The organism is Streptococcus sp. SG2, assembly GCF_030439925.1.
Taxonomy (GTDB): Bacteria; Bacillota; Bacilli; order Lactobacillales; family Streptococcaceae; genus Streptococcus; species Streptococcus gordonii.
Genome location: NZ_JAQFJD010000004.1, coordinates 57,672 through 115,342 on the forward strand (window position 1 = coordinate 57,672; position 57,671 = coordinate 115,342).

At 40.8% G+C, this 57,671-nt stretch carries 51 protein-coding genes and 1 riboswitch (2 of these 52 cut by a window edge); of the genes, 42 read left to right on the plus strand and 9 right to left on the minus strand.

Going from position 1 to position 57,671, the window contains the following annotated elements:
* Positions 1-238 carry the final stretch of a DUF1803 domain-containing protein gene (locus tag PCY09_RS08565; RefSeq protein WP_046165245.1) on the plus strand. Its footprint begins 416 nt before the window's first position, so only the last 238 of its 654 coding nucleotides appear in the window; its start codon lies beyond the left edge, outside the window; the stop codon is at positions 236-238.
* Between the two features lie 35 nt (positions 239-273).
* Positions 274-408: a hypothetical protein gene (locus tag PCY09_RS08570; RefSeq protein WP_008809566.1), complete on the plus strand. Its 135-nt coding sequence runs from the start codon at positions 274-276 to the stop codon at positions 406-408.
* Positions 409-491: 83 nt separating this feature from the next.
* Here the strand turns inward: PCY09_RS08570 and PCY09_RS08575 are convergent, their stop codons facing one another.
* The gene (locus PCY09_RS08575) at positions 492-1,937 is read right to left on the minus strand and encodes a UDP-N-acetylmuramoyl-L-alanyl-D-glutamate--L-lysine ligase (protein WP_125397264.1); all 1,446 of its coding nucleotides are present in this window, start codon (positions 1,935-1,937) and stop codon (positions 492-494) included.
* A 97-nt stretch (positions 1,938-2,034) separates the two neighbouring features.
* Here PCY09_RS08575 and PCY09_RS08580 point away from each other — a divergent pair, with 97 nt between their 5' ends.
* From PCY09_RS08580 to PCY09_RS08640, 13 genes are all read left to right on the plus strand, one after another.
* A complete protein-coding gene (locus PCY09_RS08580; protein WP_125397263.1) occupies positions 2,035-3,666 on the plus strand; it encodes a polysaccharide biosynthesis protein in 1,632 nt (543 codons plus the stop codon).
* Positions 3,667-3,817: 151 nt separating this feature from the next.
* Positions 3,818-4,912 carry a cystathionine gamma-synthase gene (locus PCY09_RS08585; protein WP_125397262.1) on the plus strand — a complete coding sequence of 365 codons (1,095 nt, stop codon included), beginning with the start codon at positions 3,818-3,820 and terminating at the stop codon, positions 4,910-4,912.
* Between the two features lies 1 nt (position 4,913).
* Positions 4,914-6,080 (plus strand): MalY/PatB family protein, encoded by a 1,167-nt coding sequence (locus PCY09_RS08590; protein ID WP_096755029.1) that lies wholly within the window; start codon positions 4,914-4,916, stop codon positions 6,078-6,080.
* An 83-nt stretch (positions 6,081-6,163) separates the two neighbouring features.
* Positions 6,164-6,320: riboswitch (M-box (ykoK) riboswitch) on the plus strand.
* A gap of 270 nt (positions 6,321-6,590) precedes the next feature.
* A complete protein-coding gene (gene mgtA, locus PCY09_RS08595; RefSeq protein ID WP_061602205.1) occupies positions 6,591-9,251 on the plus strand; it encodes a magnesium-translocating P-type ATPase in 2,661 nt (886 codons plus the stop codon).
* A 97-nt stretch (positions 9,252-9,348) separates the two neighbouring features.
* Positions 9,349-9,978, plus strand: a complete 630-nt coding sequence (gene upp, locus PCY09_RS08600; protein WP_008809560.1) for a uracil phosphoribosyltransferase — start codon at positions 9,349-9,351, stop codon at positions 9,976-9,978.
* A 173-nt stretch (positions 9,979-10,151) separates the two neighbouring features.
* Complete coding sequence (locus tag PCY09_RS08605; protein ID WP_256262209.1) at positions 10,152-10,769, plus strand: ATP-dependent Clp protease proteolytic subunit; 618 nt, start codon at positions 10,152-10,154, stop codon at positions 10,767-10,769.
* A 77-nt stretch (positions 10,770-10,846) separates the two neighbouring features.
* On the plus strand, positions 10,847-11,116 hold the full coding sequence (locus tag PCY09_RS08610; protein WP_045635066.1) for a YlbG family protein: 270 nt from the start codon (positions 10,847-10,849) through the stop codon (positions 11,114-11,116).
* Positions 11,117-11,205: 89 nt separating this feature from the next.
* Positions 11,206-12,372, plus strand: coding sequence for an ABC transporter substrate-binding protein (locus tag PCY09_RS08615; RefSeq protein ID WP_045635067.1), 1,167 nt, complete (start codon positions 11,206-11,208; stop codon positions 12,370-12,372).
* 158 nt (positions 12,373-12,530) lie between these two features.
* Positions 12,531-13,400, plus strand: a complete 870-nt coding sequence (locus tag PCY09_RS08620; RefSeq protein WP_008809556.1) for a branched-chain amino acid ABC transporter permease — start codon at positions 12,531-12,533, stop codon at positions 13,398-13,400.
* 3 nt (positions 13,401-13,403) lie between these two features.
* The gene (locus PCY09_RS08625) at positions 13,404-14,357 is read left to right on the plus strand and encodes a branched-chain amino acid ABC transporter permease (RefSeq protein ID WP_061583097.1); all 954 of its coding nucleotides are present in this window, start codon (positions 13,404-13,406) and stop codon (positions 14,355-14,357) included.
* Entirely contained in the window at positions 14,357-15,121 is a 765-nt protein-coding gene (locus PCY09_RS08630; RefSeq protein ID WP_008809554.1) for an ABC transporter ATP-binding protein, read from the plus strand. The genes PCY09_RS08625 and PCY09_RS08630 overlap by 1 nt, the downstream gene beginning before the upstream one ends.
* The gene (locus tag PCY09_RS08635) at positions 15,121-15,831 is read left to right on the plus strand and encodes an ABC transporter ATP-binding protein (protein ID WP_008809553.1); all 711 of its coding nucleotides are present in this window, start codon (positions 15,121-15,123) and stop codon (positions 15,829-15,831) included. Before PCY09_RS08630 ends, PCY09_RS08635 begins: the two co-directional genes overlap by 1 nt.
* Before the next feature lie 806 nt (positions 15,832-16,637).
* The gene (locus PCY09_RS08640) at positions 16,638-17,294 is read left to right on the plus strand and encodes a CBS domain-containing protein (RefSeq protein WP_111724002.1); all 657 of its coding nucleotides are present in this window, start codon (positions 16,638-16,640) and stop codon (positions 17,292-17,294) included.
* A gap of 62 nt (positions 17,295-17,356) precedes the next feature.
* Here PCY09_RS08640 and PCY09_RS08645 read toward each other — a convergent pair whose 3' ends face one another.
* The 4 genes from PCY09_RS08645 to PCY09_RS08660 are packed head-to-tail and all read right to left on the minus strand — an operon-like array spanning position 17,357 to position 21,933.
* Entirely contained in the window at positions 17,357-18,592 is a 1,236-nt protein-coding gene (locus PCY09_RS08645; RefSeq protein ID WP_125397261.1) for an aminoacyltransferase, read from the minus strand.
* 14 nt (positions 18,593-18,606) lie between these two features.
* Positions 18,607-19,821 carry an aminoacyltransferase gene (locus tag PCY09_RS08650; RefSeq protein WP_185760629.1) on the minus strand — a complete coding sequence of 405 codons (1,215 nt, stop codon included), beginning with the start codon at positions 19,819-19,821 and terminating at the stop codon, positions 18,607-18,609.
* The gene (gene yidA, locus PCY09_RS08655; protein WP_125397259.1) at positions 19,821-20,630 is read right to left on the minus strand and encodes a sugar-phosphatase; all 810 of its coding nucleotides are present in this window, start codon (positions 20,628-20,630) and stop codon (positions 19,821-19,823) included. The genes PCY09_RS08650 and yidA overlap by 1 nt, the downstream gene beginning before the upstream one ends.
* A 1-nt stretch (position 20,631) precedes the next feature.
* A complete protein-coding gene (locus PCY09_RS08660; protein ID WP_125397258.1) occupies positions 20,632-21,933 on the minus strand; it encodes an HD domain-containing protein in 1,302 nt (433 codons plus the stop codon).
* Positions 21,934-22,037: 104 nt separating this feature from the next.
* Here PCY09_RS08660 and PCY09_RS08665 point away from each other — a divergent pair, with 104 nt between their 5' ends.
* From PCY09_RS08665 to icd, 9 genes are all read left to right on the plus strand, one after another.
* Positions 22,038-22,424, plus strand: a complete 387-nt coding sequence (locus tag PCY09_RS08665; protein WP_061595991.1) for a DUF1934 domain-containing protein — start codon at positions 22,038-22,040, stop codon at positions 22,422-22,424.
* Positions 22,425-22,644: 220 nt separating this feature from the next.
* Complete coding sequence (locus PCY09_RS08670) at positions 22,645-25,341, plus strand: cation-translocating P-type ATPase (RefSeq protein WP_125397257.1); 2,697 nt, start codon at positions 22,645-22,647, stop codon at positions 25,339-25,341.
* A 543-nt stretch (positions 25,342-25,884) separates the two neighbouring features.
* On the plus strand, positions 25,885-27,429 hold the full coding sequence (locus PCY09_RS08675; RefSeq protein WP_125397256.1) for a peptide chain release factor 3: 1,545 nt from the start codon (positions 25,885-25,887) through the stop codon (positions 27,427-27,429).
* A gap of 314 nt (positions 27,430-27,743) precedes the next feature.
* On the plus strand, positions 27,744-27,992 hold the full coding sequence (locus tag PCY09_RS08680) for a methyltransferase (protein ID WP_125397255.1): 249 nt from the start codon (positions 27,744-27,746) through the stop codon (positions 27,990-27,992).
* A 31-nt stretch (positions 27,993-28,023) separates the two neighbouring features.
* Positions 28,024-28,770 carry a CPBP family intramembrane glutamic endopeptidase gene (locus tag PCY09_RS08685; protein WP_008809541.1) on the plus strand — a complete coding sequence of 249 codons (747 nt, stop codon included), beginning with the start codon at positions 28,024-28,026 and terminating at the stop codon, positions 28,768-28,770.
* 228 nt (positions 28,771-28,998) lie between these two features.
* A complete protein-coding gene (locus PCY09_RS08690; protein WP_008809540.1) occupies positions 28,999-29,907 on the plus strand; it encodes a magnesium transporter CorA family protein in 909 nt (302 codons plus the stop codon).
* A 215-nt stretch (positions 29,908-30,122) separates the two neighbouring features.
* Positions 30,123-32,786 carry an aconitate hydratase AcnA gene (acnA, locus tag PCY09_RS08695; RefSeq protein ID WP_125397254.1) on the plus strand — a complete coding sequence of 888 codons (2,664 nt, stop codon included), beginning with the start codon at positions 30,123-30,125 and terminating at the stop codon, positions 32,784-32,786.
* A gap of 2 nt (positions 32,787-32,788) precedes the next feature.
* Positions 32,789-33,907 (plus strand): citrate synthase, encoded by a 1,119-nt coding sequence (locus tag PCY09_RS08700; protein ID WP_060554128.1) that lies wholly within the window; start codon positions 32,789-32,791, stop codon positions 33,905-33,907.
* Complete coding sequence (gene icd / locus PCY09_RS08705; RefSeq protein ID WP_185760628.1) at positions 33,894-35,105, plus strand: NADP-dependent isocitrate dehydrogenase; 1,212 nt, start codon at positions 33,894-33,896, stop codon at positions 35,103-35,105. The genes PCY09_RS08700 and icd overlap by 14 nt, the downstream gene beginning before the upstream one ends.
* A 28-nt stretch (positions 35,106-35,133) precedes the next feature.
* On the opposite strand, the gene PCY09_RS08710 is transcribed toward icd, so the two are convergent.
* The gene (locus PCY09_RS08710; RefSeq protein ID WP_048777522.1) at positions 35,134-35,532 is read right to left on the minus strand and encodes a hypothetical protein; all 399 of its coding nucleotides are present in this window, start codon (positions 35,530-35,532) and stop codon (positions 35,134-35,136) included.
* Positions 35,533-35,889: 357 nt separating this feature from the next.
* On the opposite strand from PCY09_RS08710, the gene PCY09_RS08715 reads away from it, so the two are divergent.
* Together PCY09_RS08715 and PCY09_RS08720 are read left to right on the plus strand one after the other, a co-directional pair.
* Positions 35,890-37,461 (plus strand): DEAD/DEAH box helicase, encoded by a 1,572-nt coding sequence (locus PCY09_RS08715; RefSeq protein WP_096755040.1) that lies wholly within the window; start codon positions 35,890-35,892, stop codon positions 37,459-37,461.
* A gap of 304 nt (positions 37,462-37,765) precedes the next feature.
* The gene (locus PCY09_RS08720; protein ID WP_008809534.1) at positions 37,766-38,512 is read left to right on the plus strand and encodes a DeoR/GlpR family DNA-binding transcription regulator; all 747 of its coding nucleotides are present in this window, start codon (positions 37,766-37,768) and stop codon (positions 38,510-38,512) included.
* Between the two features lie 17 nt (positions 38,513-38,529).
* On the opposite strand, the gene PCY09_RS08725 is transcribed toward PCY09_RS08720, so the two are convergent.
* The 3 genes from PCY09_RS08725 to PCY09_RS08735 all read right to left on the minus strand — a co-directional run bounded on the left by PCY09_RS08725 (position 38,530) and on the right by PCY09_RS08735 (position 42,006).
* Positions 38,530-38,796: a GIY-YIG nuclease family protein gene (locus tag PCY09_RS08725; protein WP_096755424.1), complete on the minus strand. Its 267-nt coding sequence runs from the start codon at positions 38,794-38,796 to the stop codon at positions 38,530-38,532.
* On the minus strand, positions 38,786-39,532 hold the full coding sequence (locus tag PCY09_RS08730; RefSeq protein WP_125397252.1) for a tRNA1(Val) (adenine(37)-N6)-methyltransferase: 747 nt from the start codon (positions 39,530-39,532) through the stop codon (positions 38,786-38,788). Before PCY09_RS08730 ends, PCY09_RS08725 begins: the two co-directional genes overlap by 11 nt.
* Positions 39,533-39,636: 104 nt before the next feature.
* On the minus strand, positions 39,637-42,006 hold the full coding sequence (locus tag PCY09_RS08735) for a cation-translocating P-type ATPase (RefSeq protein WP_301556709.1): 2,370 nt from the start codon (positions 42,004-42,006) through the stop codon (positions 39,637-39,639).
* Positions 42,007-42,135: 129 nt separating this feature from the next.
* Between PCY09_RS08735 and PCY09_RS08740 the strand changes: the two genes are divergently transcribed.
* From PCY09_RS08740 to PCY09_RS08815, 16 genes are all read left to right on the plus strand, one after another.
* Complete coding sequence (locus tag PCY09_RS08740) at positions 42,136-42,876, plus strand: 1-acyl-sn-glycerol-3-phosphate acyltransferase (RefSeq protein WP_125397284.1); 741 nt, start codon at positions 42,136-42,138, stop codon at positions 42,874-42,876.
* A 38-nt stretch (positions 42,877-42,914) separates the two neighbouring features.
* Positions 42,915-43,442, plus strand: coding sequence for an HXXEE domain-containing protein (locus tag PCY09_RS08745; protein WP_125397250.1), 528 nt, complete (start codon positions 42,915-42,917; stop codon positions 43,440-43,442).
* 96 nt (positions 43,443-43,538) lie between these two features.
* Complete coding sequence (locus PCY09_RS08750; protein WP_125397283.1) at positions 43,539-44,204, plus strand: helix-hairpin-helix domain-containing protein; 666 nt, start codon at positions 43,539-43,541, stop codon at positions 44,202-44,204.
* On the plus strand, positions 44,188-46,428 hold the full coding sequence (locus PCY09_RS08755; protein ID WP_227250358.1) for a DNA internalization-related competence protein ComEC/Rec2: 2,241 nt from the start codon (positions 44,188-44,190) through the stop codon (positions 46,426-46,428). The genes PCY09_RS08750 and PCY09_RS08755 overlap by 17 nt, the downstream gene beginning before the upstream one ends.
* 90 nt (positions 46,429-46,518) lie before the next feature.
* Positions 46,519-47,556, plus strand: coding sequence for a DNA polymerase III subunit delta (gene holA / locus PCY09_RS08760; protein WP_125397248.1), 1,038 nt, complete (start codon positions 46,519-46,521; stop codon positions 47,554-47,556).
* A gap of 72 nt (positions 47,557-47,628) precedes the next feature.
* Complete coding sequence (gene sodA / locus PCY09_RS08765) at positions 47,629-48,234, plus strand: superoxide dismutase SodA (RefSeq protein WP_061583078.1); 606 nt, start codon at positions 47,629-47,631, stop codon at positions 48,232-48,234.
* A gap of 111 nt (positions 48,235-48,345) precedes the next feature.
* Entirely contained in the window at positions 48,346-49,419 is a 1,074-nt protein-coding gene (locus tag PCY09_RS08770; RefSeq protein WP_125397247.1) for a serine hydrolase, read from the plus strand.
* A 205-nt stretch (positions 49,420-49,624) separates the two neighbouring features.
* Positions 49,625-50,413: a YhfC family intramembrane metalloprotease gene (locus tag PCY09_RS08775; protein ID WP_061602178.1), complete on the plus strand. Its 789-nt coding sequence runs from the start codon at positions 49,625-49,627 to the stop codon at positions 50,411-50,413.
* Positions 50,391-50,672: an autorepressor SdpR family transcription factor gene (locus PCY09_RS08780; protein WP_061602177.1), complete on the plus strand. Its 282-nt coding sequence runs from the start codon at positions 50,391-50,393 to the stop codon at positions 50,670-50,672. Before PCY09_RS08775 ends, PCY09_RS08780 begins: the two co-directional genes overlap by 23 nt.
* Complete coding sequence (locus PCY09_RS08785; protein ID WP_061602176.1) at positions 50,659-51,156, plus strand: DUF1648 domain-containing protein; 498 nt, start codon at positions 50,659-50,661, stop codon at positions 51,154-51,156. Before PCY09_RS08780 ends, PCY09_RS08785 begins: the two co-directional genes overlap by 14 nt.
* Before the next feature lie 76 nt (positions 51,157-51,232).
* On the plus strand, positions 51,233-51,919 hold the full coding sequence (locus tag PCY09_RS08790) for a Crp/Fnr family transcriptional regulator (RefSeq protein WP_008809520.1): 687 nt from the start codon (positions 51,233-51,235) through the stop codon (positions 51,917-51,919).
* 259 nt (positions 51,920-52,178) lie between these two features.
* Positions 52,179-53,408, plus strand: coding sequence for an arginine deiminase (gene arcA / locus PCY09_RS08795; protein ID WP_012130657.1), 1,230 nt, complete (start codon positions 52,179-52,181; stop codon positions 53,406-53,408).
* Between the two features lie 50 nt (positions 53,409-53,458).
* The gene (gene argF / locus PCY09_RS08800) at positions 53,459-54,475 is read left to right on the plus strand and encodes an ornithine carbamoyltransferase (RefSeq protein WP_012130656.1); all 1,017 of its coding nucleotides are present in this window, start codon (positions 53,459-53,461) and stop codon (positions 54,473-54,475) included.
* 175 nt (positions 54,476-54,650) lie between these two features.
* Positions 54,651-55,598, plus strand: coding sequence for a carbamate kinase (arcC, locus tag PCY09_RS08805; protein ID WP_008809517.1), 948 nt, complete (start codon positions 54,651-54,653; stop codon positions 55,596-55,598).
* A gap of 168 nt (positions 55,599-55,766) precedes the next feature.
* Positions 55,767-57,281, plus strand: coding sequence for a YfcC family protein (locus PCY09_RS08810; protein ID WP_045635089.1), 1,515 nt, complete (start codon positions 55,767-55,769; stop codon positions 57,279-57,281).
* 18 nt (positions 57,282-57,299) lie between these two features.
* Positions 57,300-57,671, plus strand: partial view of a dipeptidase gene (locus PCY09_RS08815; RefSeq protein WP_125397246.1) — the beginning only. 963 nt of this gene lie beyond the right edge of the window; only the first 372 of its 1,335 coding nucleotides appear in the window; its start codon is at positions 57,300-57,302; its stop codon lies off the right edge, out of view.

Sequence of the window (57,671 nt, forward strand, 5' to 3'; positions counted from 1 at the left end):
GTCTGAAGCACAAAAACCTCTCTATGCGATCTTGGGCGATGTCAATCCAGAGTATGCACTTAAGTATATGACGACCTTTCTTCTCAAATATGTCCGCAAGGATGAGCTCATGCAGAAGCGGCGGGACATTTTTGTCGATAGCCTCGTAATCTTGGGCTATATTCGGCAAAACGAAGCAGGTAAATACGAGCTAGAGGCTAGCTTTGACAAGGAAAAGTTGAGTTTTCGTTTGAACTGATATTTTAGAAGAATCAGAACTCTTGAGATTTAAAAATGAGAGATTTTTCAGTTTACAAGAAAAAACAAGGAAAACAGACAGGAGACAGCAAAACAGAAGCGAAAGGTCTTGTAGAAAAGACAATCTCCAAAGAAAAAGAAGTCGTTGAAGATGATAAAAGGTGCTGTTGAAGACGCAGTTTAAGGTATTAAAACCAACTTGAATAAATAAGCGTAGCCAAAAAGAGAGTTGATATTCAACTCTCTTTTTATTTTTATAGATATTTTTCTGCGATTTGATAGTCACCTGGATAGGCTACTTTTTGATCATGGACAATCTGGTAAGCATCGGCTCCTTTACCAGCTAAAATAACAGCATCTCCTTCTTGCCTAGTAAGGCTCATTGCTTCCTTTATTGCTTCTGCACGATCAGCGATAATGGATACGTCGTGGGAGATATAACTAGCGATTTCTTTGGCAATGGCTACAGGGTCTTCGCGATTAGGGTCGTCAGCAGTCAGGATGACTTGAATCTCTGGGTGTTTATTGAGTAAGAGTCCAAAATCCTTTCGTCTACTTTCTCCCTTGTTTCCAGTTGCCCCCAGAACAAGAATAGTCTGGCCCTTTTGATGTTCCTGGACAACGCTGAGCAGTTTGGTTAAACTGTCTCCATTATGAGCGTAATCAACAAAAACTTTAGCACCATTTTTTTGGGTCAGTACTTCCATGCGACCCGGTACTCGGGTTACAGCAATTCCTTTTTTGATATCTTCTAGACTAGCCCCCAGTCGTAGACAAGCGAGACCAGCCGCCAGAGCATTTTCTTGATTGAATCGTCCGATGAGCTGAATGTCATATTTACCAGCTAGCTTGCCACTTACTTCAAAGTTAAAGGCTTGAGAATCTATGATGGTGTTGCTAGAATTTTCTCCATAGAAATCATGTTCTATTGAAGAGACTTGCTCTTTCACGATTTGGAAATGATCCATGCCACTGTTGACAACCACTGCTCTGCTATTTTCCATCAAGAGCCGTTTATTGTAGAAGTAGTCTTCAAAAGTGGGATGTTCAATTGGCCCGATATGATCAGGACTGATATTGAGAAAAACACTGGCATCGAAAGTTAAACCATAAACACGTTTTTTTAGATAGGCTTGACTGGAAACTTCCATAATCAGATGAGTGCGGTCATTAGCTACAGCCTGGGCCATCATTTCAAATAAATCTAAGCTCTCTGGCGTTGTTAGGCTGGACTTGAAGAAGTTCTTGCCATCTAAGGTGGTATTCATGGTGGATAGGAGGGCTGGTCGGTGACTTTGCGATAGGATTTGGTAGGCAAAGTAAGCAGACGTTGTTTTTCCCTTGGTTCCTGTAAAGGCTAAGATTTTAAGCTTTTCTTGCGGATTACCATAAAACTCCATGGCAATCAAGCTCATAGCCTGCTTGATATCATTAACAACAAGTACAGGGATTCCTACTTCAAGATCGCTCTCACTGATATAAAATTTCAGACCAGACTCTACAGCACCTTCTAGGAATTCTTTTTTGAAGTTTTCGCCTTTAACAAAGAAGAGGGTCGAATCTGTCACATTACGGCTATCATAGCTAATTTTGTCAAAAGTCAGTCCACCGTCATGAAAGAAGTAGTGGCCGTCTTTGATGATTTCACGAAAATTATGATCTTTTTTTAAAATATCTATTATTGTTTCAATTTTTATCATAATCTTATTGTAAACTTAATGGCTGGGTTTTACAAGAGGAAAGGAAAAGTTTATAATAAGATAAAAGCTATTAAATGATAAGATGAGGTTTGATCGTATGAGTCAAGAAACGACAAGTCAGCAGCAGCAGATGCTGCGAGGAACTGCCTGGCTGACTGCTGGAAACTTTATTAGCCGTCTTTTGGGGGCTATTTATATTATTCCTTGGTATATTTGGATGGGCAAGCATGGTGCGGAGGCTAATGGTCTTTTCACTATGGGCTACAACATTTATGCTTGGTTTTTGCTGATTTCAACAGCTGGAATTCCGGTGGCTGTAGCTAAGCAGGTTGCTAAATACAATACGATTGATCAAAGGGAACACAGTTTTACTTTAATTAGAGAATTCCTCAAGTTCATGTTGTTGCTTGGTGCTGTTTTTGGAGTAATCATGTATCTTCTATCTCCTCTCTTTGCTAGTTTATCCGGCGGGGGGAAAGATTTGATTCCAATCATGCAAAGCCTCTCTTGGGCGGTGCTGATTTTCCCTTCTATGAGTGTTATCCGAGGATTTTTCCAAGGCTTTAACAATTTAAAACCATATGCGATCAGTCAAGTGGCAGAGCAGTTGATTCGAATCATTTGGATGCTTCTTGCGACCTTCTTTATCATGAATTTCGGATCAAAAAATTATGTTTCTGCTGTCACCCAGTCAACATTTGCAGCTTTTATTGGGATGATTGCCAGTGTAGGAGTTTTGGCTTATTTCCTTTCTAAGGAAAATATGCTCCAAGCAATCTTCAAAAAATCACCAAGCAGAAGCAGTATTGATACCAGAGCATTGCTTTGGGATACAATTCGTGAAGCCATTCCTTTTATTATCACTGGATCGGCTATCCAGCTTTTCCAGATTATCGACCAGATGACCTTCATCCATGTAATGAGTTGGTTTACGGATTACACTAATACCCAGCTCTTAGTCATGTTTAGTTACTTCTCGGCTAATCCCAATAAAATAACTATGATTTTGATTGCTGTAGCGACTTCTATTGGTGGGGTTGGGATTCCGCTTCTGACAGAGAATTATGTCAAGGGAGATTTTAAGGCTGCTGCTCGTTTGATTCAGGACAACCTAACCATGTTGCTCTTGTTTATCTTACCTGCAACGATCGGTGCCGTTCTGGTTGCTCGGCCTCTCTATACGGTCTTTTATGGTCAGCCAGATAAACTTGCTTTGGGACTTTTTGTATTTGCCCTTATACAGACAATTATTTTGAGCTTTTATACAGTGCTAGCTCCCATGATCCAAGCCCTCTTCCAAAACCGTAAGGCCATTGTTTATTTCTTATACGGTGTTGTGGTAAAGTTGATCTTACAAATTCCTCTGATTTGGCTTTTCAGAGCTTACGGGCCTCTGCTCTCAACGACAATTGGTCTGATTGTTCCAATCGTCTTTATGTATCGTGAAATTCGCGATATCACAGGACTTAATCCTCAAAACCTGATCAAACGTAGTTTACTGACTTGTATTTTAACGCTTTTAATGATAGTTGTCATTGCATTAGCTGATTTGCTTCTTGGTTTCTTTTTCCATCCAGCTGGACGTGTCTCAAGTATGATTTATTTGGTTCTAATTGGTGGAGTTGGTATTGCAGTTTATGGTGGCTTGGCCTTGCGCGTTCGTTTGCTTGATCGCTTCGTAGGAGAGGCAAAAGCAAGCAGTTTGAGAAGGAAATTCCATATTTCTTAAATGTTAATTCATAAGTATTTGCCCCGGCTATTTGAAGGTCGGGGTTTTTATATAGTTTCAGACTATATCTAGCTCTTGAAAAGAACAAAGCGCAGAACTTTCGCAAGATGTTACAATAGAATAAGATTTACGAGATTGTGAGGAATAAGAAATGAGTCAAGCATTAAACTTGAATACCATACTGGCCCAAGCTGGGGTAAAAACAGACGAAGCAACTGGTGCCTTAACAACACCCCTGCATTTTTCAACGACCTACCAGCACCCAGAGTTTGGTCAATCAACAGGTTATGACTACACTCGGACCAAGAATCCAACACGTGTTAGCCTGGAGGAGACTCTGGCTGCTATCGAAAGTGCTGATTATGCTCTAGCAACTAGTTCTGGTATGTCGGCTATTGTGCTGGCCTTTAGTGCTTTTCCAGTCGGAAGTAAAGTTTTGGCTGTTCGAGATCTCTATGGTGGCTCTTTCCGCTGGTTTGCTCAGGCTGAAGCAGAAGGCCGCTTTGCCTTTACCTATGCCAATACGGAAGAAGAACTTCTGAACAAATTGACGGAAGATATAGATATTGTCTATATCGAGACACCAACCAATCCTCTTATGGTAGAGTTTGATATTGCTCGTATTTCCCAAGTGGCTCATGAGAGTGGTGCAAGGGTAATAGTAGACAATACTTTTTACAGTCCCATTTACCAAAGACCTCTGGAAGACGGTGCTGATATTGTCCTGCACTCAGCGACCAAGTATCTGGGTGGACACAATGACGTTTTGGCTGGAGCCGTTATGACCAATGACACGGATATCTATGATAGGCTTTTCTATAATCTGAACACAACTGGAGCAGTTCTCTCTCCTTTTGACAGTTATTTACTTTTACGCGGTCTTAAGACATTGGCTCTCCGTATGGAGCGTTCTACTAAGAATGCCCAGGAAGTGGTTGCTTTTCTGAAGAAATCTCCTGCAGTAAAAGAGGTTCTCTATCCAGGCAAGGGTGGTATGATCTCCTTCAAGATTGGAGATGAAGAAAAGATCCCTCATCTCCTAAACAGTCTTAAAGTCTTCACTTTTGCAGAAAGTTTGGGCGGAGTGGAGAGTTTGATTACCTATCCGACAACTCAAACTCATGCTGACATTCCAGCTGAAGTACGTCATTCTTATGGATTGACAGATGATTTGCTACGCCTGTCAATTGGGATTGAGGACAGCCGAGATTTAGTGGCTGATTTACGAGCTGCCTTGGAGGACTAGTATGGGAAAATATAATTTTAAAACAGCCCCTAATCGTTTTGGTCATCATACTTATAAATGGAAAGAAGCTGAAGAGGATAGGGAGGTTCTTCCTGCCTGGATCGCGGATATGGATTTTGAGGTCCTGCCTGAAATTCAGCAGGCCGTTCATGATTATGCGGATCACTTAGTTTATGGCTATACCTATGCCAGCGAGGAGTTGATTAAGGCTGTGCTAGATTGGGAACGGGATGAGCATGGCTACGCTTTTGATAGGGATGCCTTGGTCTTTATCGAAGGAGTTGTCCCTGCTATTTCAACGGCTATCCAAGCCTTTACCAAGGAAGGCGATGCCGTTCTCATCAACACTCCTGTTTACCCGCCTTTTGCTCGCTCTGTCAAGCTCAATAATCGACGACTTATTGCCAATTCTCTGATAGAGCAAGATAGTCTCTTTCAGATTGACTTTGAGCAGCTAGAGCGAGATATTGTAGACAATGAAGTCAAGATTTATGTTCTCTGTAATCCTCATAATCCCGGAGGGCGAGTTTGGGAACGGGAAGTGTTAGAAAAAATTGGCCGCCTCTGTCAAAAGTACGGCGTCCTCGTGGTCTCAGATGAAATCCACCAAGACTTGACGCTGTTTGGCCATGAACATCAGTCTTTCAATACTGTTTCTCCTGACTTTAAGGACTTTAGCCTGATTTTATCCAGTGCAACTAAGACCTTTAATATTGCTGGAACTAAAAATTCCTATGCTGTGATTGAGAATCCCAGCCTTCGCCATCAGTTTAAAAAGCGCCAGCTGGCTAACAACCAGCATGAAATTTCAGGCCTTGGTTTTGTAGCGACAGAAGCTGCTTATCGTTATGGGAAATCCTGGTTGACAGAACTTAAGACAGTCTTAGAGGAAAATATCGATTTTGTGGTTGATTATTTTGCCAAAGAGACACCACGTTTGAGGGTTATGAAGCCCCAAGGAACCTATCTAATTTGGTTGGACTTTTCAGATTATGGTCTGACGGATGACCAACTCTTCCAGTTACTGAGGGAAGAGGCAAAGGTCGTCCTGAATAGGGGAAGCGACTTTGGTCAAGAAGGAAAGAGTCATGCTCGACTGAATGCAGCAGCACCAAAGGATATGGTTGTAGAAATTTGTAAACGTATTGGAGCTGTTTTGCCTAAGTAGTGGGTTTTAGCATAGGTTGGTAAAAAATTTTAAAATTAGTGATTTCTTTATTGACAATCCTTGCAAAGAGGAGTATAGTAAGAATGGAAAATCGGTAGGTGAGGCTACCATAAGGATACGGATGACTACCGCAAAGCAGTGGAGACACTACTCGTTGGTCAACAGTCCTGATCGCCAAGGTCAAGACTATGCTCATTTCATTGCCTTATGGAGTTAAAGCTTGAACGGTAAATACTTGCTTTATCTGTGTTTAAAACAATGAGGCGAATAACCTGACATGCAAACAACCCTGCCGAGAATTGGCGGGGTATTCTTTTTGTTGAAAATTTTTCAAGCATACAATAGTTGATTGCCTGCTACTTAAGCAAAAGAAAGGAGACACGCGATGCAAATTGACGATCATCCGGAACCGCACATACACAGCCAATCGCTGATTTGTATCGTTCGGTCCTTATAAAGTGATTGGTCTCTGTGTATGAACTTGATTATTCATACATTAAGGAGAAACCAATGAAAACAGTAAAAGAAAGATTAGTTGCAGCTTTGCAGCTTCCTGTACAAGAAACCCTGGCATTCTACAAAAGTGCCTTTCGTGGTCTGACAGAAGAGCAGGTCGAAGAAAATCGTGACCTCTATGGGGAAAATATCATCACAAAGGGTCAGGAAGACTCTATTCTAAAGAAAATTTACGAATCTATTATCAACCCCTTTACGGTTATATTACTAGTAATTGCTCTGGTGTCCTTAGTGACCAATGTCTGGCTGGCTAAGCCCGGAGAGGAAGATCCGACAACTTCCATAATCATTGTCGTTCTGGTCTTGATTTCTGGAGGCATTCGTTTTATTCAGGAATTGCGTAGTGACCGCGCTGCTAGCAATCTGTCTCGGTTGATTGTCAACACAGCTACGGTTATTCGAGAAGGTTCAGAACAAGAACTTCCCATTGATGAGATTGTTGTAGGAGACATCGTTAAACTTAGTGCCGGAGACATGATTCCAGCGGATGTTTTGCTATTAGAATCGCGTGATTTTTTCGTTCAGCAGTCTGGCCTAACAGGGGAGAGCGATGCAGTAGAAAAGATATGTTTGTCTAAGGCGGATGGGCAAAATCTTGATAGCCTTTTAGAAACAGAGTCACTGGCCTTTATGGGAACCAACGTTATTTCCGGTAGAGCAACAGCTCTGGTACTGGTGGTTGGTGACGATACCATGATGGGGGCCATTGAGCAGACGCTGAATACCTACGATGAGCCGACTTCTTTTGAGCGTGATATGAATAGCATTTCTTGGCTCTTGATTCGTCTGATGCTCGTTATGGTACCTGTTGTTTTCTTCATCAATGGACTGACAGATGGAGACTGGTTGGAAGCAGGAGTCTTTGCCCTCAGCGTTGGGGTTGGCTTGACTCCAGAAATGCTACCTATGATTATCACAGCCAGCCTGGCTAAAGGTTCTATTATCATGGCTCAGGAAAAGGTTGTGATCAAAAAATTGAATGCTATTCAAGATCTAGGAGCTATTGATATCCTCTGTACGGATAAGACGGGTACACTGACCCAAGACGAGATTGTCTTGGAATATCCACTGGACATTCACGGTGATTTAGACTTGGCAGTGCTCCGTCGCGCCTTTCTAAATTCCTACTATCAAACAGGACTCAAAAACCTTATGGATCGGGCCATTATCAACCGAACAGAGAAAGAAGCCGAAAAGCATGAGCTTGTTCGTGATTTAGACCAAACCTTTAAAAAAATTGATGAACTGCCTTTTGATTTCGAGCGTCGTCGCATGAGCGTCATCGTCAAAGATGATGAAGATGTCATCAGCATGGTAACCAAGGGTGCCTTGGAGGAAATGCTGGCGATCTCTAGTTATGTGGAATACAAGAATCGCATTACGGAACTGACTGAGGAAATTCGTCAGGAAATCCTTGCGGAAGTGGCTCAACTCAATGAGCAAGGGCTACGCGTTCTTGGTGTTAGCTACAAGTCAGACCTAGAAGAAGATTACGACTATGAGGTCAAGGATGAGTCTGATATGATCTTGACGGGCTACTTGGCCTTTCTGGATCCACCCAAGTCATCTGCGGCTCCCGCTATTGAAACCTTGGCAGAGTACGGTGTTGCCACTAAGATTTTGACCGGTGATAATGAAAAGGTTACTCAGGCAGTCTGTGAAAAAGTTGGCCTTGATGTAGAAAATATCTTGCTAGGCGTAGAGGTAGATGCTTTATCAGATGAGGAATTGAGCAAAGCGGTAGAGAATACAACGGTCTTTGCCAAGCTCTCTCCTGACCAAAAAGCACGGATTATCCTTCAACTCAAGGCCAATGGACACAAGGTTGGCTACATGGGCGATGGCATCAATGATGCACCTTCTATGAAAGTAGCCGATGTTGGGATTTCTGTTGATACAGCTGTCGATATAGCCAAGGAAACGGCAGATGTCATTCTACTGGATAAGGACCTCATGGTTCTGGAGAAAGGGTTGGTAGAGGGACGCAAGGTCTATGCCAACATGACTAAGTACATTAAGATGACGGTCAGTTCCAATTTTGGGAATATCTTTTCTCTCCTCTTTGCCAGCATCTTTTTGCCTTTTTTGCCGATGGCACCAGTTCACCTGATTGTTCTCAATCTGGTTTATGATCTGTCCTGTATAGCTTTGCCTTTCGATAACGTTGATAGTGAATTTCTCAAGAAACCACGGATTTGGTCTGCTAACTCTATTACCCGCTTTATGGCTTGGATTGGGCCTATCTCATCCATTTTTGATGTTTTGACTTACTTGGCCCTTTACTTTATCATTGTTCCTATGATAACAGGAAGTAGTTATCAAGCTGGTACTGAGCAAGCGGCAACCTTTATCACTCTTTTCCAAACAGGGTGGTTTATTGAGTCTATGTGGACCCAAACTATGGTCATCTATATGCTTCGCTCACCTAAATTACCATTCGTGCAAAGCCGTCCAGCCTTGTCTGTTATTGTAACCACTATGGCTGCTGCTCTCTTTGTTACTTCTTTGCCATATAGCCTCTTTGCTTCTGTTCTCAAAACAGCTCCGCTCAATGGCGCATATTTCCTTTTCCTTCTGCTGATTATTGTGCTTTACATGGTTAGTGTAACCTTTGTTAAACACTTGTATATCAAGCGATATGGGGAATGGCTTTAGAACCAAGAAAAACTCTGAAAAGGTTTGCTTATGGCAAGCCTTTTCAATCTTTTTTTGATATAATAAGAAGAATAAATTGAAAGAAGGAAATCCAATCATGGGAAAACTTGAAGTTATCGCTCATCCACTAATTCAGCATAAATTGTCTATCTTGCGTCGTACAGATACCTCTACCAAGGCTTTTCGTGAATTAGTTGATGAGATCGCAATGCTCATGGGATATGAGGTTTTGCGGGATTTACCACTTGAAGATGTAGAAATTGAAACACCAATTACAAAAACAGTCCAAAAGCAGATTGCAGGAAAAAAATTAGCTATTGTACCAATCCTGCGGGCTGGTATTGGCATGGTCGATGGACTTCTAAGCTTGGTTCCAGCAGCGAAGGTCGGCCACATCGGAATGTACCGTGATGAAGAGACGTTGAAACCAGTTGAATACTTAGTGAAGTTACCAGAAGATATCGACCAACGTCAGATTTTCGTTGTCGATCCAATGCTAGCTACAGGTGGTTCTGCGATCTTGGCTGTGGATTCTCTCAAAAAACGTGGTGCTAGTCACATTACATTTGTATGCTTGGTTTCTGCACCTGAAGGAGTAAAAGCCTTGCAGGAAGCACACCCAGATGTGGATATTTTCACGGCTGCCTTGGATGACCATCTAAATGAACATGGTTATATCGTACCAGGATTGGGAGATGCTGGAGACCGCTTGTTCGGAACTAAATAAGATTTTGCTGAAGGGTTGTCCAAAATCCAAGAAATAGGAAAATGGAGTGGTTTTGAAGAATAAGCTTCTCAAGGTCAGTATACTTCCTAATCGATTCAAAAATTTGACCTTTATTGACCAAAGAGTTATAATGGATTCATCCTTTGAATATTCTATTTCCTATTTGATAGAAAATCCAACTAACAGAAAGTGAGAAAACTATGATTCCTGTAGTTATTGAACAAACAAGCCGTGGGGAACGCTCGTATGATATTTACTCACGCCTATTAAAAGACCGCATCATCATGTTGACAGGTCCGGTAGAGGATAATATGGCTAATTCAGTCATTGCTCAGCTTCTTTTCTTGGATGCACAAGACAGTACCAAGGATATCTACCTCTATGTTAATACACCAGGTGGTTCAGTCTCAGCTGGTTTAGCGATTGTTGACACCATGAACTTTATTAAATCCGATGTCCAAACAATCGTTATGGGTATGGCAGCGAGCATGGGAACCATCATCGCATCAAGCGGTGCCAAAGGCAAACGTTTCATGCTTCCAAATGCTGAATATATGATTCACCAGCCAATGGGAGGAACTGGTGGTGGTACTCAGCAAACGGATATGGCTATTGCTGCGGAACACTTGTTGAAGACCCGGAAAACTTTAGAGCAAATTCTTGCCGATAATTCTGGTAAAACAGTTGAGCAAATTCATGCTGATGCAGAACGTGATTATTGGATGAGTGCTGAAGAAACTCTTGCTTATGGATTCATTGATGAGATCATGGCCAACAATAATTTGAGTTAATCATATAAAATCAAATTGCCCCTAAGGGGCTTTTTTGATATAATCAGTAAGTAGTTCTAGTTTGGGAAGGATCGTTTATGTATCAGAAAGAAGAACGAGTTGGAGTAATTGTTTATCTTTATTATAATCGTGACGTAAAAAAAGTTGCTGCATATGGAGATATAGTTTACCATTCTAAAAAACGTCGGTATCTTCAGCTCTATGTACCAAAAATGCAAGCGGAAGACTTGCAGAAGAAGCTGGGACAGGAAAAGTTTGTAAAAAAAGTTCGTGCTTGTCATATTCAGGAATTGGACAAAAACTTCGTTGGTAGTCTACATCGCCAAGAGGAAAACGTTATCATTTAAAAAGCGTTTGTTTTTATATTGACAATTTTCTGATAATTCGGTATATTCTTACTATATAGTTTTGAATACACATAAAGGAGAACATTTTGATGAAGAAAAAATTTGCATTAACCTTGGTTAGTCTTGCAAGTGTTGCATTGCTAGCAGCCTGTGGAGAGGTCTCTACAACAGGAAATTCTGGTTCTGCTTCAGGAACTGAGATTGGTAAGACACTTAAAATTGGTTTCAACTTTGAAGAAACTGGTGACGTTGCTTCATACGGAACCGCTGAACAAAAAGCTGCTAAGTTAGCTGTTGATGAAATCAACAAAGCTGGTGGAGTAGACGGAAAACAAATCGAAATTACAGATAAGGATAATAAATCCGAGTTGAGTGAAGCTTCTACAGTTTCTACAAACTTGGTGACCCAGGCTAAAGTGAATGCCATCATTGGTCCTGCGACTTCAGGTGGTACTGGTGCAGCGATTACAAATGCTGCTAAAGCTTCTGTTCCTTTGATTACCCCAAGTGGTACTCAGGATGATTTGACAAAAGGTCAAGACTACTTGTTCCGTACAACTTTCATAGATAGTTTCCAAGGGAAAATTCTTAGCAAATATGTCACAGACAATTTGAAAGCTAAGAAAGTTGTTCTTTACTACGATAACTCAAGTGACTACGCAAAAGGAATCGCCAAGGCTTTCCAAGAAGAGTATAAGGGTGAAATCGTTGCAACTGAAACATTTGCCTCAAAAGATACTGACTTCCAAGCAGCTTTAACTAAATTCAAAGGTAAAGACTTTGATGCCCTTGTTGTTCCAGGTTACTACACTGAAGCTGGTAAAATCGTAAACCAAGCTCGTGGTATGGGAATTGACAAACCAATTGTTGGTGGAGATGGATTTAACAGTGAAGAGTTTATCTCACAAGCAACTCCAGCAGCTGCAACTAATGTTTACTATGTTTCTGGTTACTCAACTAGCGGAGACATGACAGCTAAAGCTAAGAAATTCTTGGAAGCATATAAAGCTAAGTATAATGAAGAACCATCAATGTTCTCTGCTCTTGCTTATGACTCTGTTTATATGGTAGCAGAAGCTTCTAAGGGTGCGAAAAACTCAGTTGATATCAAAGAAAACCTTGCTAAGTTGAAAGACTTCGAAGGGGTGACTGGTTCTATCACAATGGATAAAAATCATAACCCAGTTAAGTCAGCCTTGATGATTGGCTTGAAAGATGGTAAAGTTGATACTGTGGAAACAGTAAAACCAAACTAAGCAATTCAACTGAATTTCTAGAATCTTACAAAAGAAGGAAAAGGAATTGTATTTAAATCAGAATACAGTTCCTTTCTGCGGGTGAGGTGATGAATTCAATTTCTAGGATTGAGTTTGTCTCTTGCCCGATTTTATTATATTAGAAAGTGTGGTGTCTTATGCTCCAACAGCTTGTCAATGGTCTAATTCTAGGTAGTGTCTATGCACTGTTAGCCCTAGGTTACACCATGGTCTATGGTATTATTAAGCTCATTAATTTTGCCCATGGCGATATTTATATGATGGGTGCTTTTATGGGGTATTTCCTCATTAATTCATTGAAATTAAATTTCTTTTTGGCCTTGATTGTGGCTATGATTGGAACAGCTATTTTAGGGGTTGTCATTGAATTCTTGGCTTATCGCCCATTACGAAATTCGACTCGTATTGCAGCCTTAATTACAGCAATTGGGGTTTCCTTCCTTTTGGAATATCTCATGGTTTATTTTGTCGGTGCAAGTACCTTACCATTCCCTCAGGTAATTCCAACTGTTCGTTTTAACTTAGGACCTATTACAGTCTCAAATATTCAGTTGATGATTTTAGGGATTTCTATTTTCTTGATGTTGGCTTTGCAATTTATTGTACAAAAAACCAAGATGGGGAAAGCTATGAGGGCAGTTTCAGTAGATAGTGACGCTGCTCAACTAATGGGAATCAATGTCAACAGGACCATTAGTTTCACCTTTGCATTGGGTTCTGCACTAGCAGGAGCAGCAGGTGTTCTTATCGCTCTTTACTATAACTCATTAGAGCCTTTAATGGGGATGACTCCAGGTATTAAGTCCTTTGTTGCTGCTGTTTTGGGTGGTATCGGAATTATTCCAGGGGCTGCCTTGGGTGGTTTTGTTATTGGTCTTTTAGAAACCTTTGCAACAGCTTTTGGTATGTCAGACTTCCGTGATGCGATTGTCTATGGTATTTTGATTATCATCTTGTTAATTCGTCCTGCGGGAATCCTTGGGAAAAACGTGAAAGAGAAGGTGTAAGGTATGAAGCAAAATCTGAAAGTAAATCTTCTATGGCTTGCTTTAATTCTTGCAGGCTTTGTCTTGATTACTGTTTTAGCTGGTGGAGGAATACTGAACGCCTTCCATTTGCAAATCTTAGAAGAAATCGGTATTAACATTATTCTAGCGGTTGGTCTCAACCTGATTGTTGGATTCTCAGGGCAATTTTCTTTAGGCCATGCTGGTTTCATGGCTATTGGAGCCTATGCAGTTGCAATCATTGGAACAAAATCTCCAACCTATCCTGCCTTTTTTGCTGCTATGATACTAGGGGCTTTCATTGCAGGACTTGTTGCCTTGGGAGTTGGGATTCCTACACTTCGACTAAAAGGAGATTACTTGGCCATTGCAACTCTTGGAGTATCTGAAATTATTCGTATCTTGATTGTGAATGGTGGAGAAGTTACTAATGGTGCTGCTGGTATTTTAAGTATTCCTGGCTTTACTAGCTGGCAGATGGTTTATTTCTTTGTTGTTATTACGACTTTGTTCACATTGAACTTTTTGCGTAGTCCTCTGGGGCGCAAAACCTTGTCTGTCCGTGAAGATGAGATTGCGGCAGAGTCTGTAGGTGTTAACACAACTAAGGCTAAAGTCGTTGCCTTTGTCTTTGGGGCGATAACTGCATCAATTGCAGGTGCTTTGAAGGCTGGTTTTATCGGAGCAGTTGTGCCTAAGGATTACTCTTTTACCAACACGATCAATGTCCTAATCATTGTTGTATTTGGTGGTTTAGGATCTATGACAGGAACAGTCATCGCAGCAATTGTACTCGGTATTTTGAACATGCTCTTGCAAGAGTTCTCAAGCATTCGAATGATTATCTATTCACTCGCTCTTATCTTAGTTATGATCTTCCGTCCAGGTGGACTTCTAGGTACTTGGGAGCTGCAATTGTCGCGCTTTTTAAAAAAAGATAAGGAGGTCAAAGAATAATGGCACTTCTTGATGTAAAAAATTTAACAAAACATTTTGGTGGTCTGACAGCCGTTGGAGATGTGACTTTAGAGCTAAATGAGGGAGAATTGGTCGGACTTATCGGGCCAAACGGTGCTGGTAAAACAACTCTCTTTAATTTATTGACGGGGGTATACGAGCCAAGTGAAGGGACAGTGACTTTAGATGGTCACTTGCTAAACGGTAAAGCTCCATATAAAATTGCATCGCTCGGACTTGGACGCACTTTCCAAAATATCCGTCTCTTTAAAGATTTGACAGTTTTAGACAATGTCTTGATTGCTTTTGGGAATCACCACAAGCCACATACTTTTGCCTCCTTCTTCCGCCTTCCAGCTTTCTATAAAAATGAAGAAGACTTGAAAAATAAGGCTTTGGATTTGCTGAAGATTTTTGACTTGGATAAGGAAGCTGAGACTTTGGCCAAAAACTTAGCTTATGGTCAACAACGTCGCTTGGAAATCGTTCGGGCTTTGGCAACGGAGCCAAAGATTCTCTTTTTGGATGAGCCGGCTGCTGGTATGAATCCACAAGAAACAGCAGAATTGACTGAGTTGATCCGTCGTATCAAAAATGAATTCAACATTACCATTATGTTGATTGAGCATGATATGAGCTTGGTTATGGAAGTTACTGAACGAATCTATGTATTGGAATATGGTCGTTTGATTGCTCACGGTACACCTGATGAAATCAAGAGCAATGAACGAGTTATTGAAGCATATCTAGGAGGTGAAGCCTGATGACTATGTTAAAAGTTGAGAATTTATCAGTCCACTATGGCATGATTCAGGCTGTCCGTGATGTCAGCTTTGAAGTCAATGAAGGAGAAGTTGTTTCTTTGATTGGTGCTAATGGTGCTGGAAAAACAACCATCCTTCGGACGATTTCTGGCTTGGTTCGTCCGAGTGCTGGTAAAATTGAATTTTTAGGAAACGAAATCCAGAAAGTCCCAGCTCAGAAAATCGTAGCAGCTGGTCTTTCTCAGGTTCCAGAAGGCCGTCATGTCTTTCCAGGTTTGACAGTTATGGAGAATCTAGAAATGGGAGCCTTCCTCAAAACAAACCGAGAAGAAAATCAAGCCAACTTGAAGAAGGTCTTTTCTCGTTTCCCGCGCTTAGAAGAGCGTAAAAACCAAGATGCTGCAACCCTTTCGGGTGGTGAGCAGCAGATGTTAGCGATGGGACGAGCCTTGATGTCTACTCCTAAACTACTTCTTTTGGATGAGCCTTCTATGGGATTGGCACCTATTTTCATTCAAGAAATTTTTGATATCATTCAAGATATTCAAAAACAAGGGACAACAGTTCTCCTTATTGAGCAAAATGCCAATAAAGCACTTTCGATTGCAAATCGTGGCTACGTTCTTGAGACTGGTAAAATTGTTCTTTCCGGAACAGGACAAGAACTCCTCGCCTCAGACGAAGTCCGCAAAGCATATCTAGGTGGTTAAAAAGGTCCAGTGGACCTTTTTAAGTTATAGATAAAGAAAACCAAGTTTTCATCAAGATGCCCGGGTGGATTGTTTCAGGTTGCAGATGGGAATTCGTGGCAGCGAGTTTTCTTCAAACTGTCTGGGAGACATTTTTAGGTTGTTGATAGAAAGTTACGAAAGTAACTTAACATTTTGAAAAGGTCCAATGGACCTTTTTAAGTTGCAGATAAAGAAAACCAAGTTTTCGTCAAGATACTCGGGGGATTGTTTCAGCTTGCAGATGGGGATTCGTGGCAGCGAGTTTTCTTCAAACTGTCTGGGAGACATTTTTAGGTTGTTGCTAGAAAGTTACGGAAGTAACTTAACATTTTAAAAAGGTCCAATGGACCTTTTTAAGTTGCAGATAAAGAAAACCAAGTTTTCGTCAAGATGCCCGGTGGATTGTTTCAGGTTGAAGATCTAGGTTGTTAGGATAGAAATGACAGTATATCTTTCATATTCTGCTTTTTATTAATTAAATTTGAATAAGCAGGAGAAATCACAAAGTTTTGAGGAATACTCTTATATATTAGGGTAGATAGGTTGGTTATAAGATTATTTATATTTAAAAATGTGATTTTGAATAGAATGAGTCTTAAGCTTAAGCCAGATAATTTTTAGAAACTTGAGTAATTCTCCAGTAGTTTTTCATTGAGGTTCTTTCAATTTTGCCAATAGCTGGATTTTTCTTAATTTTGAAAAAGTAAGAAAAATGATGAAAGCGTTTGAAATTGCGAAAAAAAAACAGTATAATAAAAGAAAGAAAAAATAGAGGAGAGACTCTTATGGCAGTAAAAGATTTTATGACACGCAAAGTCGTTTATATTAGTCCTGATACGACGGTTGCTCACGCAGCAGATATTATGCGGGAGCAAGGTTTGCACAGATTGCCAGTTATTGAAAATGATAAATTGGTTGGGCTTGTTACGGAAGGGACAATTGCTGAGGCCAGCCCATCTAAAGCAACTAGCCTATCCATTTATGAGATGAACTACCTCCTCAACAAAACAAAGATTAAGGATGTCATGATTCGAAAGGTCATCACGGTGTCCCAATATGCCAGTCTAGAAGATGCGACCTACCTAATGTTGAAAAATAAAGTCGGTATTCTTCCAGTCGTGGACAATGAGCAGGTTTATGGTGTGATTACGGATCGAGATATTTTTAAAGCCTTTTTAGAAGTATCTGGTTATGGAGAAGAAGGTGTTCGAGTGCGCTTTGTCACTGAAGATGAAGTCGGAGTTTTGGAGCATATTGTCCATTTGCTGGTTGAAGAAAATCTGAATATTTCAAATGCGGTTAACATACCGCGGAAAGATGGTAAGGTTGTTATTGAGGTTCAAATTGATGGCAAGGTGGATTTAGAAGCTCTCAAAACAAAATTTGAAGACAATCAGATTCATGTGGATAGCATCGTTCATACAGAAGCGAAAGCCTTATAAAATATACAAAAGGACTGGGAATCATGTTCCCGGTCCTTTTGTATATTTTAGATTTACGCATCTTAACGTCTTAAAATTTTCTTTATGAGCTGAATGATTTTAAATTTAAGAGGGTTAGGATAATAACGGAAAGTTCCCATTTTTCGAACTATGAAGCCGTTGAAGTTTTGTTTGAAGCGCAGAACACCGTCAGAACCATCGAAAATTCCCATAATGCCGAGGAAATTATAAAATGGAATGCCTCTCTTGATGCTCTCAGTCATAACGTATTCCTGCAGCAGGGCAGGGGCGTAGAATTTGTTAAACTCAGGATAGGAGCCGCTGAAGAGATAGGTTGCTTCCTGAGGAGTATAGATAAAGAGGCTGGCAGCCAGAACTTGGTCTTGGTCGCCGTACTTATCAATCAGATCTTGAGCCTCTGCTTTGCGGGTTTCAAAGCTATCAAACTGGCTGGAAAGCTCTCGCAGCTGGTTTTGCTTCTTTTCAGATTGAGGATTGTTTTCCAAGTCAGCCTGTAGTTTCTGGATTTTCTGGCCCAGTTTCTCTTGGTCTTTTTGTAAGTTCTGAAGATAGTCCTTGAAGTTGAGACTAGCTGTCATGAAGTCAGCCTGCTGTCCAAAGCTATCATAAAAATCTTGATAGTAGTCTAGTGGCTTGTCATCATATTCCCGCCGGTCAGAAGTGGCAGCTGTGATGTCTTTGAAAATGCTGAGTTGGTCACGTTCCAGCCTTGTTAGCTTGATACCAAAGGTATTCGCCTTTTTGACTGTCGCCTTACCATTTTTACTGAAGGATTTGAGCAAGTCTTTCTCCGTCAGACCAGCTAAATCTTTGACATAATGCCAATCAGGCTCCCCGCCTGGATAGCCCGTCTGTAGGCCATCAAAGGCAAAGCCTAAGTCAGTCAGTTGCTGGATAAGCTCGCCTTTTTCTTCAGATGTGGGTTGGCCATTGCTGTCAAAGGTCTGGTAAGTCTCATAGGGTTTGATGATGAGCTCTAGGGCACCTTCTTTTTTAGCATAGGCTTGCAAAGCTTGATAGAAGGGGGTCAGGTATTGAGCATTGGTAGAGACAGGACCGCAGTTGATTTCCATATGAAGGCCGCCAGTCATAGGCATGCTGTAGAGGACAGCTGACACCACTACCTTCCCTTGTGGGTCAGTGTAGCCGACATACTGGGTACTGAAGCCACGCTTGCTCAGCAGCTCTGCCATTTCCACGGTCTGCATAAAAGAGCGTTGGGAGCTAGCTGAGGTATGCTGGATGAATTCTTCTTGGCTGAGAAGTTTAAAGGTCATAGGCTTCCTTTCTTTTAATGCTTGCTACGCAGTTTCTTTCTGATAGTGTAGGCCAGATTAGAGAGGTGGTAGAGGGGATTGGTTGGCAGGTTAAACTCACCAGCGAATTCCTCAATGGTTGGATTGAACTTGGATTTAAAGCTGTAGAGACCGCCCTTAAGATCGTTTTCGATTCCACCCATATTTTGCCAATCTGCTCCGCGCTCAAAAGCATGTTTGGCTGTTTCGTACCAAGTGATGATGGCAGGCTGATAACGACGGTATTCCTCGTCCATTCCAGCATAGATATTTTCAGAGGTTTTGCCGTATTCCAAGACCAGGGTGCCAGACAGGGGAACGACAGTAGCACCTTGGCTGATTTTGTCCTGCAGAAAGTCAATCTCTTCCTGGAGGCGTTTCTGTTCTTGCTGGTTATTCTCAATCTTGCCAGGCTTGGTTTTATCGGTAAATTTCTCTGCTTCCTTGAGTGTCTTAGTCAGCTGAGCCTGCAAATCTTCCAATCGTGCCTTTAGATCAATGCTGGATAAGGTGATGTAGGAGTGGTTGGGATAAGTATCCAAGAGTTTTTGGTAATAGTCTTTGCCACGCAGGTGGATATTTTTCCTGTTTTCCGTTTTCTTCATCAGGCCTGAAAAGTCATCCAGTAATTCTGCTCCGCCAAATTGGATTTGGATGCCTTTGTTTCGGGCTGTACGAATAGCCTGGCGAGTACTCTTAGAAAGCAGATCCTCGCTGAAATCTTCTTTATGGATATTGGCCTGCAAGCGAGGCTGGATGGTTTCGTCCAGAGACTCAGTCCGTCCGACCCAGATAGCTCCAGCATGCTGCAGCTCTTGAATCAGCTCAACAGTCTCTGTATTGTCTTGCAATTCAGCACCCATCTTGCTTTCTGCCAGAAAGAGGCTGGGGTCAAACTTGAGAAAGAGAGCTTTTTTCTCCTTAGCAAATTTCTTGAGCGACGCCAAAACAAAGGCCAGCAGCTCCTTATCACTATAGTCCATGATGGGACCGCGCGGAATATAAAGCATGGTCATCCCCAAGGGCAGTGGTTTAATCAGGACACTGGCTGCAGCAACCAAGTGGTCGTCTTTATAGAAGCCCAAGCGTGCATTTGCCCAGTTGTCCTTAATCTGAGCCCAGGCTGAGCTCTGCAGGAGATTGGCCTGCGGATGAGCCGTGACAAAATCGTCGTGTTCCTGAGCTGAAATTCCAATTTTGTAACTAAACATTATTTTAAAACCCACTCTCTAATGGCGTGTGCTACGCCGGATTCGTCGTTTGATTTGGTGATATATTTGGCAATTCTTTTGAGTTCTTCCTTGCCGTTTTCCATGACAACAGGAGAGCCGACAGCTTCCAGCATGGCGCGGTCGTTTTCTTCATCGCCGATTGCCATGGTCTCTTCCTTGCTCAAGCCCAGTTTTTCAGCCAGATGGAGGACAGCAGCCCCTTTATTAACAGTCTTTTTGACAATTTCCAGATAGAAAGGAGCTGACTTAACCAGTGTATATTTTTCGGCTAATTCCGGTGGTAGCTTAGCAATGGCTGCATCCAGAATTTCTGGTTCATCAATATACATGCATTTGACGATTTCTTTATTAGCCATTTCTTCAGGCGTACGATAGAAAATCGGCATGCTGACCAGATTGGACTCGTAAACAGTGTACTTGCCGATGTTCCGATTGGCTGTATAAATGCCGTCCTTGGTGATGGCATGCATGTGGACACCTAATTTTCGCCCAAGCAGTTCGATATCCAGATAGTCGTCATAGGTCAGTGTTTCCTTGATTAATTCTTGACCTGTAACAGTATCCTGCACCAGTCCGCCGTTGAAGGTAACGATATAGTTATCTGGCTGATTAAGCTCTAGTTCCTCGAGGAGTCTTTGAACGCCAGCAATAGGGCGACCGGTTGCAATGACAATTTTGACTCCAGCAGCTTTGGCATCCTGGATAGCAGAAAAGACTTCTGGTGTGATTTCTTTTTTGCTGTTTAACAAGGTGCCATCAATATCAATGGCGACTAGTTTAATGGACATCTTATTCTCCGTAAATAAAAGTATCGTTTTTCATATAGCTTAGAAAAGCTTGGCTTTTTTCATTGAACAAACCAGCATCTGTCAACATTTCTTTAGGAAAATAGAAACGGTTGTCCCCTTGACGTGTACCCGTTAGGGATTGGACAATTGGGGAAAGGCTAGACAGTTCAGCTAAACTACCGTCTTTTTGAATGATTTCAATCTGAGTACGTGGCTTTTCAACATCTGGACGATAAAAATCATAAGGAAGGTCAAAATTACGATGAATAGCAGTGTAATAATCTGGTTCAAAACCAACTTGTTTGACAAGCTGGCGTAGGACATCCAGATGTTTTTCATTTTCCTCTGAGAAAATCATGGATTTAAAAACTTTTCGGTTGACATATCGCTGAGCAAGGTCAGATAAGATGGTGTCAGGGCTGGTCATCCAGCTTTGGAAGTAGGTATTCATGACTCCATCATCCAAAGCTAAATAGTCTTGCAAACTAAATCTCTTTTCAAAGAAAGGCAGTAAATTGGGTGAAGTTAGTTTAAAGAAGTCCTTCTGATCTTCGTAAAGGAATTTGGCTCTTTTTAATAGATTTTGCAACAAAACTTCCATGGCTCGACTAGCTGGATGGAAATAAACCTGCATGTACATCTGATAACGACTGACCACATAATCCTCCACGGCATGCATACCATTACGTTGAAAGGCAATCCCGTTTTCAACTGGTCGTATGACCCGTAGAATTCTGGTCAAGTCAAATTGACCATAGGAAGCACCAGTATAAAAGGAGTCTCGTAAGAGATAGTCCATCCGGTCCACATCAATCTGACTGGAAATCAGCTGAACCACTTGCTTGTTAGGATAGGTGTGGTTGATGACACTGGCCACTTTTTCAGGAAAATCTGGTGAAACCTGAGTCAATACACGATTAATCTCGGTTTCAGGACTTGTGATAATCTGGCGTGTGATTTCTTCATGATCGGTATCAAATAAACGCTCAAAGCTATGAGAGTAGGCTCCGTGTCCTACATCGTGTAGAAGAGCAGTGACCATTACCAAAAGAGACTCATGGTTGTCCCAAGTTTGAAGATATCTCTCATCAAAGATTTTGGTAATTCGTCGGGCGATTTCATAGGCCCCCAGACAATGCGAAAAACGGCTATGCTCACCACCATGGAAAGTGTAACCAGATGTTCCCAGTTGCTTGATGCGGCGTAGTCGTTGAAATTCTTTAGTATTAATTAAGTCGTAAATAACTTGGTGGTCCACATGGATATAGGTGTGAACTGGATCACGAAATACTTTTTCAATCATGCTTCTATTATAACACAAATGGCTTTGTAGAGAGTAGAAGAAGAAAAAACCGATAAAATTTGTTAAAATAGAAAGGAAAACGACTAGATTGAGAGATAAAACTTATGAAGATTCGGATGAAAAACCAGATTCAATTAGATGGTCAGACAGAATTAATTGATCAAATTTACGATGCTGAATGGACTCAAAAAGGTAACCATCATTACTTACTATTTAAAAATGAGGAAGACGAGAAAGTAGTCCTTAAGTTTCATGATACAGAATTGACCATGACCCGCTTTTCTAATCCTAAAACTCTGATGCGGTTCATCAAAGATGACAGAGCCTTGGTTGGGGTGCCTACTCCTATGGGGATGCAGACCTTGATGACGGATACCCAACGATATCATCTGGATTTAGATAAGCAAATCATTTTTCTGGATTACCAGCTTAAAACACCTGATGGAGAACGATTATTTGCTGATTACCAGATGGAAATTTCTTGGTTGTAAAAAATGTGAAATTTTTTCAAAAAAGCTAGAAGATTTTCTTGCGAAAAAAGAGAAATTTTGATACAATGATAAACAACTCAAGGGAGTAGCTAACGGAATAACCGTTACATGGTCGTCAATACGAAAGCAATTTCCGGCCTTGTATGAAATAGCGAGACTTGTTTAATAAACAGGTCTCTTTTTCTATTTCAAAGAGACCCTATAAAAAGGAGGAGACAATTTGTCTAAAGAACAGAAACGTCAGGCTTTCTATACTCAGGATCAAGACTTAGTCTTGCAAGAGATGGAAACGTCTAAAGAGGGATTGACCAGCAGTGAGGCTGCAAAACGCTTATCTGAATATGGTCGCAATGAATTGGATGAGGGTGAAAAGAAATCTCTCCTCGTGAAATTTATCGAGCAGTTCAAGGATTTGATGATTATTATCTTGCTAGTAGCTGCTGTTCTTTCAGTTGTTACATCTGGTGGAGAAGATATTGCGGATGCCATTATTATCCTGGCCGTTGTTATTATCAACGCTGCCTTTGGTGTCTACCAAGAAGGTAAGGCTGAGGAAGCTATTGAAGCCCTCAAATCTATGTCTAGTCCAGCAGCGCGTGTTCTTCGTGATGGTCATGTAGCCGAAGTGGATTCAAAAGAACTGGTCCCTGGTGATATCGTCATTTTAGAAGCTGGAGATGTTGTTCCTGCGGATTTGCGTCTCTTTGAAGCCAACTCTCTTAAAATCGAGGAAGCTGCACTGACAGGTGAATCCGTTCCTGTTGAAAAAGACTTGTCTGTAGAACTTGCTGAAGATGCTGGTATCGGTGATCGTGTTAATATGGCCTTCCAAAACTCTAACGTCACTTATGGACGCGGGATTGGTGTGGTTGTAAACACTGGTATGTATACTGAAGTGGGTCATATCGCAGGTATGCTACAAAATGCCGATGAGACTGATACTCCACTCAAACAAAATCTAAATAACCTTTCTAAAGTTTTGACCTACGCTATCTTGGTGATTGCAGCAGTTACCTTTGTAGTTGGTGTCTTTATCCAAGGAAAAGATCCGCTCGGTGAGTTGATGACGTCTGTTGCGCTTGCCGTTGCAGCCATTCCTGAAGGGCTTCCTGCTATCGTAACCATAGTTCTGGCTCTAGGTACTCAAGTCTTGGCCAAACGAAACTCTATCGTTCGTAAGTTGCCAGCAGTAGAAACACTTGGTTCAACAGAAATTATTGCTTCTGATAAGACTGGTACTCTTACTATGAATAAGATGACGGTTGAAAAAGTCTTCTACGATGCAGTTCTACATGACTCAGCTGATGAGATTGAACTGGGCTTGGACATGCCTCTTCTTCGTTCAGTTGTTTTGGCCAATGATGCCAAGATTGATGCAGAAGGAAACCTGATCGGGGATCCAACTGAAACAGCCTTCATCCAGTATGCCTTGGACAAGGGTTACGATGTTAAAGGGTTCTTGGAGAAATATCCTCGTGTGGCTGAGTTGCCATTTGACTCAGACCGCAAGCTCATGTCAACTGTTCATCCACTTGCAGATGGTCGTTATCTTGTAGCGGTTAAGGGAGCTCCTGATCAACTCATGAAACGTTGTGTTGCTCGTGATAAGGCCGGAGATATTGCAGCAATTGATGATGCTACTTCGCATCTAATTAAATCAAATAACTCAGAAATGGCTCACCAAGCCTTGCGTGTCCTGGCTGGTGCCTACAAGATTATCGATAGCATTCCAGAAAACCTCACTTCTGAAGAACTTGAAAACAACTTGATCTTTACTGGTTTGATTGGTATGATTGACCCTGAGCGTCCAGAGGCAGCAGAAGCGGTTCGAGTGGCTAAGGAAGCTGGAATCCGTCCAATCATGATTACGGGTGACCACCAAGACACGGCAGAAGCCATTGCCAAACGTTTGGGAATCATTGATGAAAATGACTCTGAAGACCATGTCTTGACAGGTGCTGAGCTCAACGAACTTTCAGATGAAGAATTTGAAAAAGTAGTTGGTCAATACTCTGTCTATGCGCGTGTATCTCCAGAACACAAGGTTCGTATCGTCAAAGCTTGGCAAAATCAAGGTAAGGTCGTTGCCATGACAGGTGACGGTGTTAACGATGCTCCAGCTCTGAAAACAGCCGATATCGGTATCGGTATGGGAATCACTGGTACAGAGGTTTCTAAGGGTGCATCTGACATGATCCTTGCAGATGATAACTTTGCGACTATTATCGTTGCAGTTGAAGAAGGGCGCAAGGTCTTCTCAAACATTCAAAAGACCATTCAATACCTTCTTTCTGCTAATACAGCTGAAGTGCTGACAATTTTCTTGGCAACCCTCTTTGGATGGGATGTCCTGCAGCCAGTTCACTTATTGTGGATTAACTTGGTAACAGATACCTTCCCAGCTATTGCTCTTGGTGTTGAGCCAGCTGAACCTGGTGTCATGACTCATAAGCCGCGTGGACGTAAGTCTAGCTTCTTCTCTGGTGGCGTCATGAGCTCCATCATCTATCAAGGATTGTTGCAAGGTGCTCTGGTGTTGGCAGTTTATGGCTATGCTATTGCCAATCCTGTACATATTGGCGATGTAAAAGCAATCCATGCAGATGCGCTTACAATGGCCTTTGCAACTCTTGGATTGATTCAGCTCTTCCATGCTTATAATGTGAAATCTGTTTACCAGTCTATTTTGACAGTTGGTCCATTCAAATCTAAGACCTTCAACTGGTCAATCTTGGTATCCTTCATTTTACTAGCAGCAACGATTGTTATCGATCCATTAGAAAGCATCTTCCACGTAACCAAGCTTGACTTATCACAATGGGCAGTTGTCCTCTTGGGTAGCTTCTCTATGATTATCATTGTAGAAATTGTTAAGTTTGTTCAACGTAAAATGGGCTTAGATAAAAATGCGATTTAAAATTCGCTTTAATAATAAATATGATTGAGGGGGAATCGGAAAGGTTCCCTCTCTTTACATGGTCTTTTGTTGCAATATACTTTGATATAAAAGCACGGAATGAGAAAAAATTTTATAAGATTTGTCCATGATGTAAGCCAATGTCAAAAAAATTGCTAGATTTTAGGCAGGAAAAGAATGAAATGAAGATGGAAGAAGGTTTGATCCTTTATCTCTTAAAACGTAACAAAGCTATTTTTCTATGACAGTTGAAGAGAAAGAAGAACTGGAAATCAGGGAAAAATGCCTGCTCTATTTACTGGTTTTAATCCTAATATTTGTAATTTTCTTCTTTAGCAATATCATTGTCAGATTTTTAATATAAATTATATTGGCAGAAATGGTAGAATCGCTCGAAAGGGCGATTTCGATCTTCTTTAGATAATTGAAAAAAAGGTCTAAATCCGCTATAATAGATAGGTTGAAAGGATTGGGCTATTCCGATGTAAAATAGAAGAAAAATGAACATTCACCATTATCCTAAAATGAGAGAAAGAGAAGAAAATGAATTTACAAGAAGAAATTAAGAAACGCCGTACCTTTGCCATCATCTCCCACCCGGACGCAGGTAAGACAACCATCACTGAGCAGTTGCTCTATTTTGGGGGAGAGATTCGTGAGGCTGGTACTGTAAAAGGGAAGAAAACAGGGACTTTTGCCAAGTCTGACTGGATGGATATCGAGAAACAACGTGGGATTTCGGTCACTTCATCCGTGATGCAGTTTGACTACGATGGCAAGCGCGTCAACATCCTAGACACGCCAGGGCACGAGGACTTCTCAGAAGATACCTATCGTACCTTGATGGCGGTGGATGCTGCGGTCATGGTCGTGGACTCTGCCAAGGGTATCGAGTCCCAAACCAAGAAATTGTTCGAGGTTGTTAAACACCGTGGCATTCCAGTCTTTACCTTTATGAACAAGCTGGATCGTGATGGACGTGAGCCACTGGACCTCTTGCAAGAATTGGAAGAAGTCTTGGGCATTGCTAGCTACCCTATGAACTGGCCAATCGGGATGGGGAAAGCCTTTGAAGGCTTGTATGACCTTTATAACCAGCGCTTGGAACTTTATAAAGGTGATGATCGTTTTGCTAGTCTGGAAGATGGGGACAAACTTTTTGGTAGCAATCCATTTTATGAACAAGTTAAGGAAGATATTGAACTTCTAAATGAAGCAGGTAATGAGTTTTCTGAGGAAGCTATCCTTTCAGGTGAGCTGACACCAGTCTTCTTTGGGTCAGCCCTGACAAACTTTGGGGTGCAGACCTTCCTTGAGACTTTCCTTAAGTTTGCTCCAGAACCACATGGTCACAAGAAAACAGATGGAGAAATTGTGGATCCTTATGACAAGGATTTCTCAGGATTTGTCTTTAAAATCCAAGCCAACATGGACCCTCGTCACCGTGACCGTATCGCCTTTGTTCGGATCGTATCTGGTGAATTTGAGCGAGGTATGAGTGTCAATCTGCCTCGTACTGGGAAGAGCGCCAAACTATCGAATGTCACTCAGTTTATGGCGGAAAGTCGTGAAAATGTGACCAATGCTGTGGCTGGGGATATTATAGGGGTTTACGATACAGGTACTTATCAGGTTGGAGACACTCTGACTGTTGGGAAAAACAAGTTTGAATTTGAACCACTGCCAACCTTTACTCCTGAAATCTTTATGAAGGTTTCAGCCAAGAATGTTATGAAGCAAAAGTCCTTCCATAAGGGGATTGAGCAGCTGGTACAAGAGGGAGCCGTTCAGCTTTATACCAATTACCAGACGGGCGAGTACATGCTGGGTGCTGTTGGTCAACTCCAGTTTGAAGTCTTTAAGCACCGGATGGAAGGCGAGTACAATGCTGAGGTGGTCATGACACCAATGGGCAAAAAGACTGTTCGCTGGATTTCTCCAGATGACCTGGACGAGCGTATGTCTTCTAGTCGAAATATCCTAGCCAAAGACCGTTTCGACCAACCAGTCTTCCTCTTTGAAAACGACTTTGCCCTACGTTGGTTCGCGGACAAGTATCCGGATGTCAAGTTGGAAGAGAAGATGTAACGTACTAAGATTGCTTGGCTACATAGTAGTCTAAGCAATCTACGCCATGTCCTATGGGACCATGGCTAAGTACCTTACTAACTGCATTTGGCAAATAAAATCGATTTGCCAAACTCCGTGTCGTAACGCATTGTTTACCTGATTTAGGCTGATTCATTGACTGAATCTGAATCAAAAGTTGCTAATCAGTTGATGGCAATCGCTATGGTGATTGTCTAGCTATCTTACTAATTTTGGCGAGTAATTTGCCTCTATTTGTTTGATTTCATGTTGTAATTAATAGAAGGAATATAATTAATAAAGTCAACTATATTGTGGATAATGAGGAAAAAGAAATTATATGGAAAATGCCTTTTAATTCATTAAAAGACAAGATAGCCAAAGAGTATATGATTAAAGGAAATGCAGGAATGCAATTTTCTTACAATATAACAGAGCAGATAGGTGGACAGTTGAAGGCAGGGTTCACTTTACTTGATATATATGAAGATACGAATGGCTCTGGTAGGCTTTATGAACTGAATATTAAAACTTATATTGCAACTAAATCAGTTAAAAGATAGAAATGGGTAAATTAAAATTTAGGGTAAAGTTATGAGTCGAAAAAAAGCGATCTTCCTTTATTTATTAGGGACCCTAGGTCAAATATGGCTTATATCTATTATAGTTTTTGTATTGCGTCATTTGGGTATGGTTGTAGATTATAGGACGCCAATGGGAATGCTTGCTATTGGCATAGGTGGCCTTTCCACTGCTCTATGGGGAACTATTATTGCAGTTAGATACAAAAAGTACAGTACGAAGAAAATATTAAAGGATTTTTTCGCTATAAAGCAAAACAGGGGCAGTTATTTATTTGCTATTGTGTTCTTGTTTTTGGATTTTTGCTATGTTGCATTTGATGGGGAATTAGCGTTTAATACGTGGTATATTCCTATTATCTTATTTCTTAAAGCAATCCTTTTTGGTGGAATTGAAGAAGTAGGGTGGAGATATGTTTTTCAACCAATTATGATGGAACGCCATAGTTATATTAGTTCAACTATATTTACTTTTGTTCCATGGGGAATATGGCATTTTTCTTATTTCTACATTGAAGGCACATTGCCGCAGGTACAGGCATTGGGATTTTTGCTTGGATTGTTGACTAATTGCTTTATTTTATCCGCATTATTTATAAAGACAAACAGTTTGTGGATATGTGTGATGACACATTCGGTAATAAATGTTTTCTCACAATTAGCGGTAGGTGGTAATCAAAATATATCTTATGCTTGTAGAATAATTATTATAGTAATGGCAACTGTTCTTTCGATTAGAGAGCAAAATAAAAATGACTAGCACTAAATTCTACTGGGCTGTGACTAGCCGCTTCACTAATCAACTTTTTAGGGTAATTTTAATTCATAACAATTTATATCGTAATAGATAAGATAGGCAAACTAGCCACTTTATCAATCGTACTGAGCAAGGAAGTTGTTTTGACATAGCATATTTGAATGCAAGAACAGTTTAGGGAGTTAGGCACTTGTTCTTAAAAATCATTCTAGATGTTAAGAAAGGAGTTTCATGTTTCTGGAAAGAAAACTAAAAGGTCAGGATGTCTGGATTAATATTGATTCTGATGATGTTAAGCAGACTGCGCAGATCTATCAAGATTATGAAATTGACAAAGAAACCATTGAGTATGCTCTGGATAAAAATGAACGGGCTCACATGGACTATAATCGCGAGAATGGTACAGTTGTCTTTATCTACAATGTCCTTAATCTAGCGACAGATAAGGAACATTATGAGACGATTCCGATGACCTTTGTGGCTCAGGAGGGGAGGCTCATTACTATCAGTAATCAGGACAATGCCTATGTTGTTGATATGATGAAGGCCTATACTGAGCGTCATGAGCCAGTATCGGTCTATAAATTTCTCTTTGCGAGTCTAGAGTTGATCTCCAATTCTTACTATCCAGTCGTTGAGCGGATGGACAAGCGTAAGGATGAAATTAATACTCTTCTGCGCCAGACAACTACTAAAAAGCATTTGTTTGCCCTGTCAGACTTGGAAACCTCAATGGTCTATTTAGTTGCTGCGGCTAAGCAGAACCGCATGCTTCTAGAGCATATCAAAAGCCATGGTATTTACCGCCGTTTTGACGACTTAGAAACTGAACAGTTTGAGGATGCCATGATTGAGGCTCGTCAGCTCGTTTCGATGACTGATCTGATCGCTCAAGTTCTCAGTCAGCTCTCAGGCTCCTACAATAATATCCTGAACAACAATCTGAATGACAATTTGACTGTCCTGACTATTATTTCGGTCCTTCTGGCAGTACTTGCAGTTATCACTGGTTTCTTTGGTATGAATGTTCCTTTGCCATTGTCTAATGATAAAAATGCCTGGATTTATATTGTTATCATTAGTCTAGTCATTTGGGGACTTCTGACCAAGCTGCTAAAATGGTTGGCCAATAAGAAGTAAATTTCTGAAATCAAATTATTTTTCTATAACAAGCACCGAGATGGTGCTTGTTTTTTTCTTGATTGCTAAAGAAAATAATTGGTACAGTTTGTCTTTATTTTAAAAACTGTATTTTTATGTTAGAAAACATAACGTATTATTAAGAAATCTTATTGCATAAAATTACATAATAAAGTATAATATAAAACAATTTAAAATAAGTGAGGGGTAGAAATATGGCAGAATACCTAAGCGATTTAAATTACAAAGGCAATGTATACCGATATATAGATCTGAAGAAAGCCTCGGCTTTACTAGGAGGAGATATAAAAAAAATTCCTTATTCTATTCGCATATTATTCGAAAGTGTCCTTCGTAAAGAAGATGGGATTGATGTAACTAAAGATAACATTTATTCTTTGATGCATTATCAAGCTAAATCACCAAGCGGAGAAGTTCCTTTTAAGCCTAGCCGAGTTATTCTCCAGGATTTTACGGGTGTTCCTGTCGTGGTGGATTTGGCTAGTATGCGCGATGCTATTGTTGGCCAGGGAGGTCAGGCAGATCAGATTAATCCAGAAATTCCGGTTGATTTAGTCATTGACCACAGTGTTCAGGTGGACTTTTATGGCTGTGATACAGCTCTGGAAGCCAATATGAACCAGGAGTTTATCCGTAACAATGAGCGCTACGAATTTCTCAAGTGGGCCGAAAAATCGTTTGATAATTATCGAGCAGTTCCTCCTGCTACGGGGATTATCCATCAGGTCAATATCGAATTTCTCAGTGATGTCATTATTGAAAAGGATGGCCAACTCTATCCAGACAGTATGTTTGGGACGGATAGTCATACGACCATGATCAATGGTATTGGTGTTCTAGGCTGGGGTGTTGGTGGGATTGAGGCCGAGGCTGCCATGTTAGGTGAGGCTTCCTATTTCCCAGTTCCCGAGGTGATTGGTGTTCGTCTCTTGGGGAAGCTACCTAAGATAGCGACAGCGACGGATTTGGCTTTAAAGGTCACGCAAATCTTGCGGCAGGAAAATGTTGTTGGCAAATTTGTCGAGTTCTTTGGACCTGGTTTGTCTAATCTAAGCCTGGCTGACCGGGCAACAGTGGCTAATATGGCGCCGGAATACGGAGCTACCTGTGGTTATTTTCCGATAGATGAGGAAACGCTCAATTACATGCGTCTGACTAATCGGTCAGAAGATCATATTGAGCTGACCCGTCTCTATGCTCAAAAAAATCACCTTTTCTATGATGAAAAGGTTGAGCCAATTTATACCAAGGTAGTCGAAATTGATTTGTCCAGCATTGTGCCAAGTATCTCAGGACCCAAGCGGCCCCAAGATTTGATTGAATTAACAGCTGCTAAAGAGGAGTTTCAAGCTAGTCTAGTCAGAGAAGCGGGGGTCCGAGGCTTTGGATTAGATGAGAGCGAGCTGGAAAAGTCTGCAGTGGTTCAATTTTCTGACCATGAGGAGACGATTAAGACTGGTCATGTGGCTATCGCTGCCATTACTAGCTGTACCAATACATCCAATCCCTATGTCCTGATGGCGGCAGGGCTTTTAGCCAAGAACGCAGTAGAAAAAGGCTTACGCGTTTCAAAGACTGTCAAGACTTCATTAGCTCCGGGCAGCAAGGTGGTAACAGGCTATCTCAAGAAGAGTGGTCTTCAGACCTATCTGGATCAGCTTGGTTTCAATGTTGTCGGCTATGGTTGCACTACTTGTATTGGAAATTCAGGAAATCTCCGACCGGAAGTGGCTCAGGCGATTACGGATACTGACTTGCTGGCTAGTGCTGTTCTTTCAGGAAATCGGAATTTTGAAGGGCGGATCAATCCACTGGTCAAGGCCAATTTCCTAGCTAGTCCGCCCTTGGTGGTCGCCTATGCTCTGGCTGGAAATACCAATGTCGATCTGACCAGCGAGCCACTAGGTTATGATCAAAAAGGGCAGCCGGTTTATTTGATGGATTTGATGCCGGAGCACGACTTGGTTGCAGACTATGTTCAAAAATATGTGACGCGCCAGCTTTTTGAAAAAGAATATGCCCATGTGTTTGATGACAATGAAAAATGGAATCAGATTCCGACAGCCTCTTCTCAAAATTATCAGTGGAATCAGGCTTCGACCTATATTCAAAATCCACCTTACTTTGATGGTTTAGCTGATGATTTAGCCATTCAGCCACTGAAAAATCTTGCAGTGCTGGCAAAATTTGGGGATACGGTGACGACAGACCATATCTCCCCAGCAGGAAATATTGCCAGAAACAGCCCAGCAGCTTCCTATTTGATGGAGCATGGAGTGGATTACCAAGAGTTTAATTCCTATGGCAGCCGTCGGGGGAATCATGAGGTCATGATGCGGGGGACTTTTGCCAATATTCGGATTAAAAATGAATTGGCAGATGGAAAGATTGGTGGTTACACAGATTATAAAGGAGAGCTACTATCCATTTATGAGGCGGCCATGCGCTACAAGGAAGAGCAAATTGATACCATTGTCCTAGCTGGTAAAGACTATGGTATGGGGTCCAGTCGTGATTGGGCAGCTAAGGGAGCTAATCTTTTGGGTGTCAAGGTGGTGCTGGCAGAGAGTTTTGAGCGTATCCACCGGTCCAATCTGGTCATGATGGGGATTCTTCCTTTGCAGTATCTAGAGGGCGAAGATGCGGATAGCCTAGGCTTAACAGGCAAGGAGACTTTCGACATTAATCTGCCACAGAACCCGCAAGTTGGTCAGCTAGTTGACGTGGTAGCGCGGAAAGGTGCTGAAGAAATAGCTTTTCAAGCTCGGCTGCGCTTTGATGCAGAGGCGGATATCCGTTACTATGAAAACGGAGGAATTTTGCCCATGGTCGTTAGAAAGAAATTAGAGGAGGTATGAGCATGAGTCAGACGGACGGCTTGAAAGATACCATTGCCTGTGATACCAGGATTAGCCAGATTGTGGATGATTCCTTGTCTTATGCAGGCTACAATATCTCTGAATTGGTAGAGCACCATGCAAGTTTTGAAGAGGTGATTTATCTGCTGTGGCATTTGCATTTGCCGACTCAGATTGAGCTCAAGCATTTTGAAGAAGATCTGCGAACTAATTATGCCATTAGCGATGCGGTGGAGCAGTGCATCCTTATCCAGTCCCGTAAGCACCTTCATCCCATGAGCGTCTTGCGCTCAACGGTCAGTCTTTTGGGGGTTTATAATGTCCATGCTGAGGAAACTTCTCTAGAAGCGACCTATGAGCAGAGCATCCAGCTTATGGCAAAGATGCCGACTATTATTGCGGCTTTTGCCAGACTGAGGTCGGGTCAGACTCCAGTAGAGCCGCGGGAGGATTTGGGCTTTGCGGCTAATTTCCTCTATATGCTCAAGGGAGAAGAGGCTAGTGAGCTTGAAGTCAAAGCCTTTAACTGTGCCTTGGTGCTCCATGCCGATCATGAACTCAATGCTTCAACCTTTGCGGCTCGTGTCTGCGCCTCGACCTTGACCGATATTTATTCTTGCGTGACAGCAGCTGTTGGAGCGCTCAAGGGCTCCCTTCATGGCGGTGCTAATGAATGTGTCTTTGATATGCTGAAAGAGATCAGAGAGGAAGGGAATTGCCAGGCCTATCTAGACCGCAAACTGGCCTCTCATGAGAAGATTATGGGCTTTGGTCATCGAGTTTACAAGACTCAAGATCCGCGTGAAAAATACCTGCGTCAAATGGCTAAGGATTTGACACAGGGGACCAAGGATGAGGTTTGGTATCAGCTTTCAGTGGAAATTGAAGCCTATATGAAGCATACCAAGCATCTGATACCGAATGTCGATTTTTATTCGGCTACGGTTTACCATGTGTTGGGCATTGACAGCAGTATCTACACCCTGATTTTTGCCATGAGTCGGGTGGCTGGCTGGATTGCCCATATTCAGGAACAGCGCAAGAACAATAAGCTGATTCGGCCGCGTTCTAACTATATTGGTGCTCAAGGTTTGGAGTATCTTCCCATTGGAAGGAGATAAAATGGCAGATAAGATTTTGTTTGAGAAAGGGCGGTTGCAGGTACCGGATGCTCCGATTATTCCTTGCATCCAAGGTGATGGGATTGGGGTTGATATCTGGAAAAATGCCCAGTTGATTTTTGATAAGGCAGTGGGAAAGGCTTATGGCGGCCAGAGAAAGGTTATTTGGAAGGAAGTTTTGGCTGGGAAAAAAGCAGCAGACCTGACGGGTGACTGGCTGCCGGATGAAACGCTGGCAACGATTAAGGATTGTCTGGTGGCTGTTAAGGGACCGCTAGAAACCCCAATCGGAGAAGGGCTTCGTTCCTTGAATGTGGCCTTGAGACAGGAATTGGACCTTTACGCCTGCCTGCGGCCGGTTCGTTATTTCAAGGGAGTTCCCAGTCCGCTCAAGCACCCAGAGAAGACTGACATCACAATTTTTCGGGAAAATACAGAAGACATCTATGCAGGGATTGAGTGGGAGAGTGGAACGACTGCAGTCCAAAAAGTTATCGATTTCCTGCAGAAGGATATGCAGGTTGATAAGATTCGCTTCCCAGAAAGCTCTGCTATTGGGATCAAGCCTATCTCTAAGCAGGGCAGTGAGCGGCTGATACGGGCAGCTATAGACTATGCGCTAGCCAAAGGACTAAGGCGTGTCACTCTGGTTCACAAGGGCAATATCCAGAAATTTACAGAAGGTGGTTTTCGAAAATGGGGCTATGAACTGGCTCAAAGAGAGTATGCGGATGAGCTGGCTTCTGGAAAACTAATTATCCAGGATGTCATTGCAGATAATTTTCTGCAGCAGATTCTGCTCTATCCCGAGAAATTTGATGTTGTTGCCTTGACCAATTTAAATGGTGACTATGCCAGCGATGCCTTGGCTGCTCAGGTGGGCGGGATTGGTATTGCGCCAGGAGCCAATATTAATTACGAGACTGGTCATGCTATTTTTGAAGCAACTCATGGAACGGCGCCAGATATAGCGGGTCAAAACAAGGCTAATCCTTGTTCTCTTCTCTTATCGGGGGCCATGCTCTTTGATTACATTGGTTGGTCAGAGGTCTCTCAGCTCCTGACTAAGGCTATTGAGAAGGCTCTCTTTGAGCAAAAAGTGACAGGCGATTTTGCCAGTCAGCTGGAAGGAGTAGCACACTTGACCACTAGTCAATTTGCTGAGGAGCTGGTAGCTAATATAGAAAAGTGTCCATAATGAAAAAAATGATGAAGAATCTGCCTATCTAGACAGTTTCTTCATCATTTTTTTGTCTTTTTCGATATTCCAGTCCCCAGCCGATGATCCAGCAAAAGACTAGCAGATAATTTTCAATCCAGCCCAGTAGATTCGCTTGATTCGCCTTTGCCAGATAGCCTAGCAGATGGTTGGTACCAAAGCCCAGCCCGCCCAGAATCAGTGCTAGCAAGGTCATACGCAGATAGAACCAATCATACTTTATGTTGGCGGCAATGGCTAAAGGCAGAATAGCCAGATTCCAGAAACCAATTTCCCGCTGCCAGTAGGGAGCTAGACCATAGATGGACTCATTGCCCAAGAGCTGGGGCTGGAATATCTGGATCATAGCCGCGCCCAGCATAGCTAAGATAAGTAAAATGAAAATCACTCGTAAAAATTTGTTCATACCTGTCTCCTTTCTTCTTTGTAGATTATAATGCTTTTGAAAATGATTTTCAAGTTTTCATTTTTTACAAAAGAAATCTCTAATAAAATATTTTACAGTCAAGTCCTATCTTTTTAACCTTATTTATGGTATACTAGATAGGTTGCAAAACTTACAGTTTTTCTATTCAGTGGGAACTAGCGACCGAGTCGGCGCTTTTTTAGTGCCTAGACTTGAGAGACCATATTTATGAAGAGAAGAGCGAATACTCTCAGAAAATCGAGATTTATCAAGCGAAAGCACTTGTCATGTTTCGATAGATGAGTATCAAAAGCCTTATAAGGTGGCTTCGCACCGCCTTTAGAAAGAAGAAGAACATTGAAATTTAATGAATTACATTTATCTGCTGAATTATTAGCAGAGATTGAAAAAGCTGGCTTTGTAGAAGCGAGTCCTATCCAAGAGCAGACAATTCCACTTGCTATGGCAGGTAAGGATGTCATTGGTCAGGCCCAGACTGGGACAGGAAAGACAGCAGCCTTTGGCTTCCCAACTCTGGAGAAGATTGATACAGATAATCCTGCTGTGCAAGCGTTGGTTATCGCTCCAACCCGTGAATTAGCAGTGCAGAGTCAGGAAGAACTTTTCCGTTTTGGCCGCAGCAAGGGTGTCAAGGTGCGTTCTGTCTACGGTGGCTCCAGCATTGAAAAGCAAATCAAGGCCCTCAAATCTGGTGCTCATATCGTCGTAGGAACACCTGGTCGTCTCTTGGACTTGATCAAACGCAAGGCGCTTAAGCTAGATCAGATTGAAACCTTAATCTTGGACGAAGCGGATGAAATGCTTAACATGGGCTTTTTGGAAGATATTGAGTCTATCATTTCCCGTGTGCCAGAAGAACGTCAGACCTTGCTCTTTTCAGCGACTATGCCGGATGCTATCAAGCGTATCGGTGTCAAGTTCATGAAGGAGCCTGAGCATGTCAAGATTGCTGCTAAAGAGTTGACGACGGAGCTAGTAGACCAGTATTATATCCGTGTCAAAGAAAATGAAAAATTTGATACCATGACTCGCCTGATGGATGTGGAGCAGCCAGAGCTGTCTATCGTCTTTGGCCGGACCAAGCGCCGGGTGGATGAGCTGACTCGTGGCCTGAAAATCCGCGGTTACCGAGCAGAAGGGATTCATGGTGATTTGGACCAAGGCAAGCGCCTCCGCGTTCTGCGTGACTTTAAAAACGGCAATCTGGATGTCTTGGTGGCGACAGATGTGGCCGCGCGTGGATTGGACATTTCTGGTGTGACCCACGTCTACAACTACGATATTCCGCAGGATCCAGAAAGCTATGTTCACCGGATTGGTCGGACTGGTCGTGCTGGTAAGTCAGGTCAGTCTATCACTTTCGTAGCGCCAAATGAAATGGGCTATTTGCAGATTATCGAAAATCTGACCAAGAAGCGCATGAAAGGCCTTAAGCCTGCGACTGCAGAGGAAGCTTTCCAAGCTAAGAAAAAAGTTGCTCTTAAGAAGATTGAACGTGATTTTGCGGATGAAAGCATCCGTTCTAACTTTGAGAAATTTAGCAAAGATGCTCGTAAACTGGCAGCAGAATTCAGTCCAGAAGAGTTGGCTATGTATATCCTCAGCTTGACGGTGCAGGATCCAGATACCCTTCCTGAAGTAGAAATTGCCCGTGAAAAACCATTGCCATTTAAACCGTCTGGCGGTGGCTTTGGCGGAAAAGGCAAGGGAAGTCGTGGCGGAAATGGCAACCGTCGCAACAATGACAATCGCCGTGACCGAGGTGGCCGTCGCGACCAATTTAAGAAAGGTCGTAAAGAAGAGCGTTTTGACAAAGAAAATCGCTACCGCAAGGATCACAAGAAGCCACGCAATACTTCTAGCGAAAAGAAAACCGGCTTTGTTATTCGTAATAAGGGTGATAAATAAACAATTTGAAAGACTGCTAGCAAGAACTAGTGGTCTTTTCTTATGAAAATTTATTCGAATTTTGTATTGGCTTTTTGTTTTTTGTGGGAAATGAGTCTACATTCTATGACAATTCACAACAATTTTTAACAAAAATGATTTAAATTCATATTTTTATGTGTATTTTTTTAAAATAGTGTAGTATAATAAGCGTAGAAGGCCTACTCATATTAAGATAGGCATTACATTGAATACGGATTAACCAATAATGTTAAAGATTAGGCGCTGCCATCTCATTTTAACAATAAACAAAAGGAGCAGGTAAATGAAGGAAGGTAGACATAGAATTATTCTGCAGGAGCTTGACCGAGCGGGTCTGGTATCTGTTAGGAAATTAAAGGATCTTTTGGATGTAACGGATATGACCATTCGTCGTGATTTAATTGATCTTGAGAAGCAAGGTTTTTTAGTTCGAGTTCATGGAGGGGCACATAAAAAAGTTAGAGATGGCTTAGTGGAAGTTCCTCATACTGAAAAAATCATGATCAACACGGAAGAAAAAGAAGCGATTGCTAAAAAATGTGCAGATCTCATTTCTTCAGGAGATACAATTTTTATCGGTTCAGGTACTACAACAGCTTTGATTGGAGATTTCCTTGATGATAAGACTGTTAATATTGTTACCAATTCCTTGCCAATCTTTGAAAAGTTAAAGGATAATCCTCACTATGATATCCTTTTGATTGGTGGTCGTTATCGGGTTAAAACGCAAACTTTTGTAGGACAATTTGCCGTTAATTTACTCAAAGAAATCAAGGTTTCTAAGGCTTTTATTGGGGCTAATGGAATTGATGGTCACAATATTACAACAGCTAATGAAGAAGAGGGAAATGCGGATGCTATTATCCTTAACAATGCGATTGAAAAATATATTGTCGCTGATAATAGTAAATTTGATAGTTATTCTTTCTACACTTTTTATCGCTTAGATGACGTGAATGCTATTGTAACGGATGACAATATTTCGCAGAGAATGAAAGATAAGTATCAATCTTATACAAAAGTTTTATAAAAAACAAAAATGCCAAACTAGTGTTGGGCATTTTTTTGTGCTTCAATATAAGCCAATTTTTCTTGGCGAGTTTTCTGTTTGAAGAGAGCTTCTGCTGACATGGCAGAAGATTTGTCAGGGAATTCTTCCTGATAAAGCAGTTTAACAGGCAGTCTAGCACGAGTATACTTTGCACCTTTTCCTGCATTGTGGACATCCAAACGCTTTTGCACGTCCGTGCTATAACCGGTGTAGAGAGTACCATCAGTGCACTCTAAGACATACATATAGGCTTTAGTTTCCATGGTAGATATCATATATTTCTGGAGTATAGCTACCGTCTTCCTCATGCAGAATGAGAGGTGGTAGTATCTTTAAGCCGTCCCTTGAGCCATCTTTAATAGCCTCAATCAAAAGCATATTGGCTCCTTTACCCATCTTGGGATAGACAAATTGGATTCTTTTTGGTGCCAGGTTATGAGCTTTCATAGTATCCAAAATATCTAAGAAGCGGTCGGGTCTATGAACCATAGCAAGGCGACCGTTCGATTTGAGGACACGCTGGGCGACAGTACAGATTTCTTCAAGATTGGTTGAAATCTCATGTCGGGCTAGGAGATAGTGCTCGCTTTCATTGAGATTGGAATGTTTGTCAACCTTGAAATAGGGAGGATTACAAAAGATCATATCAACCTTACTACAAGGAATGTAGTGAGGAAGGTTTTTCAAATCGTCATGAATGACTTGCATTTGCTGGTCAAGCTGGTTAAGTTGGATGGAGCGCTGCGCCATATCTGCCAGACGTTCCTGGATCTCAACTGCAATAATCTTAGCCTGAGTGTGGGCACTGGCAAATAAGCCGACAGCGCCATTGCCAGCACAGAGGTCTACAATCAAGCCATTCTTGGGTAATTTTGGAAAGCGAGAGAGCAGAACACTATCAACAGAATAGCTGAAGACCTCTCGGTTTTGAATGATTTTAACGTCAGTAGAAAAGAGCTGATCCAGCCGTTCTCCTTCTTTTAATACTGCTTTTTCCATAGTGTTATTATAGCACGAGTCAAAGGACGAATTCAATCTTGAATAGAAAAAAGTTCTAACTAGAAAAATGTTAGAACTTTAATGAATATTTAGTAACTCTATCTTTAATTGCTGAATTGGGCATTATCGGATTTTTCATTTTTTTCTTGGAGATAATTGACCAAGATAAAAATAAGGCTGAAAACAAAAGCTAGGATAAGGAAGATAGGGGTAGTTTGACTGGTCAAGGTTCCAATTTCGATAAAGGAACGAAGGAGGTAGGCTGTTCCGAAAAATCCTCCAATAGACCAGATGATGAGAAGAATTCTCCAAAGATTGAGTGGAATGCAGGCACGAGCAACAGAAAGAAAACCAATGGTTCCTAGTAAGTAGTAAGAGACTGTAGACATATCAAGAGAACTCCAGCCATTATAAGCACCGAAAATTCGGACAAATAGTACACTGAAGACAACCATGAGTCCGCTTGGCAGGGCTTTGAAAATTGCTTTTTTAAGGAACTTAGGCTCTACCGGACGGATATTGCGCTCGAATGTCAGCACAAATGGAGGGAAACCTTCAACAAATTGGTCAAAGAGAGTGATTTGCACTGGAATGAAAGGAAAGACAAGAAGCCATTCTTTATTTCCTAACAAGACACTGGCGATACAAATCATGGTCAAGATAAAGGAGTAGATGGTCTTCACCAAGAAAATAGGAGCGATACGGGCAATGTTATTTACCACGCGCCGACCTTCAAAAAGAATCTCAGGGACATCATTAAAATCTGAGTTGAGAAGAACGAGATTAGCAATCTGCCGTGTCGCAGGATCTCCTTCAGCCATAACAATTGAGCAGTCTGCTTCGCGCAGGGCTAGAATGTCGTTTACCCCGTCACCAGTCATGGCTGTTGTATGGCCTGCTTTTTTCAGGGTTTGAATAATGAGTTTTTTCTGGTGAGGAGACACACGGCCAAAGATAGCCGTTTCTTCAGCTGTAGCAATCAAGTCAGTATCTGAGACAGTCGAACAGTCAAGATAGCTTTGATAATTCTCAAAGCCTGCCTTAGCGGCAATATTTGAAACAGTAATTGGATTATCACCAGAGATGATTTTCAGATTAACGTCTTGGGATCGCAAGTATTCGAGTGTATCAGCAGCCCCTTGCCGGATAGGATCTGTAATTTCTAAGACAGCCAGAACTTCAATCTGTTGGGGAAGCGTCATGTGCTGGTGGTTAAGCTTATCAGTACTAGAAGCCAGAGCTAGAACACGAGAACCACGTTCTTGGGCTTCTTGAACTGGTTTTAGGTTTTGCTGATGAAGCAAGATTTCTGGTGCCCCTAGGAAGATAGTCCCAAAGGGTTCCATTTCCATAGCTCCCCATTTTCGATCACTGGAGAAGGGGATGGTATTGGAAGTTTGATATTTTGTTTGGGCTGAAGGAAATCTTTTACGAATGGCCTGAGCAGTAGGATTTTTATCATCGCTGTTGGTCATATAGCTAGCTAAAATGTCTGAAATTGTTTCTGCTGAAATAGATTCTGACAAGGGATAAACTTGCTCAACCTTCATCTTACCTTCAGTAATAGTTCCTGTTTTATCCAAGCATAAAGTATCCACATGAGCCAGGGTTTCAACTGAGTACATTTCTTGGACCAGGACCTTGCGCATCCCCAGCTTAATAACAGCTGTTAAGAGCGAAGTGATAGTCAACAGGGCAATTCCTTTTGGTAGCATACCCAACAGGGCTGTTGATGAATTGATAACAGAGTCTTTGACAGGAAGCTGTTTGATGAGTAAGGCTTCAAAAAAGAGAGCTAATCCGCAGGGGATGATGATTTTTCCGGTAAAAGCAGCGATTTTATTCAAAGAATCCAAGATGCGAGAGTTGAGTGGCTTAAGGGTCTTGGCTTCTAACATTAGTTTTGCAGCGTAGTTATTAGCCCCTACTTGAGATACTTGGGCTAAGACTTGCCCGCTAGCTAAGAAACTACCCGACAGCAATTGATCGCCAACTTCTTTAAGCACAAGATCACTTTCACCAGTAAGCATGGCTTCATTGGCTTCTGCAAAGCCATCTAGTACAATAGCATCACTGGGAACCTGTTCTCCAGCTGACAACTGAATCACGTCCTCTAAAACGATTTCTTCAGGATTTATTTTTTCTTGCTGGCCATTTCGAATAACGCTAATCTTTTCTCTAGTCATAAGATTCAGCTTGTCGATCATTCTTTTAGCCCGAAGCTCAGTCATAATACCGGTTAAGGCATTGAATGATATGACTGCAAAAAATACCATATTACTCCAGGCTTGAACAAAAGCCAGCGCAAGAGCAATAACAAAGTTTAGAGCGTTAAATAGTGTAAAGACATTGCGTTTAATAATATCCCAAGTGCTGGAGCTGGTCTTAGCCGTAAAATCGTTGGTTAGGCCTTGTTGGATTTTTTCAGACACCTGGTCAGATGTTAAACCAGTAACGTTTTTCATATTTTCCATGTCGCTATCATATCATTTTTTAGGGAAAATTTCTAATGGAATCTGCCTCCAAGCAAAAATGAAAAACATTGCAGTTGATAGAAGGTTGAGGTATAATGGAAAAGTGAATGCATAGAAAGGTTTATGATTATGTTTTATACCTATTTAAGAGGATTAGTAATGTTTATTCTATGGGCTTTAAATGGAAATGCCCATTATCATAATTTGAATAAAATTCCTTCTAAGGATGAGAATTATATTTTAGTCGCACCACACAGGACCTGGTGGGATCCTGTTTATATGGCTTTTGCTACCAAGCCTAAGCAATTTATCTTTATGGCTAAAAAAGAGTTATTTAAAAATCGTATTTTCGGCTGGTGGATTCGGATGTGTGGTGCCTTCCCTATTGATCGTGAAAATCCGGGACCTTCAGCTATCAAATACCCCGTCAATATGTTGAAAAAGAGCAATCGTTCCTTGATCATGTTTCCAAGTGGTAGTCGCCATTCAACAGATGTAAAGGGTGGCGTAGCTGTTATTGCCAAAATGTCCAAGGTTCGGATTATGCCAGCCATTTACGCTGGTCCTATGTCTCTTAAGGGATTAGCTTCTGGTCAACGGGTGGATATGAATTTTGGTAATCCAATTGATATTTCTGATATTAAGCGGATGGATGACGCAGGGATTGAAGAAGTGGCAAGACGGATTCAAGCTGAATTTGATCGGCTTGATGCTGAAGTAGTACCTTATCAAAAAGCTAAAGCGCCAAACATCTTATGGCGCGTATTGCGCTTGTTGGCCTTTGTTCCAGCAGCCATCATTGGTCTTTTAACCATTCTTTTTAGCTTCCTAGCTAGCTTCGTCTGGGATCCGGATAAACATACAAAGTAGGTTTAGTTATCATTTTCTTTTAGGAGAAAGGAGCAGCTATGTCACTAGCCTTGTTGTCTTTTATCGTCCTATCGCTTTTTATGATTCATGAGTTCGATGAAATTATACTTGTCAAACCTTGGATCAAGCAGAATCAAGATTACCCTGCTTATCAGAAGGAAATGTTCATCGCAGGAAAGTCAAGTTATCCTTCTGCTGAAAGCTTAGCCTTGATGATTGCTGAGGAATTTATTTTAGCTTTCCTCCTGCTCTTAGTAGCAATTCTCTGCCGATTTTCTGAGTTGGCCTTAGCAATTACTATCTGTCATACCTTGCATTTATTGGGCCACATTAGTCAGGTTATAAAATTTCGCTCTTTGGTTCCAGGTGGACTGACTGCAGTTCTAACCTTTCCAATCTTGTTAGTGATTTTAGCAGTCTATTTATCTCAGAATTCAGTTTCTTGGGTTTTACTGATTCTGCTTAGCATTCTTGTCATGCTAGCTCTCCTAAGTAATCTCCTCTTTCTACATAAACAGGCTCCAAAGATTCATGCCTGGATTTATAGAATCAGTAAAAGGAATTAATAAGTATCTTAAAATGATCAAAAGTCAAGTTTACTTGGCTTTTTTTCTTCTTTTACGAATAAATAGGTGATACTTAATTTTGTTAAAGGAGAAATGATGATAGAAGATTTGATAGAAAAAGCAAAGCAATATAAAATTGCTTTAGGTCTAGGCTTATTAGGAGCGATTGTAGCGGGCTTTATTTTACTACAAGGAAGAGATCAAGGAGTGACAGATGTCCAGCAATTGACAGAGCAAACTTCTTCCTCTAGCTCATATAAGGATGAAAAAAGTAACAAGAGCAATGAAATCAGTCAAGCCGAGACAGAAGATCAGTTGGTTACAGTTGATGTCAAGGGGGCGGTAAAAAAGCCTGGTGTCTATCAGTTGCAGTCTAATAGTCGTGTTCATGATGCTTTAGAAAAGGCAGGTGGTTTAACTGACGAAGCTGACTTAAAATCCGTCAATCAGGCTCAGAAACTGAGCGACGAGGCGGTAGTATATGTAGCCAAGGTCGGAGAAAATGCTGTAGATGTTACGACGAGTGCCCCTGCAAGTGCAACATCAGGAACGGGCCAGGCGAAATCCGCGCTGGTCAATCTAAATACAGCAACAGAAGCAGACTTTCAAACTATTTCAGGCATCGGACAAAAACGAGCTCAGGATATTATTGCTTACCGAGAAGCCAATGGTAGATTTAAGTCTGTAGATGATCTGAAAAATGTATCAGGTATTGGGGCCAAAACTCTGGAAAAATTAAAAGAATATGTCACAGTGGATTAAAAAACTTCCCCTTTCACCAATCTATTTGTGCTTTCTTTTGGTTTGGCTTTACTTCGCTATTTATAGTGGGGAAAAGCTCGCTTATCTTGGAGTTTTTCTGCTTATAGCTCGCCTAATCTGGCATTATCCAAGAAAGAAATGGTTGCCAACTGTAGCGATCCTAATTGCTTTTTCTATTTTTTTTTATGTTAGACGTGAGTTGGCGGAGCGAACCTTTCAGTCTCAACCAGCTCCAGCAAGACAAGTCTTAGTTTTACCAGATACAATTAAAGTAAATGGAGATTCCCTGTCATTCCGTGGTAGAATAGGTGGCAGACTCTATCAGCTCTACTACAAATTAGCAAGTCCAAGAGAGAAAAAAACTTTTCAAAAACTAACTGACTTGGTCACTTTAGAGATAGAAGCAGAGTTTAATCTAGCAGAAGAACGGCGCAATTTCTCTGGCTTTGACTATCAGGCTTATTTAAAAAGTCAGGGAATCTATCGGACGGTTAAGATCAGTAGGATTATGTCCAGTCACTCTAGTCAATCTATCAATCCATTTGATTGGCTGTCTGTTTGGCGTAGGAAGGCCTTGGTTTTCATTAAGTCTACTTTTCCAAGCCCGATGAGTCACTACATGACAGGACTCTTGTTTGGTGATTTGGATATTGAATTTGCAGAGATGAATGACTTGTACTCAAGTTTAGGAATTATCCATCTTTTTGCTTTATCAGGAATGCAGGTTGGCTTTTTTATGGATGCCTTTCGGAAAATTCTTCTGCGCATAGGCTTAAGGATGGAAACGGTAGATTGGTTGCAATTCCCTTTGTCCTTTGTTTATGCTGGTTTGACCGGATTTTCTGTGTCAGTAGTGAGAAGTTTAGTGCAAAAGTTGTTGTCTCAATTTGGAGTGAGGCGCTTGGATAATTTTGCGATGACCATGCTGGTCCTAATGCTTCTTATGCCAAGCTTTCTCCTGACAACAGGCGGAGTCCTATCTTGCGCTTATGCCTTTATCATCACGATGTTGGACTTTAAAGATTCTAGTGTTTTTCGCAAAGCAGTGCTAGAGAGTTTAAGCATCTCGTTAGGTATTTTACCAATTCTTATCTATTATTTTGCAGAATTCCAGCCTTGGTCTATCCTCTTAACCTTCCTTTTTTCAATCGTTTTTGATGTATTTATGTTGCCTCTCTTGAGTCTAATTTTTGTCCTTTCGCCTTTGTTTGCCATCACTCAAGTTAACATCTTTTTCCAATGGCTGGAAATAGTTATACGTTGGGTAGCTGGTCTGTCAACAAGGCCAATAGTTTTAGGTCAGCCCAATCTGACTTTGCTTATTCTTCTTCTACTAGCTTTAGCCTTACTCTATGATTTTAGAAAACAAAAAAAGATTAAGGCTGGTCTGAGTCTGTTAGCAATCTTGCTATTTCTCCTAAGTAAATATCCCTTGCAAAATGAAATCACAGTGGTTGATATTGGACAAGGGGATAGTATTTTTCTGAGAGATGTCAGAGGTAGGACTATCGTAATTGATACAGGAGGACGGGTGGAGATTGGAAAAAAAGAGGCTTGGCAAGAGCGCGTGAGAAAAAGTAATGCGGAAACGACCTTAATCCCTTACCTGAAAAGCCGAGGAGTGGACCACTTGGATCAATTAGTCCTGACTCACACAGATACAGACCATATGGGAGATATGTTGGAGTTGGCCAAGCATTTTTCTATCCGAGAAATTTATGTTTCCAAAGGAAGTATGACTCAGTCTGATTTTGTAGGCAAGTTAAAGAAGATGAAAGCTAAAGTTCATGTAGTCGAAGTAGGAGATCGGCTTCCTATTTTTGATTCGGCCCTGGAAGTGCTCTACCCGCTTGCTCAAGGAGATGGTGGTAATGATGACTCTATTGTCTTGTATGGTGAATTTTTCCGGACCAAGTTTCTTTTCACAGGAGATTTAGAAGCTCCAGGTGAAGGTCAGATGGTGACAGCCTATCCAGATTTAAGAGTAGATGTGCTCAAAGCTGGGCATCATGGATCCAAAGGGTCTTCTAGTCCAGAATTTTTAGAGCATATTAAGCCTAAGTTGGCCTTGATTTCAGCTGGTAAAAACAATCGCTACCAGCATCCGCATCAGGAAACTTTAGAAAGATTTGAAAAAATTCAGACCAAGATTTTACGAACAGATGAGCAGGGAGCTATTCGATTTAAAGGATGGAATTCTTGGAAGATAGAAACAGTTCGCTAGCCACTTAGGAATGAGATTGGACAGGCATTATCTTAAGCTCTGTGGTATAATATAGAGAACCAAAATAAGACAAACTAGGAGAAAGATTTCTTGTTAGCAATTGAGGCCATCAAAAATATAAAATTATCCAATTTACCTCCCCTTACGGTATTAACAGGAGATGATTTGGGACAGTTCGAATTGCTGAAAGAACAGTTGTTGAAGCAAATTGAATTTAATGCAGCTGACTTGAATTATGCGCTATTTGATATGAAGGAAGTAGATTACCAGCAAGTGGAATTAGACTTGGTGAGTCTTCCTTTTTTCTCAGATGAAAAAATTATTATTCTAGATCATTTTATAGATATCACAACTGCTAAAAAGCGAAATTTGTCAGATGATGAATTGAAGTCTTTTGAGACGTATTTGGAACATCCAGTTGAGACAACCAAGCTAATTATCTTTGCGGAAGGAAAGTTAGACAGCAAACGTAGAATTGTTAAGCTTTTAAAACGAGATGCAGAGATTTTTGAAGCATCAGAGCCGAAAGAACAGGATTTAAGGTCCTATTTTAGTAAAGTGGCTCAAGTAGATAATCTTCAGTTCGCTCCGACAGTGTTTGATCAGCTCTTGATTAAATCGGGGTTTCAATTTAGCGAAATTAGTAAGAATTTATCTTTTTTAAAGGGATATAAGCCAGATGGTCAGATTGAGCTTGAAGATGTTACAGAAGCTATTCCAAAGACCCTGCAGGACAATATTTTTGACTTGACTCAGTTAATCCTAAATCAAAGGGTTGATGAAGCTCGAAGTCTTGTTAGTGACCTAAGACTACAAGGAGAGGATGAAATCAAACTGATTGCTATCATGTTGGGGCAGTTCCGTATTTTTACCCAGGTCAAGATTTTGTCGGGAAATGGCAGGGCAGAAAGCCAGATTGTATCGGACTTATCTGATTATCTGGGACGCAAGGTCAATCCTTATCAAGTCAAGTTTGCCTTAAAGGATGCCCGTTCCTTGGATCTATCCTTTTTGAAAAAAACGATGGCTTGCTTGATTGAAACAGATTATCAGATTAAATCTGGACTTTACGAAAAGGATTATCTATTTGATCTTGCATTGCTTAGGATTGCAACTGGAAATCTGTAAGCAAAATAGTTGAAAAAAAAACATGATTGCGTTATCATTTTCATAATAAATAAAGAAAAAGAGGTTTTGCAAATGGCAATTATTTTACCTGATCTTCCTTACGCTTATGATGCATTGGAGCCATATATCGATGAAGAAACTATGCACTTGCACCATGACAAACACCATAATACTTATGTAACAAATGTCAATGCAGCACTTGCAAAACACCCTGAAATTGGCGAAGATTTAGAAAAATTATTGGCTGATGTCGAGTCTATTCCAGCTGATATCCGTCAAGCAGTTATCAACAATGGTGGTGGACACCTTAACCACGCTCTTTTCTGGGAATTGATGACAGCAGAAGAGACTGCTCCTTCTGCAGAATTGGCAGCTGACATTGATGCTACCTTTGGTTCATTTGAAGACTTCCAAGCAGCTTTCACAGCTGCAGCAACAACTCGTTTTGGGTCAGGCTGGGCTTGGTTGGTTGTCAATAAAGAAGGCAAATTAGAAGTAGTTTCAACTGCGAATCAAGATACTCCAATCTCAGAAGGTAAGACTCCAATCTTGGGCTTGGATGTTTGGGAACATGCTTACTATGTTAAATACCGTAATGTTCGTCCTGATTACATCAAAGCTTTCTTCTCAGTAATCAACTGGAATAAAGTTAACGAACTTTATGCGGCAGCTAAATAATAGAAACTAGGAGCGAATCACTTAGATTCGCTTTTTTAGTCATTATTTTGCCCTTTAGACTTGTTATTTTTCTCATATTTTTTTATAATACTAAAAATTAGGAGAAAAAATTTGACTAAAAAATATATAACAATTGCCGTTGCTGTCATTTCCAGCCTCTGCCTGATCGGTTTGTTTATCTTCTTTGCTATTGAGTGGAAGATGGCCTATGAGAAACAAAGTCGGATGAATGCTGAATCTACAAGCTCCGCTAGTCATCAGAGTCAAAAAGACAAAGAAGCGACTATAGAAAAACCAGAAGAAACCAAGCCTGTTCAAAAAAGTCCTGAAGAAAAGCAAAAAGTCATGGAGGCGGATGGGCCGACTATGGATGCTTTAGGTTTACGTTATGACTATGCCAATTTGGATTTGACTCAGGTAGTTCAGGCTTATTTAGCTGAAGCGGGAATTGAACAATCGCAGATTGCCTTTTCTTATAAGGACCTGACGACAGGTCAAACATTTGCCATGAATGATACTCAGCCTATGACAGCCGGCTCAACTTACAAACTACCACTCAATATGTTGGTAGTAGATGAGGTGGCAGAGGGGAAATTATCAATGGAAGAGCGCTTTGATATTACCCAAACTCACTTTGAGTATCAAGGAGAACATGATAATTATGTTGCAGCTTTTAATGGTGCCATGTCGATTCCTGATATGCAAGAGTATTCCTTGGTTTATTCTGAAAATACACCAGCCTACGCTTTAGCCGAGCGCCTAGGTGGGATGGACAAGGCCTATGAGATGTTCAGCCGATATGGTCAGTCCAAGGGTGATCTGAAAACTATTAGTCGTGACAATAATAAGACCACAACGGATTACTATATCCAAGTACTAGAATATCTGTCCAAAAATCAAGAGAAATATAAGGATATTCTTTACTATATTGGCGAATCCTTCCCTGGTGAATATTATAAGCGTTATCTACGTGATATTACAATTTACCAAAAGCCGGGATATGTTCGTGAAGCACTAAATGTTGATGCTTTAGTTATGGAGGAGAAACCCTATATTGTAGCTCTCTACACGGCTTACTTAGGGGGGAGTACTGAATCTAGTGATGAAATCAGCGGACTTGGAATTGAGCAGGTGGGCCAACTAGCCTATGTTATCAATGAATGGCATCGGGTTAATAAGAATTAATTGACAATGAATTATAAAATTTTAAAAGTATGCTTAGATACAGATCTGAGCATTTTTTTTCTTATAATGAATGATACCTTAAATAGTATAAGTAAAACTCATAAAAGAACCTATTTAGAAAAATATCGAAATATCCTTGACGCTTAAAAGATAGAGGTGTATAATTCTATTTAGAAAATAATCGAAATACTTTGGGAGGATGCCTATGATTACTACACATATTATGATTTCTATGTTGCTTATTCTAGTGGCAGTCTTAGTTCCTGTTATTTATTTCAAAAAGAGCAAGCACATTTCTCTAGTAGTCTTTTTTTTAGGAGGAGTTGGTTTTTATTTATCAAGCCAAGTTCTTGAAAAAATCTTGCACTGGATTGTTTTACAGCCTCAGGCTGATGGAAGCATAGCTTTGCAGACGGAAAATCCTTGGCTATATGTCCTTTATGGTGTTGCTGTGGCAGCTATTTTTGAAGAAACAGCCCGATGGATTGTCTTTTACTTGTTACAAAAGAAGCGCCCAATGACAGTTAGCGATGGTTTGGCTTATGGCTTGGGGCATGGCGGTATTGAGGCTCTGTTTGTTGGAATTGTGAGTCTCTTAAACTTTTGGATTATAGCTCAAGCAGTGACTCAGGGAAATGCGCAGTTAGTGACGACAGTTCCTCAAGCAACGATTGACTATATTAAGTCTCTGAGTGCTGGAAGCATCTATCTTTTGGTTTTTGAACGCATCGTGGCAGTGATCTGTCAAGTCTTACTAAGCTTTTGGGCTTGGAAGTCAGTCAAAGAAAAGGCCCCGATTTATTTTCTAGCTGCTCTAGGATTCCATGCTTTGATTGATCTAGCTCCTGCACTGGGACAGATTCAGTTGCTTTCACCTCTAGTTGTTGAGGCCATATTCTTTATTGAAGTAGTTGGTCTAGCTTATCTGACCAAGAAAATAATGAAGAGTTATCTGAAAGAAGGTTCTTATCATGGGAATCAATCAAACACTTAAAGCTTTAGCGGATCCAGTCCGGAGAAATATTTTAGAAATGCTAAAACAGGGCCCTAAGTCAGCGGGAGAAATAGCTCATGCTTTTGAGCTAACTCCCGCCACAGTGTCCTACCATTTATCGCAGCTGAAAAAGGCAGGCTTATTATTAGAAGAAAAAAAGAAAAACTTTATTTATTATAGTTTAGATATCACAGTTTTTGAGGAAATTTTAGTTTGGTTCCAATCTCTCGGAGGAGGAAATGGAAATGAAAAAAAATAGTTTACAAGAATTAGGTTGGGCACTTGGCGTCATGCTCTTGCCAGTTTTATATGCCGTATGGGTCTATCAAACATTACCAGAAAACCTGGCTATTCATTTTGACTTATCTGGAAAAGGAAATGCTTTTTTACCTAAGTTTTTAGTAGTTTCGGCTTTTCCAATTGTCATGATGCTGCTAGAAGTTATGATTTACTGGACAACCATTGCCAAAGATATCTTGAATAGAACCTTTAAGCACCTTATTCGCTGGATAATCCCTTTTTCCTTTGTTTCGCTATATCTAGCTACCATTTATCGGGGGTTAAATGAGGAATTTGATATCCGTAAAATAGCAGCCATGGTGGTTGCTTTGGTTTTCATAATTGTAGGCAATTACTTGCCAAAAAAAGTACAAGAAAACAGACAACCCCTGAATAGAAAACTGGCTTATCTTTTTGTAGGAATCGGATTTTTATTGTTTATAATTGCCATCTTCTATTTGTAAGCTGAATACATAGATATATCTTTATTTGTAAGCGTATTTATGATATACTGTCATTATCAAATAAAAAAGGGTTATTATGATTAATAAGGAACATTATCAGTTTATCCGCCAGCATCCTGCATTTGAGAATTTTCCAGTAGAGTCTTTTGATAAATTAGCCATTGAAATTCAATTTCATAAGGTTTCTAAAGGTCAAATTATCTTTTTTTCTGGAGATCGGCGTGATCGCCTTTTTCTTCTCTATCAAGGATATGCTCGAATAGAACAGTATGATGCTACCGATACTTTTTCTTATACTGATTATATAAAAAAGGGGAATGTTTTCCCTTATGGTGGCATCTTCTTTGATGAGCGCTATCATTATACTGCAAGTGCTGTGACACAGGTGGAATATTTTAGTATTCCTATGAAATTGTTTGAAGATTTTTCTAAGAAAAATGTGAATCAGCTGTTGTTTATTACGCAGAAACTATCCAGAATCTTGGAGTTTCAAGAATTACGCTTGCGAAATGTTGTTGCGGTCAGTGCAACAGACAGAGTTGTTCAGTCCCTTTCGATCTTATGTATGGATTTATGCAAAACAGGGGATGTTTTGCCATTTCCAATTAGTATGAAGGAGTTGGCTAAACTAGGAGCTACAACCCGTGAAACAGTTAACCAGGTTCTCAAAAGGTTGAGAGAAGAAGGACGTATCAGCTATGAGCACAAACAGTTGGTTTTTACTGATAGAGAATATTTTATGAAATATTTCAAAGAAAGTTAGTCTACTGGACCGACTTTCTTTTTTTAGCAAAAACAAAGATTTTATAAAAAAATAAATATTCGCAAAAATCATAAAAGATATAAAATATGCAAAGAAAACGCTTCAAAACATAAAAATATTTAAAAAAAATCTAAAAGTGATAAAAATTTGGCATTTAGAGTGTCAGTTTTTTTGTGTAAGTGTTTTCAAAAAATGCTAGAATAATATATGTAAACGGGCTTAGGAAAACCTAAACCGCAAAGAACAAGGAGGAAAGTAGATGTCTACACATCCAATTCATGTTTTCTCAGAAATCGGAAAACTGAAAAAAGTTATGTTACATAGACCTGGTAAAGAGTTGGAAAACTTGATGCCAGACTATCTCGAACGTCTTCTCTTTGATGATATTCCATTTTTGGAAGATGCACAAAAAGAACACGACAACTTTGCTCAAGCGCTTCGCAATGAAGGTATTGAAGTGCTATATCTAGAAAAACTGGCTGCTGAGTCTTTGACTTCACCAGAAATTCGCGACCAATTTATCGAAGAATATCTTGATGAAGCAAATATCCGCGGCCGCCAAACTAAAGTGGCTATTCGTGAGTTGCTTCAAGGTATTAAAGATAACCAAGAATTGGTTGAAAAAACAATGGCTGGTGTACAAAAAGCTGAATTACCAGAAATTCCAGAAGCAGCAAAAGGCTTGACTGACTTGGTAGAATCAGACTATCCATTCGCTATCGATCCAATGCCAAACCTTTACTTCACACGCGATCCATTTGCTACAATTGGTAACGCAGTATCACTCAACCACATGTATGCAGATACACGTAACCGCGAAACTTTGTATGGTAAATATATCTTCAAATACCACCCAGTTTACGGTGGAAATGTTGAACTTGTTTACAATCGTGAAGAAGATACTCGTATCGAAGGTGGAGATGAGTTGGTTCTTTCTAAAGATGTATTGGCAGTTGGTATCTCACAACGTACTGATGCTGCATCAATTGAAAAATTGTTGGTAAACATCTTCAAGAAAAACGTTGGCTTCAAGAAAGTATTGGCTTTCGAATTTGCTAACAACCGTAAATTCATGCACTTGGATACAGTCTTCACAATGGTAGACTACGATAAATTTACTATTCACCCAGAAATCCAAGGCAATCTTCGCGTCTTCTCTGTAACTTACGAAAACGAACAATTGAAGATCGTTGAAGAAAAAGGAGATTTGGCAGAACTTCTTGCTGAAAACCTTGGTGTTGAAAAAGTAACATTGATTCCATGTGGAGATGGCAACGCTGTTGCTGCAGCACGCGAACAATGGAACGATGGTTCAAACACTCTTACAATCGCTCCAGGTGTTGTTGTTGTGTATGACCGCAATACAGTTACTAATAAGAAATTAGAAGAATACGGCTTACGTTTGATTAAGATCCGCGGAAGTGAATTGGTTCGCGGTCGTGGTGGACCTCGTTGTATGTCAATGCCATTCGAACGTGAAGAAATCTAAACGTTCAATATCTTAAGAAATTCTAATAGATAGAAAGAGGAAATAAAAGAATGACAAATTCAGTATTCCAAGGACGTAGCTTCCTTGCAGAAAAAGACTTTACCCGTGCAGAGTTAGAATACCTTATTGGTCTTTCAGCTCACTTGAAAGATTTGAAAAAACGTAACATTGAGCACCGTTACCTTGCTGGTAAAAATATCGCTCTCTTGTTTGAAAAAACATCTACTCGTACGCGTGCAGCCTTTACTACAGCAGCTATCGACCTTGGCGCACATCCAGAATATCTTGGTGCTAATGATATTCAGCTTGGTAAAAAAGAATCAACTGAAGATACAGCTAAAGTTTTGGGCCGTATGTTTGATGGTATTGAATTCCGTGGTTTCAGCCAACGTATGGTTGAAGAATTGGCAGAATTCTCAGGTGTTCCAGTTTGGAATGGTTTGACTGACGAATGGCACCCAACTCAAATGTTAGCTGACTACTTGACAGTTCAAGAAAACTTTGGTCGCTTAGAAGGCTTGACATTGGTATACTGTGGTGACGGACGTAACAACGTTGCTAATAGCTTACTAGTGACTGGTGCAATTCTTGGTGTTAATGTTCACATCTTCTCTCCAAAAGAACTCTTCCCAGAACAAGAAATTGTTGAATTGGCAGAAGGATTTGCGAAAGAAAGTGGCGCTCACATCTTAATCACTGAAGATGCTGACGAAGCTGTGAAAGGTGCTGATGTACTTTACACTGACGTTTGGGTATCAATGGGTGAAGAAGACAAATTTGCAGAACGTGTTGCTCTTTTGAAACCATACCAAGTAAACATGGATTTGGTTAAGAAAGCTGATAACGAAGACTTGATCTTCTTGCACTGCTTGCCTGCTTTCCACGACACAAATACTGTTTATGGTAAGGATGTTGCTGAAAAATTTGGCGTAGAAGAAATGGAAGTAACTGACGAAGTATTCCGCAGTAAATATGCTCGTCATTTCGACCAAGCAGAAAACCGTATGCATACAATTAAAGCAGTTATGGCTGCAACTTTAGGTAATCTTTACATTCCAAAAGTATAACCTTAAAAACAATTAAACTGTAATACCAACAGCTATGAGGGCTGCGACTAATAGCTTTAGTCCGCCCTCATTTTTAATAGTCAAACAGTTTGTCTTTCTAAATTGAAAAATAAACTGGAGGACATTATTGTAATCAAAATTAAAACGCATTTACTTTGCGTTGAAGGAGAATTATATGGCAAATCGTAAAATCGTTGTAGCCTTGGGAGGAAATGCCATCCTTTCATCTGATCCGTCAGCAAAAGCCCAGCAGGAAGCCCTAGTTGAAACTGCTAAGCATTTGGTGAAACTGATTAAAAATGGAGATGACCTTATCATTACTCACGGGAATGGTCCTCAAGTAGGAAATCTCTTGTTACAACATTTAGCAGCTGATTCTGAAAAGAATCCTGCTTTTCCACTCGACTCTCTCGTAGCCATGACAGAAGGAAGCATTGGCTACTGGTTGCAAAATGCTTTGCAAAACGCTCTCTTGGATGAAGGAATTGACAAAAACGTTGCTTCAGTTGTAACACAAGTAGTTGTAGATAAGAACGACCCAGCTTTTGTTAACCTTAGCAAACCAATCGGTCCTTTCTATTCAGAAGAAGAAGCAAAAGCAGAAGCTGAAAAGAGCGGAGCAACTTTCAAAGAAGACGCTGGACGTGGTTGGCGTAAAGTCGTTGCTTCACCAAAACCGGTTGACATTAAGGAAATCGACACAATTCGTACTCTTTTAAATGACGGCCAAGTAGTTGTAGCTGCTGGTGGTGGCGGTATTCCTGTCATTAAGGAAGATAACGGTCATCTTTCAGGAGTTGAAGCTGTTATCGATAAAGACTTTGCATCTCAACGTTTGGCTGAGTTAGTTGAAGCTGACCTCTTCATCGTGTTGACAGGAGTAGACTATGTCTTTGTAAACTACAATAAACCTGATCAAGAAAAATTAGAACATGTGAATGTTGCTCAGTTGGAAGAATATATCAAACAAGATCAATTTGCTCCAGGAAGTATGCTTCCAAAAGTCGAAGCAGCTATTGCCTTCGTTAACGGTCGTCCAGAGGGTAAAGCGGTTATTACTTCATTAGAAAATCTGGGTGCTTTGATTGAGTCTGAAAGCGGAACAATTATTCAAAAAGACTGAAATAAATTTTGAACTATAGACTAGTTTAAAAGATTTGCTCTAAAAAACACTGGTATTTTCCATGTCAATATGATAAAATATTGGTGATAAATAAACATTTTCTTGGATATTTATTCAAGAAGAGAGCTTGGTTTTTTGCACTTTGTTAGATTTTAGGAGGAGAAAACAATGAGTGAAGAAACAAAAAAAGGGTTTAGGATGCCTTCTTCCTATACCGTGTTGATTATTATCATTGCTGTTATGGCAGCACTAACTTGGATTATTCCAGCTGGTCAGTATGATGTCAACAAAGAAGGAAACCTGATTGCTGGAACATATAAACAGGTTGCTTCTAACCCTCAAGGGATTTGGGATGTTCTCATGGCACCGATTCGTGCGATGCTTGGACACGAACCTACAAAGGCAGCGATTGACGTTTCCTTCTTTATCCTGATGGTAGGTGGTTTCCTTGGTGTTGTTAATGAAACTGGAACCTTAGATGTAGGGATTGCTTCTATCGTGAAGAAATACAAAGGCCGTGAAAAAATGTTGATTGTCATCCTTATGCCTTTGTTTGCCCTTGGTGGTACAACTTATGGTATGGGTGAAGAAACTATGGCTTTCTACCCACTTCTTGTTCCTGTTATGATGGCGGTTGGTTTTGATAGTATTACAGCCGTAGCCATTATCTTACTTGGATCTCAAATTGGATGTTTGGCATCCACTCTAAATCCATTTGCAACAGTTATCGCTTCGGATACAGCAGGCGTGCCGACAGCAGATGGTATTGTGCTACGTCTTATCTTCTGGTTTGTAATGGTTGCAATGAGCACTTACTTTGTTTATCGTTATGCGGATAAGATTCAAAAAGATCCTACCAAATCTTTGGTATATAGCCAAAGAGAAGAAGATTTGAAACACTTCAATGTAACAGATAACGATGATGCACCTTCTGTCTTGAGTAAGAAACAAAAACATGTTTTATATCTCTTCATTGCAACATTTGTTATCATGGTTGCCAGCTTTATCCCTTGGACAGACCTTCATATCAATCTTTTTGAAAACTTTAATTCTTGGTTAACAGGTCTTCCTGTAATTGGTAAAATTATTGGTTCTTCAACTGGGGCTTTAGGTACTTGGTACTTCCCAGAAGGCGCAATGCTCTTTGCCTTTATGGGTATCTTGATTGGTATCGTTTATGGTCTTAAAGAAGACAAGATTATCTCAGCCTTCATGAATGGTGCTGCTGACTTGCTCAGTGTTGCCCTTATCGTAGCGATCGCGCGTGGTATCCAAGTTATCATGAACGATGGTATGATTACTGCGACTATCCTTCACTGGGGTGAACAAGGACTCAAAGGTCTGTCATCTCAACTATTCATTATCTTGACTTACATTTTCTACTTGCCAATGTCATTCTTAATCCCATCTTCATCTGGTCTTGCCAGCGCAACAATGGGTATCATGGCACCTCTAGGAGAGTTTGTCAATGTTAAAGGAAGCTTGATTATCACTGCTTACCAATCAGCTTCAGGTGTTCTTAACTTGGTAGCACCAACTTCAGGTATCGTTATGGGAGCTCTTGCTCTTGGCCGTATCAGCCTTGGTACTTGGTGGAAATTCATTGGTAAATTGATTGTAGCCATTATCGTTGTCAGCATTTTGTTGCTTCTCTTGGGTACCTTCATTCCAGCTATTGGTTAAGAGATGTGAGGTGCTTCCATGAAAAATTATCTAACAGAACAAGTAAAAAAAGAATTTCTCGAATCTTTGAAAACTCTTATTTCCTACCCATCTGTTCTTAATGAAAATGAAAATGGAACACCTTTTGGACAAGCTATTCAAGATGTCCTAGAAAAAACTTTAGAAATATGTCGAGGATTAGGCTTTACAACCTATCTCGATCCTAAAGGTTATTATGGATATGCAGAAATCGGTCAGGGAGAAGAACTCCTGGCCGTTCTCTGTCATTTGGATGTTGTTCCATCAGGTGAAGAAGCAGATTGGCAAACACCACCGTTTGAGGCAACTGAAAAAGATGGCTATCTCTTTGGACGTGGTGTTCAAGATGATAAAGGACCATCAATGGCGGCT

Excerpts from the sequence above, each read along its gene's own strand:
- argF (WP_012130656.1), top strand. The coding sequence starts at position 53,459 with ATGACAAATTCAGTATTCCAAGGACGTAGCTTCCTTGCAGAAAAAGAC.
- PCY09_RS08630 (WP_008809554.1), top strand. The coding sequence starts at position 14,357 with ATGGCACTTCTTGATGTAAAAAATTTAACAAAACATTTTGGTGGTCTG.
- PCY09_RS08675 (WP_125397256.1), top strand. The coding sequence starts at position 25,885 with ATGAATTTACAAGAAGAAATTAAGAAACGCCGTACCTTTGCCATCATC.
- PCY09_RS08720 (WP_008809534.1), top strand. The coding sequence starts at position 37,766 with ATGAAGGAAGGTAGACATAGAATTATTCTGCAGGAGCTTGACCGAGCG.
- PCY09_RS08570 (WP_008809566.1), top strand. The coding sequence starts at position 274 with ATGAGAGATTTTTCAGTTTACAAGAAAAAACAAGGAAAACAGACAGGA.
- PCY09_RS08725 (WP_096755424.1), bottom strand. The coding sequence starts at position 38,796 with ATGGAAACTAAAGCCTATATGTATGTCTTAGAGTGCACTGATGGTACT.
- PCY09_RS08635 (WP_008809553.1), top strand. The coding sequence starts at position 15,121 with ATGACTATGTTAAAAGTTGAGAATTTATCAGTCCACTATGGCATGATT.
- PCY09_RS08745 (WP_125397250.1), top strand. The coding sequence starts at position 42,915 with ATGTCACTAGCCTTGTTGTCTTTTATCGTCCTATCGCTTTTTATGATT.
- PCY09_RS08755 (WP_227250358.1), top strand. The coding sequence starts at position 44,188 with ATGTCACAGTGGATTAAAAAACTTCCCCTTTCACCAATCTATTTGTGC.
- PCY09_RS08810 (WP_045635089.1), top strand. The coding sequence starts at position 55,767 with ATGAGTGAAGAAACAAAAAAAGGGTTTAGGATGCCTTCTTCCTATACC.
- PCY09_RS08710 (WP_048777522.1), bottom strand. The coding sequence starts at position 35,532 with ATGAACAAATTTTTACGAGTGATTTTCATTTTACTTATCTTAGCTATG.
- PCY09_RS08585 (WP_125397262.1), top strand. The coding sequence starts at position 3,818 with ATGAGTCAAGCATTAAACTTGAATACCATACTGGCCCAAGCTGGGGTA.
- PCY09_RS08640 (WP_111724002.1), top strand. The coding sequence starts at position 16,638 with ATGGCAGTAAAAGATTTTATGACACGCAAAGTCGTTTATATTAGTCCT.
- PCY09_RS08690 (WP_008809540.1), top strand. The coding sequence starts at position 28,999 with ATGTTTCTGGAAAGAAAACTAAAAGGTCAGGATGTCTGGATTAATATT.
- PCY09_RS08660 (WP_125397258.1), bottom strand. The coding sequence starts at position 21,933 with ATGATTGAAAAAGTATTTCGTGATCCAGTTCACACCTATATCCATGTG.
- PCY09_RS08785 (WP_061602176.1), top strand. The coding sequence starts at position 50,659 with ATGAAAAAAAATAGTTTACAAGAATTAGGTTGGGCACTTGGCGTCATG.
- PCY09_RS08735 (WP_301556709.1), bottom strand. The coding sequence starts at position 42,006 with ATGGAAAATATGAAAAACGTTACTGGTTTAACATCTGACCAGGTGTCT.
- upp (WP_008809560.1), top strand. The coding sequence starts at position 9,349 with ATGGGAAAACTTGAAGTTATCGCTCATCCACTAATTCAGCATAAATTG.
- PCY09_RS08700 (WP_060554128.1), top strand. The coding sequence starts at position 32,789 with ATGAGTCAGACGGACGGCTTGAAAGATACCATTGCCTGTGATACCAGG.
- PCY09_RS08650 (WP_185760629.1), bottom strand. The coding sequence starts at position 19,821 with ATGTTTAGTTACAAAATTGGAATTTCAGCTCAGGAACACGACGATTTT.
- mgtA (WP_061602205.1), top strand. The coding sequence starts at position 6,591 with ATGAAAACAGTAAAAGAAAGATTAGTTGCAGCTTTGCAGCTTCCTGTA.
- arcA (WP_012130657.1), top strand. The coding sequence starts at position 52,179 with ATGTCTACACATCCAATTCATGTTTTCTCAGAAATCGGAAAACTGAAA.
- PCY09_RS08580 (WP_125397263.1), top strand. The coding sequence starts at position 2,035 with ATGAGTCAAGAAACGACAAGTCAGCAGCAGCAGATGCTGCGAGGAACT.
- PCY09_RS08790 (WP_008809520.1), top strand. The coding sequence starts at position 51,233 with ATGATTAATAAGGAACATTATCAGTTTATCCGCCAGCATCCTGCATTT.
- PCY09_RS08775 (WP_061602178.1), top strand. The coding sequence starts at position 49,625 with ATGATTACTACACATATTATGATTTCTATGTTGCTTATTCTAGTGGCA.
- PCY09_RS08610 (WP_045635066.1), top strand. The coding sequence starts at position 10,847 with ATGTATCAGAAAGAAGAACGAGTTGGAGTAATTGTTTATCTTTATTAT.
- PCY09_RS08685 (WP_008809541.1), top strand. The coding sequence starts at position 28,024 with ATGAGTCGAAAAAAAGCGATCTTCCTTTATTTATTAGGGACCCTAGGT.
- sodA (WP_061583078.1), top strand. The coding sequence starts at position 47,629 with ATGGCAATTATTTTACCTGATCTTCCTTACGCTTATGATGCATTGGAG.
- PCY09_RS08730 (WP_125397252.1), bottom strand. The coding sequence starts at position 39,532 with ATGGAAAAAGCAGTATTAAAAGAAGGAGAACGGCTGGATCAGCTCTTT.
- arcC (WP_008809517.1), top strand. The coding sequence starts at position 54,651 with ATGGCAAATCGTAAAATCGTTGTAGCCTTGGGAGGAAATGCCATCCTT.
- PCY09_RS08590 (WP_096755029.1), top strand. The coding sequence starts at position 4,914 with ATGGGAAAATATAATTTTAAAACAGCCCCTAATCGTTTTGGTCATCAT.
- PCY09_RS08625 (WP_061583097.1), top strand. The coding sequence starts at position 13,404 with ATGAAGCAAAATCTGAAAGTAAATCTTCTATGGCTTGCTTTAATTCTT.
- acnA (WP_125397254.1), top strand. The coding sequence starts at position 30,123 with ATGGCAGAATACCTAAGCGATTTAAATTACAAAGGCAATGTATACCGA.
- yidA (WP_125397259.1), bottom strand. The coding sequence starts at position 20,630 with ATGTCCATTAAACTAGTCGCCATTGATATTGATGGCACCTTGTTAAAC.
- PCY09_RS08750 (WP_125397283.1), top strand. The coding sequence starts at position 43,539 with ATGATAGAAGATTTGATAGAAAAAGCAAAGCAATATAAAATTGCTTTA.
- PCY09_RS08740 (WP_125397284.1), top strand. The coding sequence starts at position 42,136 with ATGTTTTATACCTATTTAAGAGGATTAGTAATGTTTATTCTATGGGCT.
- PCY09_RS08780 (WP_061602177.1), top strand. The coding sequence starts at position 50,391 with ATGGGAATCAATCAAACACTTAAAGCTTTAGCGGATCCAGTCCGGAGA.
- PCY09_RS08645 (WP_125397261.1), bottom strand. The coding sequence starts at position 18,592 with ATGACCTTTAAACTTCTCAGCCAAGAAGAATTCATCCAGCATACCTCA.
- PCY09_RS08620 (WP_008809556.1), top strand. The coding sequence starts at position 12,531 with ATGCTCCAACAGCTTGTCAATGGTCTAATTCTAGGTAGTGTCTATGCA.
- PCY09_RS08615 (WP_045635067.1), top strand. The coding sequence starts at position 11,206 with ATGAAGAAAAAATTTGCATTAACCTTGGTTAGTCTTGCAAGTGTTGCA.
- PCY09_RS08665 (WP_061595991.1), top strand. The coding sequence starts at position 22,038 with ATGAAGATTCGGATGAAAAACCAGATTCAATTAGATGGTCAGACAGAA.
- PCY09_RS08575 (WP_125397264.1), bottom strand. The coding sequence starts at position 1,937 with ATGATAAAAATTGAAACAATAATAGATATTTTAAAAAAAGATCATAAT.